The 55,279-nt window shown below is 68.3% G+C and carries 57 protein-coding genes and 1 tRNA gene (2 of these 58 running past the window's edge); 36 read left to right on the top strand and 22 right to left on the bottom strand.

From position 1 onward, the window contains the following. Nucleotides 1–1,024: the 5' portion of a sarcosine oxidase subunit beta family protein gene (locus tag AC27L4_RS13410; protein ID WP_487142691.1), read on the bottom strand. Its footprint begins 248 nt before the window's first position; only the first 1,024 of its 1,272 coding nucleotides appear in the window; its start codon is at nt 1,022–1,024; the stop codon falls past the left edge of the window. Nucleotides 1,025–1,173: 149 nt separating this feature from the next. Here AC27L4_RS13410 and AC27L4_RS13415 point away from each other — a divergent pair. The 11 genes from AC27L4_RS13415 to AC27L4_RS13465 all read left to right on the top strand — a co-directional run bounded on the left by AC27L4_RS13415 (nt 1,174) and on the right by AC27L4_RS13465 (nt 8,009). Beyond that, nucleotides 1,174–1,263: transfer RNA gene (locus tag AC27L4_RS13415), tRNA-Ser, on the top strand. Nucleotides 1,264–1,402: 139 nt separating this feature from the next. Next, the gene (locus tag AC27L4_RS13420; RefSeq protein ID WP_487142938.1) at nt 1,403–1,639 is read left to right on the top strand and encodes a helix-turn-helix transcriptional regulator; all 237 of its coding nucleotides are present in this window, start codon (nt 1,403–1,405) and stop codon (nt 1,637–1,639) included. After that, the gene (locus tag AC27L4_RS13425; RefSeq protein ID WP_487142692.1) at nt 1,611–1,850 is read left to right on the top strand and encodes a hypothetical protein; all 240 of its coding nucleotides are present in this window, start codon (nt 1,611–1,613) and stop codon (nt 1,848–1,850) included. The genes AC27L4_RS13420 and AC27L4_RS13425 overlap by 29 nt, the downstream gene beginning before the upstream one ends. Before the next feature lie 108 nt (nt 1,851–1,958). Beyond that, nucleotides 1,959–2,201, top strand: a complete 243-nt coding sequence (locus AC27L4_RS13430) for an AbrB/MazE/SpoVT family DNA-binding domain-containing protein (RefSeq protein ID WP_487142693.1) — start codon at nt 1,959–1,961, stop codon at nt 2,199–2,201. After that, nucleotides 2,201–2,560, top strand: coding sequence for an endoribonuclease MazF (gene mazF, locus AC27L4_RS13435; protein WP_487142694.1), 360 nt, complete (start codon nt 2,201–2,203; stop codon nt 2,558–2,560). Before AC27L4_RS13430 ends, mazF begins: the two co-directional genes overlap by 1 nt. Before the next feature lie 507 nt (nt 2,561–3,067). Beyond that, nucleotides 3,068–3,967 carry a dihydrofolate reductase family protein gene (locus AC27L4_RS13440; RefSeq protein WP_487142695.1) on the top strand — a complete coding sequence of 300 codons (900 nt, stop codon included), beginning with the start codon at nt 3,068–3,070 and terminating at the stop codon, nt 3,965–3,967. A 289-nt stretch (nt 3,968–4,256) separates the two neighbouring features. Then, complete coding sequence (locus AC27L4_RS13445) at nt 4,257–4,862, top strand: Gfo/Idh/MocA family protein (RefSeq protein WP_487142696.1); 606 nt, start codon at nt 4,257–4,259, stop codon at nt 4,860–4,862. A gap of 552 nt (nt 4,863–5,414) precedes the next feature. Then, on the top strand, nt 5,415–5,657 hold the full coding sequence (locus tag AC27L4_RS13450) for an OsmC family protein (RefSeq protein WP_487142697.1): 243 nt from the start codon (nt 5,415–5,417) through the stop codon (nt 5,655–5,657). A gap of 13 nt (nt 5,658–5,670) precedes the next feature. Further along, complete coding sequence (locus tag AC27L4_RS13455) at nt 5,671–6,963, top strand: epoxide hydrolase family protein (RefSeq protein ID WP_487142698.1); 1,293 nt, start codon at nt 5,671–5,673, stop codon at nt 6,961–6,963. Nucleotides 6,964–7,049: 86 nt separating this feature from the next. Beyond that, nucleotides 7,050–7,838, top strand: coding sequence for an alpha/beta fold hydrolase (locus AC27L4_RS13460; protein WP_487142699.1), 789 nt, complete (start codon nt 7,050–7,052; stop codon nt 7,836–7,838). 9 nt (nt 7,839–7,847) lie between these two features. Then, a complete protein-coding gene (locus AC27L4_RS13465; RefSeq protein WP_487142700.1) occupies nt 7,848–8,009 on the top strand; it encodes a hypothetical protein in 162 nt (53 codons plus the stop codon). A gap of 64 nt (nt 8,010–8,073) precedes the next feature. On the opposite strand, the gene AC27L4_RS13470 is transcribed toward AC27L4_RS13465, so the two are convergent. The 4 genes from AC27L4_RS13470 to AC27L4_RS13485 form a co-directional block, all read right to left on the bottom strand. After that, the gene (locus AC27L4_RS13470) at nt 8,074–8,997 is read right to left on the bottom strand and encodes a LysR family transcriptional regulator (protein WP_487142701.1); all 924 of its coding nucleotides are present in this window, start codon (nt 8,995–8,997) and stop codon (nt 8,074–8,076) included. Between the two features lie 444 nt (nt 8,998–9,441). After that, on the bottom strand, nt 9,442–9,882 hold the full coding sequence (locus AC27L4_RS13475) for an organic hydroperoxide resistance protein (RefSeq protein WP_487142702.1): 441 nt from the start codon (nt 9,880–9,882) through the stop codon (nt 9,442–9,444). Nucleotides 9,883–9,918: 36 nt separating this feature from the next. Continuing rightward, complete coding sequence (locus AC27L4_RS13480) at nt 9,919–10,716, bottom strand: SDR family NAD(P)-dependent oxidoreductase (RefSeq protein ID WP_487142703.1); 798 nt, start codon at nt 10,714–10,716, stop codon at nt 9,919–9,921. A 473-nt stretch (nt 10,717–11,189) separates the two neighbouring features. Continuing rightward, on the bottom strand, nt 11,190–12,107 hold the full coding sequence (locus AC27L4_RS13485) for a LysR family transcriptional regulator (RefSeq protein WP_487142704.1): 918 nt from the start codon (nt 12,105–12,107) through the stop codon (nt 11,190–11,192). 87 nt (nt 12,108–12,194) lie between these two features. On the opposite strand from AC27L4_RS13485, the gene AC27L4_RS13490 reads away from it, so the two are divergent. The 3 genes from AC27L4_RS13490 to AC27L4_RS13500 are packed head-to-tail and all read left to right on the top strand — an operon-like array spanning nt 12,195 to nt 14,486. Continuing rightward, nucleotides 12,195–12,413 (top strand): hypothetical protein, encoded by a 219-nt coding sequence (locus AC27L4_RS13490; RefSeq protein ID WP_487142705.1) that lies wholly within the window; start codon nt 12,195–12,197, stop codon nt 12,411–12,413. Nucleotides 12,414–12,437: 24 nt separating this feature from the next. After that, nucleotides 12,438–13,262, top strand: a complete 825-nt coding sequence (locus AC27L4_RS13495; RefSeq protein WP_487142706.1) for an aldo/keto reductase — start codon at nt 12,438–12,440, stop codon at nt 13,260–13,262. A gap of 12 nt (nt 13,263–13,274) precedes the next feature. After that, the gene (locus AC27L4_RS13500; protein WP_487142939.1) at nt 13,275–14,486 is read left to right on the top strand and encodes an MFS transporter; all 1,212 of its coding nucleotides are present in this window, start codon (nt 13,275–13,277) and stop codon (nt 14,484–14,486) included. Nucleotides 14,487–14,605: 119 nt separating this feature from the next. Here the strand turns inward: AC27L4_RS13500 and AC27L4_RS13505 are convergent, their stop codons facing one another. Together AC27L4_RS13505 and AC27L4_RS13510 are read right to left on the bottom strand one after the other, a co-directional pair. After that, the gene (locus AC27L4_RS13505; protein WP_487142707.1) at nt 14,606–15,139 is read right to left on the bottom strand and encodes a P-loop nucleotide/nucleoside kinase family protein; all 534 of its coding nucleotides are present in this window, start codon (nt 15,137–15,139) and stop codon (nt 14,606–14,608) included. Nucleotides 15,140–15,196: 57 nt separating this feature from the next. Further along, nucleotides 15,197–16,111 (bottom strand): tagatose-bisphosphate aldolase, encoded by a 915-nt coding sequence (locus AC27L4_RS13510; RefSeq protein ID WP_487142708.1) that lies wholly within the window; start codon nt 16,109–16,111, stop codon nt 15,197–15,199. 585 nt (nt 16,112–16,696) lie between these two features. On the opposite strand from AC27L4_RS13510, the gene AC27L4_RS13515 reads away from it, so the two are divergent. From AC27L4_RS13515 to AC27L4_RS13530, 4 genes are all read left to right on the top strand, one after another. Beyond that, nucleotides 16,697–17,698, top strand: a complete 1,002-nt coding sequence (locus tag AC27L4_RS13515) for a substrate-binding domain-containing protein (protein WP_487142709.1) — start codon at nt 16,697–16,699, stop codon at nt 17,696–17,698. Nucleotides 17,699–17,806: 108 nt separating this feature from the next. Continuing rightward, nucleotides 17,807–19,291 carry a sugar ABC transporter ATP-binding protein gene (locus tag AC27L4_RS13520; protein ID WP_487142710.1) on the top strand — a complete coding sequence of 495 codons (1,485 nt, stop codon included), beginning with the start codon at nt 17,807–17,809 and terminating at the stop codon, nt 19,289–19,291. Then, complete coding sequence (locus AC27L4_RS13525; protein ID WP_487142712.1) at nt 19,275–20,273, top strand: ABC transporter permease; 999 nt, start codon at nt 19,275–19,277, stop codon at nt 20,271–20,273. The genes AC27L4_RS13520 and AC27L4_RS13525 overlap by 17 nt, the downstream gene beginning before the upstream one ends. A 12-nt stretch (nt 20,274–20,285) precedes the next feature. After that, on the top strand, nt 20,286–21,311 hold the full coding sequence (locus AC27L4_RS13530) for an ABC transporter permease (protein ID WP_487142713.1): 1,026 nt from the start codon (nt 20,286–20,288) through the stop codon (nt 21,309–21,311). Between the two features lie 243 nt (nt 21,312–21,554). On the opposite strand, the gene AC27L4_RS13535 is transcribed toward AC27L4_RS13530, so the two are convergent. From AC27L4_RS13535 to AC27L4_RS13550, 4 genes are read right to left on the bottom strand one after another with little or no spacing between them, the layout of a single operon-like run. Further along, complete coding sequence (locus AC27L4_RS13535) at nt 21,555–22,562, bottom strand: autoinducer 2 ABC transporter substrate-binding protein (RefSeq protein ID WP_487142714.1); 1,008 nt, start codon at nt 22,560–22,562, stop codon at nt 21,555–21,557. A gap of 54 nt (nt 22,563–22,616) precedes the next feature. After that, on the bottom strand, nt 22,617–23,648 hold the full coding sequence (locus AC27L4_RS13540) for an ABC transporter permease (protein ID WP_487142715.1): 1,032 nt from the start codon (nt 23,646–23,648) through the stop codon (nt 22,617–22,619). Next, nucleotides 23,645–24,664 carry an ABC transporter permease gene (locus AC27L4_RS13545; RefSeq protein WP_487142716.1) on the bottom strand — a complete coding sequence of 340 codons (1,020 nt, stop codon included), beginning with the start codon at nt 24,662–24,664 and terminating at the stop codon, nt 23,645–23,647. The genes AC27L4_RS13540 and AC27L4_RS13545 overlap by 4 nt, the downstream gene beginning before the upstream one ends. Beyond that, on the bottom strand, nt 24,651–26,183 hold the full coding sequence (locus tag AC27L4_RS13550) for a sugar ABC transporter ATP-binding protein (RefSeq protein WP_487142717.1): 1,533 nt from the start codon (nt 26,181–26,183) through the stop codon (nt 24,651–24,653). Before AC27L4_RS13550 ends, AC27L4_RS13545 begins: the two co-directional genes overlap by 14 nt. A 382-nt stretch (nt 26,184–26,565) precedes the next feature. On the opposite strand from AC27L4_RS13550, the gene AC27L4_RS13555 reads away from it, so the two are divergent. The 8 genes from AC27L4_RS13555 (at nt 26,566) to AC27L4_RS13590 (ending at nt 34,367) form a co-directional block, all read left to right on the top strand. Continuing rightward, nucleotides 26,566–27,801 (top strand): substrate-binding domain-containing protein, encoded by a 1,236-nt coding sequence (locus AC27L4_RS13555; RefSeq protein WP_487142718.1) that lies wholly within the window; start codon nt 26,566–26,568, stop codon nt 27,799–27,801. A 39-nt stretch (nt 27,802–27,840) separates the two neighbouring features. After that, nucleotides 27,841–28,644, top strand: a complete 804-nt coding sequence (locus AC27L4_RS13560) for an IclR family transcriptional regulator (RefSeq protein WP_487142719.1) — start codon at nt 27,841–27,843, stop codon at nt 28,642–28,644. 108 nt (nt 28,645–28,752) lie between these two features. After that, entirely contained in the window at nt 28,753–29,715 is a 963-nt protein-coding gene (locus AC27L4_RS13565; protein WP_487142720.1) for a sugar ABC transporter substrate-binding protein, read from the top strand. A gap of 27 nt (nt 29,716–29,742) precedes the next feature. Further along, nucleotides 29,743–31,296, top strand: coding sequence for a sugar ABC transporter ATP-binding protein (locus tag AC27L4_RS13570; protein WP_487142721.1), 1,554 nt, complete (start codon nt 29,743–29,745; stop codon nt 31,294–31,296). Continuing rightward, on the top strand, nt 31,293–32,342 hold the full coding sequence (locus AC27L4_RS13575) for an ABC transporter permease (RefSeq protein WP_487142722.1): 1,050 nt from the start codon (nt 31,293–31,295) through the stop codon (nt 32,340–32,342). Before AC27L4_RS13570 ends, AC27L4_RS13575 begins: the two co-directional genes overlap by 4 nt. Before the next feature lie 35 nt (nt 32,343–32,377). Continuing rightward, on the top strand, nt 32,378–32,686 hold the full coding sequence (locus AC27L4_RS13580; protein WP_487142723.1) for a putative quinol monooxygenase: 309 nt from the start codon (nt 32,378–32,380) through the stop codon (nt 32,684–32,686). A 28-nt stretch (nt 32,687–32,714) separates the two neighbouring features. Continuing rightward, nucleotides 32,715–33,242 carry a VOC family protein gene (locus AC27L4_RS13585; protein WP_487142724.1) on the top strand — a complete coding sequence of 176 codons (528 nt, stop codon included), beginning with the start codon at nt 32,715–32,717 and terminating at the stop codon, nt 33,240–33,242. Between the two features lie 93 nt (nt 33,243–33,335). Beyond that, a complete protein-coding gene (locus AC27L4_RS13590) occupies nt 33,336–34,367 on the top strand; it encodes a Gfo/Idh/MocA family protein (protein ID WP_487142725.1) in 1,032 nt (343 codons plus the stop codon). Nucleotides 34,368–34,636: 269 nt separating this feature from the next. On the opposite strand, the gene AC27L4_RS13595 is transcribed toward AC27L4_RS13590, so the two are convergent. Next, a complete protein-coding gene (locus AC27L4_RS13595) occupies nt 34,637–35,497 on the bottom strand; it encodes an undecaprenyl-diphosphate phosphatase (RefSeq protein WP_487142726.1) in 861 nt (286 codons plus the stop codon). A 451-nt stretch (nt 35,498–35,948) separates the two neighbouring features. Between AC27L4_RS13595 and AC27L4_RS13600 the strand changes: the two genes are divergently transcribed. Together AC27L4_RS13600 and AC27L4_RS13605 are read left to right on the top strand one after the other, a co-directional pair. Further along, on the top strand, nt 35,949–36,653 hold the full coding sequence (locus tag AC27L4_RS13600; RefSeq protein WP_487142728.1) for an outer membrane protein: 705 nt from the start codon (nt 35,949–35,951) through the stop codon (nt 36,651–36,653). A gap of 401 nt (nt 36,654–37,054) precedes the next feature. Further along, nucleotides 37,055–37,291, top strand: a complete 237-nt coding sequence (locus AC27L4_RS13605) for a hypothetical protein (protein ID WP_487142729.1) — start codon at nt 37,055–37,057, stop codon at nt 37,289–37,291. A gap of 263 nt (nt 37,292–37,554) precedes the next feature. Here AC27L4_RS13605 and AC27L4_RS13610 read toward each other — a convergent pair whose 3' ends face one another. The 6 genes from AC27L4_RS13610 to AC27L4_RS13635 all read right to left on the bottom strand — a co-directional run bounded on the left by AC27L4_RS13610 (nt 37,555) and on the right by AC27L4_RS13635 (nt 43,917). Next, nucleotides 37,555–38,664 carry an NADH:flavin oxidoreductase/NADH oxidase gene (locus AC27L4_RS13610; RefSeq protein ID WP_487142730.1) on the bottom strand — a complete coding sequence of 370 codons (1,110 nt, stop codon included), beginning with the start codon at nt 38,662–38,664 and terminating at the stop codon, nt 37,555–37,557. Between the two features lie 803 nt (nt 38,665–39,467). Beyond that, complete coding sequence (locus tag AC27L4_RS13615) at nt 39,468–40,340, bottom strand: hypothetical protein (RefSeq protein ID WP_487142731.1); 873 nt, start codon at nt 40,338–40,340, stop codon at nt 39,468–39,470. 284 nt (nt 40,341–40,624) lie between these two features. Next, a complete protein-coding gene (locus tag AC27L4_RS13620; RefSeq protein WP_487142940.1) occupies nt 40,625–42,205 on the bottom strand; it encodes an ABC-F family ATP-binding cassette domain-containing protein in 1,581 nt (526 codons plus the stop codon). 186 nt (nt 42,206–42,391) lie between these two features. After that, entirely contained in the window at nt 42,392–42,643 is a 252-nt protein-coding gene (locus tag AC27L4_RS13625; protein ID WP_487142732.1) for a type II toxin-antitoxin system prevent-host-death family antitoxin, read from the bottom strand. Between the two features lie 13 nt (nt 42,644–42,656). Next, nucleotides 42,657–43,289, bottom strand: coding sequence for a LysE family translocator (locus AC27L4_RS13630; protein ID WP_487142733.1), 633 nt, complete (start codon nt 43,287–43,289; stop codon nt 42,657–42,659). A 7-nt stretch (nt 43,290–43,296) separates the two neighbouring features. After that, a complete protein-coding gene (locus AC27L4_RS13635) occupies nt 43,297–43,917 on the bottom strand; it encodes an FMN-binding negative transcriptional regulator (RefSeq protein WP_487142734.1) in 621 nt (206 codons plus the stop codon). A gap of 73 nt (nt 43,918–43,990) precedes the next feature. Here AC27L4_RS13635 and pdxR point away from each other — a divergent pair, with 73 nt between their 5' ends. Then, the gene (pdxR, locus tag AC27L4_RS13640) at nt 43,991–45,457 is read left to right on the top strand and encodes a MocR-like pyridoxine biosynthesis transcription factor PdxR (protein WP_487142735.1); all 1,467 of its coding nucleotides are present in this window, start codon (nt 43,991–43,993) and stop codon (nt 45,455–45,457) included. A gap of 77 nt (nt 45,458–45,534) precedes the next feature. Here pdxR and AC27L4_RS13645 read toward each other — a convergent pair whose 3' ends face one another. Beyond that, the gene (locus tag AC27L4_RS13645) at nt 45,535–46,239 is read right to left on the bottom strand and encodes an SDR family oxidoreductase (RefSeq protein WP_487142736.1); all 705 of its coding nucleotides are present in this window, start codon (nt 46,237–46,239) and stop codon (nt 45,535–45,537) included. 337 nt (nt 46,240–46,576) lie between these two features. On the opposite strand from AC27L4_RS13645, the gene AC27L4_RS13650 reads away from it, so the two are divergent. From AC27L4_RS13650 to AC27L4_RS13670, 5 genes are all read left to right on the top strand, one after another. Continuing rightward, nucleotides 46,577–47,344, top strand: coding sequence for a pyrroline-5-carboxylate reductase (locus tag AC27L4_RS13650; RefSeq protein WP_487142737.1), 768 nt, complete (start codon nt 46,577–46,579; stop codon nt 47,342–47,344). An 86-nt stretch (nt 47,345–47,430) separates the two neighbouring features. Next, nucleotides 47,431–48,054, top strand: coding sequence for a TetR/AcrR family transcriptional regulator (locus tag AC27L4_RS13655; RefSeq protein ID WP_487142738.1), 624 nt, complete (start codon nt 47,431–47,433; stop codon nt 48,052–48,054). Nucleotides 48,055–48,422: 368 nt separating this feature from the next. Then, nucleotides 48,423–49,271 carry a HEAT repeat domain-containing protein gene (locus tag AC27L4_RS13660; protein ID WP_487142740.1) on the top strand — a complete coding sequence of 283 codons (849 nt, stop codon included), beginning with the start codon at nt 48,423–48,425 and terminating at the stop codon, nt 49,269–49,271. A gap of 12 nt (nt 49,272–49,283) precedes the next feature. Beyond that, nucleotides 49,284–50,180: a hypothetical protein gene (locus tag AC27L4_RS13665; RefSeq protein WP_487142741.1), complete on the top strand. Its 897-nt coding sequence runs from the start codon at nt 49,284–49,286 to the stop codon at nt 50,178–50,180. Between the two features lie 62 nt (nt 50,181–50,242). Next, on the top strand, nt 50,243–50,425 hold the full coding sequence (locus tag AC27L4_RS13670; RefSeq protein WP_487142742.1) for a hypothetical protein: 183 nt from the start codon (nt 50,243–50,245) through the stop codon (nt 50,423–50,425). Between the two features lie 93 nt (nt 50,426–50,518). On the opposite strand, the gene AC27L4_RS13675 is transcribed toward AC27L4_RS13670, so the two are convergent. The 3 genes from AC27L4_RS13675 to AC27L4_RS13685 are packed head-to-tail and all read right to left on the bottom strand — an operon-like array spanning nt 50,519 to nt 53,821. Then, nucleotides 50,519–51,997 (bottom strand): MFS transporter, encoded by a 1,479-nt coding sequence (locus AC27L4_RS13675; RefSeq protein WP_487142743.1) that lies wholly within the window; start codon nt 51,995–51,997, stop codon nt 50,519–50,521. Continuing rightward, a complete protein-coding gene (locus tag AC27L4_RS13680; RefSeq protein WP_487142744.1) occupies nt 51,994–53,028 on the bottom strand; it encodes an NAD-dependent epimerase/dehydratase family protein in 1,035 nt (344 codons plus the stop codon). The genes AC27L4_RS13675 and AC27L4_RS13680 overlap by 4 nt, the downstream gene beginning before the upstream one ends. Beyond that, the gene (locus AC27L4_RS13685; RefSeq protein WP_487142745.1) at nt 53,012–53,821 is read right to left on the bottom strand and encodes an aspartyl/asparaginyl beta-hydroxylase domain-containing protein; all 810 of its coding nucleotides are present in this window, start codon (nt 53,819–53,821) and stop codon (nt 53,012–53,014) included. Before AC27L4_RS13685 ends, AC27L4_RS13680 begins: the two co-directional genes overlap by 17 nt. Nucleotides 53,822–53,982: 161 nt before the next feature. On the opposite strand from AC27L4_RS13685, the gene AC27L4_RS13690 reads away from it, so the two are divergent. Continuing rightward, nucleotides 53,983–54,915, top strand: a complete 933-nt coding sequence (locus AC27L4_RS13690) for an AEC family transporter (RefSeq protein ID WP_487142746.1) — start codon at nt 53,983–53,985, stop codon at nt 54,913–54,915. Between the two features lie 276 nt (nt 54,916–55,191). Then, nucleotides 55,192–55,279 carry the beginning of an ABC transporter substrate-binding protein gene (locus AC27L4_RS13695; protein WP_487142747.1) on the top strand. Its footprint extends 824 nt past the window's final position, so 88 of the gene's 912 nt are visible here — the first part of the coding sequence; its start codon is at nt 55,192–55,194; its stop codon lies beyond the right edge, outside the window.

A 55,279-nucleotide genomic window follows, 5' to 3' on the forward strand; every position in this document is an offset into this window, starting at 1 on the left:
CCCACTGCCGCAGCACCCGGAGCCGCGACAGCGAGGGCATCAGCGTGGCGCCGGCGGCGAGCACGTCCTCCACCACCGGCAGGTTGCCGCGCTGGGCATAGGAATTGTAGCCGTCGAGATGGCCGCCGAACACCAGCCCGCCCTTGTCCGACTGGCTGACATAGAAATGCCCGGCCCCGTAGGTGACGACCAGGTCGAGCATCGGCTTGACGCCCTCGGTGACGAAGGCCTGCAGCACATGCGTCTCGACCGGCAGCCGGAAGCCGGCCATGGCGGCGAGCCGCGAGGAATGGCCGGCGACGGCGAACAGCACCTTGCCGGCGCCGACGAAGCCGCGCGTCGTCTCCACGCCCGTCACCGCCTCGCCCTCGCGCCGCACGCCGGTGACCTCGCAGCCCTCGACGATGTCGACGCCGCGAGCACTGGCCGAGCGCGCATAGGCCCAGGGCACGGCGTCGTGGCGCACCGTGCCGCCGCGCCGCTGCAGGAAGCCGCCGACCACCGGAAAGCGGCCGTTGCGCGCATCGATCGCCGGCACCAGCGCCTCGACGCCGGCCCGGTCGAGCATCTCCGTCTCCACGCCCTCCAGCCGCATCAGGTTCGCCCGCCGGGCCAGCAGGTCGCGCTGGCCGTCGGCATGGACGAGGTTGAGCGTGCCGCGCTGGCTGACCATGGCGTTGAAGTTGAGGTCGCGCTCGAAGCGCTCCCACAGCTTCAGGGAGAAATCGAAGAAACGGATGTTCTCGCGCGAAAAATAGTTCGAACGGATGATGGTGGTGTTGCGCCCGACATTGCCGAGCCCGATGGCGCCGCGCTCCAGCACCGCGACGTTGGCGATGCCGTGATTCGCGGCGAGGTAATGCGCCGTCGCCAGGCCGTGGCCGCCGCCGCCGACGATCACCACGTCATAGGCGGCCTTCGGCGCCGCCGCCCGCCAGGCCCGCCCCCAGCCCGCATGGCCGCGCAGCGCCTCGCGCAGCAGCCGCAAGCCGGAATAGCGGGGAAAAGCGGAGCGGAACGGCACGATTCACCCTGATTGACCCGATCCGGCGGAATATCACACCCCTGCCCCGCCGGCCACTCGCCCCGTCGCGACGCGCCCTTGTGAATTTTCCGGGATTTGCGGCTTGTGCCGCGGCCCGCATCCCGGTATGAACCGCCCCGACCTGCTGCGGAGAGGTGGCAGAGTGGTTGAATGCACCGCACTCGAAATGCGGCATAGGGGCAACTCTATCGGGGGTTCGAATCCCTCCCTCTCCGCCACCGCCATCTAGGGCGTTGTTTTCTCAGGAAAATGCTCAGATCCGAAGACTTAGCAGGACCGCCGGCAGGAGGGGCAAAACCCCGGGCACACACTCAAGGCATCGGGTCACAACGAAAATCGTGCCGTTGAAAACACAGAATTTTTTGGCCGTACTGCCTTCTCAATACCCGTTTCACCGATACATGCCCCCAAGTTTTTACCCTCTTACCCCTGCTACGCCTAAATATCTCTCGCAAGATCGCTGAAGGCACGTTCCCCGCTCAACTGAAGATCAGCGCCAACGGCGCGGGCTGGCATGAATCCGACATCAGCCGATGGATCGCCTACCCTGCTGGATGGAAGCCGCGTGGCGAGTTCGACTTCGATGTCTTCTGATAGCGAGGGCGATAACGGGAAGCAGAGGCCGGCGAACGATACCCGCTCACCCGGCGGACAGGATGCCGGGAACGAGGCCGATGCGTCGGCGCGGCCGGACGCCGTGGTGCCGACCATCGCCCGCCCGATCGGCAGGCGGATGGCGCACGAGGACTTTGCCGCGCGCATCGCCGCCGCCAGCGACAATGACGCATCGCCGGAAGAAGAATGACCATGATGCCTCGCGCGCTCCCATCAGTGCCGGATATGTATCTACACTGCTGGCACCGACCGCGTGGCACATTATTGTATCTACATCGTAGATACAGGAGACGTGGCCATGCAAGTGAACATCAAGAAATGGGGCAATAGCGCCTCGGTTCGGATTCCGCATTCGGTGATGACCGCCGCCAACTTTCATGTCGATCAGGCGGTGGAGGTGCGCGAGGAAGATGGTCGGATCGTCATAGAACCCGTCCGGGGCCTTTCCTATGATCTGGACAAGCTGTTGGCCGGGATGACGCCCGACACTTTTCATGACGAGGTCGATTTCGGCGCTCCGGTCGGCAAGGAAGTCTGGTGATGGCCGCATGGGTGCCTGACAGCGGCGACATCGTGTGGGTGAACTTCGATCCACGGGCCGGGCACGAGCAGGCAGGCCATCGTCCCGTTCTGGTGCTGTCGCCCGCCCGCTACAACGGGTTGCGGGGCATGATGTTGTGCTGCCCGCTGACAACGAAGCTCAAAGGATACCCCTTTGAGGTCGTTGTCAGCCAGGACCCGCCGAGCGCCATTCTGGCCGATCAGATCAAGAACCTCGATTGGCGCGCTCGCAAGGCAAGGCAAAAGGGCACGGTAACCGCCGTGGTGCTGGCCGACGTTCGCGCCAAACTCAAGGCTTTGCTTCAAATCCAGGGACAGGGGCGTCCGCCGACGGCTTGAACCATGAGCAGCTGCCGGTGGTTCACAGACGACCTGACCACGCGACGCGCCGTCGAAACCTTCTGTCGAGGGGGAGGCGTCGGCCAATTTGATCTTGCCAATGCCGGTCGTGAGCAGAAGGATGCGTTTACGGGCGGGCCGCGTCGCGCGCAGCAGGGAGACGGCGTTGAAGATCGCATCGGCAATAATCACAATCGCCTTGGCCGTAAGTCCCGTTCTCGCAGCGGACTCCACATCGCAGGCGATGCCGTTCGAAGAGTGCGTTGCACTTATAGATGAAACTGCGAAGCAAATCGGGATAACGCCAATTGTTATAGAAAATACGAACGAGATTAAGAAGATAAAGATGCCAACACCGAGGCCATTTATCGTAATATGCAGTCGGAAAGATCAGACTATGGTGCAGATGAAAGCCACACCTTAGCTAGATTGGATTTCTCAGACCTGAGAGAAAGTCGCCCTCGAGCCGGGTAAATTTGTTTGCGAGAACGCGTCATCTGAGATCAGTTGCGGCACGACCCGATGCTCGGCGTGCCGCCGGCCAAGCTGGAGCGGCATGCCGAGGCGATGGCGCCGCTGGCGGGCAAGAGCACGCCCCGCGCCCGACCGGTGGCACCACCCACGGCTCGCCGGAGCCCCCTTCGACGATACCATGCTCCCCGCGCGGTCGGCGCCACGCCGGCGCTCGCCCGCGGCCCGGCGCGGCCGAAAATCGGGCTCGCGCCCGTTTCGGCGGCCTCGGGCTCGAGCAATTCGGGTCGATCTTCCGGCGATTGCATCAGCGCAACTCCTATGGCAGCCTACAACTGGTTGCATTTAACAATCACAATAAGGAAGCAGCACATGGGATGGGTCGTGTTGTCGTACTCGATGTCTATCGACGGGTTCATCGCGGGCCCGGACGTGAGCGTCGATCAGCCGATGGGGAAAGGCGGGGACCGCCTTCATCACTGGATGTTCAAATCGACGCACAGTATCGACAGGCGGATGGCTGCCGCGCTCTCGCCGGGCGCCGTCATTGTCGGTCGACGCACCTTCGATGTCGGCCTGGGTCCATGGGCAGACACGCCGTTTCCGGCGCCGACCTTCGTCGTCACCCATGAGAAACGCGAACCGCTCCCCATGAAAAGCGGCACCTTTACGTTTGTCACAGAGGGCATCGACAATGCGCTCGGGAAGGCTCGTTCGGCCGCTGAAGGTAGAAACGTCGTTGTCATGGGTGCGGACATTGCCCGGCAATGCCTTGCGGCCGATGCCGTCGACGAAATCATCATCCACCTCGTTCCGATTCTGCTGGGGAGTGGCACACGCCTCTTCGGTCGTTGTGCTGATATTATAACTGAACTGATACCGACGAGAATGATCTCGTCTCCTTCGGTTGCTCATTTGAGCTTCAATCTGCGATAGGACGGTCGGGCGGCGTAAATCATTTTGAAAGGTTCTGTCCTTTTTCCTCCATGCAGAGCGATCGTCGACGACGCGCTCCATCCTCTTTCGCATGAGGGAACAGCGCGTACTCCGGAAGCAATGATAGCTTTCGGGAGTATCCATGGATTTTTCGACCTTGCTCGTCTTCGCGGCCGCAGTCTTCGTGTTCGCCGCCAGTCCCGGCCGGACAATCGTCGCATCCCGGTAGCGGCTTCGGATTGTGGCCGAGGCAGTCGCCGCGCCACCCACCCGTGCTGACCGAGGTCACATGGCGAGCCGCCGGCTCCTGCTCCAACCTCCCCTGACCAGGCTGGAGACAGGACCGAAAGACATGGGCGAGCCGGTACGATTGGGCATCATCGGCGCGGGCAGCGTCTCCGAGAAATACATCCCGATGGTGCAGCGCCTCAACCTGCACGGGCTGCCGGCGGAGATCGTCATCGCCTGCGACACGCGTCCCACCCGGGAGGAGGTCGTCAAGGACCGCTACGGCATCAAGACCTTCACGAGCGACGACCGCGACGTCCTCGAGCGCGACGACGTCGACGCGGTGCTGGTGTTGACGTCGATGCACGAGCATGGGTCGTTGACGCGCCGCGCCCTGGAAGCAGGCAAGCATGTGCTGGTCGAAAAGCCCATGTCGATGTCGCTGAGCGAGGCGGGCGAACTGGTCAAGCTCGCCGACGAGGTGGGCAGGAACCCGGTCTGCGCGCCGCATGTGACGCTGAGCCCGACCTACCAGGCCATATGGCGGCACATCAACAATGGCGACATCGGCCGCGTCCTCAACGCGCGCGGCATCTACGGCTGGGCCGCTCCGAGGCGATCTGGGTGTGCGGCGCCCATGCGCCGCTGCCGATATTGTCGACGATGATGGCGCGCAGCCGCTGGTGCAAGGTCGGCGCGATGGTCTGAGCCTCCGGAATCCCGGCGCCGCTCAACATCACCTCCCCGTTCCACCAGAGTCAGTATCATGTATGACTGGTCATGATCAGTCATATTCAAAGCGTGCCCCCGCCCTGCGCATGGAGACGGTCGGCGTCGACCGCCGGAATCCGCCGGACGTCACGGTATTGTGGGATTCGCCGATCGCGCTCGGCTCGGAGGGCGCCTTCGTCGTGCTCGACGGTCCACGGAATGAACAGTTCGAATCCTGGCCGCCCGTTGCCTCGCGTCCAAGGTCACGAGACCCCTCGTATAGTATCCGTCCGACGGCCTGCGCGATATCGCATCGAGCGGGCAAGCAACGCCGGGAGCCGCCGGCCCGACGCCACCTCCGGGCCACCTTCGCCACACGCCGATGCCCTGTCTGAAAATGAGAGGGACGCTCCCAAACTCATGGACTGATCGCCAGATCCCGAAAGGCCTAGATCAGCTCCAACGCGATGCCCGCAAGCGCACCGCAGTCCGAAAGGGAGGAGCTGATATGACCATGATCGCCGATCTGGACGCGCTGCGCATCAAGCTGCCGGCAGGCAGCGCGGTTGACGCCGAAGTCGACCTGAACGTCGGCGACATCGAAGGCTTCTCCCTTGCGGCACGGCTCGATGCGGGCGTGCCGGGCCTCGACCGGAGCGTTGCCCGGTCCCTCGTCGATCGCGCCGACGCGACCTGCCCCTACTCGAACATGACCCCCGGCGGGATCGCCGCCGGCATCACGCTTGCCTGACAGGAGAACCACCATGTCGTCTACCACCACGGATATCGACCGCCGCAAGTTCCTCGTGACGTCGCTGATCGGCGCCGCTGCCGTCGGTCTGCCACGCGTCGCCATGGCGCAACCCACCGTCGCGTCCGGCAGCCCGCCGGTGCGCCCGTTCAAGATCAACATCCCGGAGGCCGCGCTTGCCGACATGAAGCGCCGCGTGCTGGCGACCAACTGGCCCGATCGCGAGACGGTCGGCGATACGTCGCAGGGACTGAAGCTGGCGACGATGAAGGCGGCCGCCGACTATTGGGCGAACGAATATGATTGGCGCAAGGCTGAGGACTACCTCAACCACCTGCCCAATTTCATCACCGAGATCGACGGTGTCGACATTCATTTCATCCATGTGAAGTCGAAGCACCGGAATGCGCTGCCGATGATCATCACGCATGGCTGGCCGGGCTCGATCTTCGAGCAGCTCAAGATCATCGACCCGCTGACCAATCCCACGGCTCATGGCGGGACGGCGGCCGATGCGTTCGACGTGGTGATCCCCTCGCTGCCGGGGCATGGCTTCTCGAGCAAGCCCATCGAGCTCGGTTGGGATCCGATCCGCATCGCCAGGGCCTGGGCGGTGCTGATGACCCGCCTCGGCTATACGCGCTACGTGGCGCAGGGCGGCGACTGGGGCAACGCGGTCACCGAGCAGCTCGCGCTGCTCCAGCCGCCGGGGCTGGTCGGCATCCACACCAACATGCCGGCATCGGTGCCCGACGATATCGCCAAGGCGCTCGCGGCGGGCGGCGCGGCGCCGGCCGGCCTCTCGGCCGACGAGCAGCGGGCCTATGACCAGCTCGACAGCTTCTACAAGAACGGGCTGGGCTACGCGATCGAGATGGCGAAGCGCCCGCAGACGCTTTACGCGCTGGCGGACTCGCCGATCGGGCTGGCGTCATGGATGTTCGACCATGACGTGCGGAGCATGGAGTTGATCACCCGCGTGTTCGACGGCGCCGAGGAAGGCCTCTCCAGGGAGGACTTGATCGACAATGTCGCGCTCTACTGGCTGACCGGTACCGCGGTTTCATCCGCCCGGCTCTACTGGGAGAGCAAGCTCCCCTTCTTCGCGCCGAAGGGGGTCAAGCTGCCGACGGCGATCAGCGCCTTTCCCGACGAAATCTACCAGGCGCCGCGGAGCTGGGTGGAGAAGGCATATCCCGCGCTGATCCATTACAACCGGCTTCCGAAAGGCGGTCACTTCGCCGCCTGGGAGCAACCCGCCGCCTTCACCAGCGAGATGCGCGCCTCGTTCAAATCGCTCCGCTGACACCCCCACGGCGGAGCCGGGCGGCGCGCAGCGCCCCGCCGCGCGCCGCCCCCTCCAATCAACCTTGTCGGATAGGGAGATTTCCCATGTCTTTCCTGAAAGCCGCCATTCTGGCCGCAGGGTCGATCTGCGCGATGGCAGCCGCGTCCGCGCAAACCTCGACCGCCAGGCCGACCATTGTCCTGGTCCATGGCGCATTCGCCGATTCATCGAGCTGGAACGGTGTCATCGCCGATCTGACGCGCGACGGATATCCGGTCATTGCCGCGGCCAATCCGTTGCGTGGCGCCGGAAGCGACGCCGCCTATGTCGCTTCGATCGTCAAGTCGATCAACGGCCCTGTCGTGCTCGTCGGCCATTCCTATGGCGGGACCGTGATCACGCAGGCTGCTGCCGGCACCGCCAACGTGAAGGCTTTGGTCTACGTGGCCGCCTTCGCTCCCGACGTGGGCGAGAGCAGCTTCGAGCTGGCGGGCAAGTTCCCGGGATCGGTGCTGAACGGCGTGCTGGCGCAGCCGGTGACGACGCCCGATGGCAAGCAGGATCTCTACATCCGCCCCGACCAGTTCCCTGCCGCGTTTGCCGGCGACCTGCCGGTCGCTCCGGCGCAGATCGCGGCCTTCGAGCAGCGCCCGCTCACGCTCCAGGCCGGCGAGGAGAAGGTTTCCGTCGCTGCCTGGAAGAGCCTGCCCTCATGGGCCATCTACGGCGCCAAGGATCTCGCCATCCCGCCTGCTGCCATGGCGTTCATGGCCGAGCGCGCGCATGCGCGAAAGATCGAGGTCGTGCCCGGCGCCTCGCATGTCGTCATGATCTCGCACCCTCACGAAGTGGCCGGCATGATCGAACAGGCCGCAACCGCGACCACGAAGTAGGAAAGCACCATGCCCATCGCCGATCTCAGCCGGCGCAGCATGATGGGGGTTGCGGTCGTCGCCGCCGCAGCCCCCTTCGCCCCAGCCGCCGCCATCCGCGCCGCGCCGGCTTCGATGCCGCCGTCGACGACGGTTCGTACCGATCTGCTCGAGATCGCCTATGCCGAATGAGGCGCCGGCCGGGTTCGCGCGGGCGATCATCGATCTGGTCGGGGCATAAAAGCTCGCGGAGCTCTCACTCGATCGACGCCGGCTTGACGTCTTCGAGCTCCCGCAACGTTTCCCTCAGCCGCGGCGCGATCCAGTCCAGGAACACCCGCACTTTGAGCGGGAGCAAGCCTTGGCGGACGTAAACCAGATGCACCGGAAATGTTCGGTTATCATGCTCGTCGAGGAGCGAGACCAGCGCTCCGCTCCGCAACTGTTCCAAAACCATATAGCTCGGGGCGCGGGTGATCCCGATACCGCCCACCGCCGCCCCGACAGCGCCGGAATTGGTATTGACGCGGAAACGCACCTTGGGCCTTCCCTGAATCTTGCGGCCGGCGCGTTCATAGGTCCAGGCTGTTTCCTCGATCGCACCGCAAACGGCGGCATCGTGGTCGACGAGGTCTTCAGGACTGGACGGACGGCCCTTGCGCGCCAGATAGGCCGGGCTGGCGCAGGTCACGAAACGGAAGGTGCCGGCCTTGATCGCATAAAGCGAGCTGTCGGCCAGCTCTCCCAGCCGGACGCCGATATCGACATGCTCATCGACGAGGTTGACCACGCGATCCACGGCCAGCACATTCAGATCGACCTCGGGGTGCTCGCACAGGAAGTCGAAGGCCAGCGGCAACATGCACAACTGCCCGAACGCCAGCGGCATCGTCACCGTCAGGATGCCTCTGGGCACTTCATATTCGCCCGACGCCCGAAGCTCGGCCTCCTTGAGCTGCGTGACGATCAGCCGGGCGGCATCGACATAGTCGCGACCCGCATCGGTCAGCTGGATGTTCCGGCTGGTCCGAATGAGCAGGCGCGAGCCCAGGAATCGCTCAAGCTCCGCCACCTTCCGGCTGACGCTGGGCAGCGGCGCGTTGAGCTTCCGGCTCCCTGCCGAGAGGCTGCCGGCGTCGACGACCGCCAGTAAGACCTCCATCGCTTCGAGACGATCCATGCTATCTCCAGCGAATGTCCGCCTGCGGCGAAAACATCGCCCGACCGCCGGAGCTTTCGCGTTTTTCAGTGCAAAGCTCGATGAAGAATGATCCGCCAGACCGGCAGGTTCAATCTAAACATTGCAGTCGGATCAAGAAATATCGACCTCCGAATATGTGAATCCGGCCGATGCGACCGCGGCGGAACTCGCTGGAGATATGGTCAAGCCCGGCGACGCCGGCCGCCGCAGCACAGCTTTGCCCATGAGCACAGCATGGCCGGCCGGCGGCGGTCACGCCGACAGGACGGGGCGCGCCAAAAGCCTTCTCCATTTCGCAGAGAGGGCTTTTGGCGCGCCCTGTCTTGCTTCTCCGTTGCCCGCCGCAAGGATTTCGGACAAAGTCGAGCGAGAGCTGACTGATCTCCGGTCAGCTCTCGCCCGCCGCGGCGCGTTTCACGGCTCTCAGACGGCGCCGATCCCAGGCGCACCGGAGCGCAGCACCACGCTGGCGTCGATCCCGCCGCGGGTCATCTTCGAGTAAGGGCAGGTTTCATGCGCACGCTCGATCAGGCGCGTGGCAATATCGTCCGCGATGCCCGGGATGGTGACGTCGAGCCGCGCGGTGAGGAAGTACCCCTCGGCCTCGCCGTAGTGGAGATCGACGCGGGCATCGACGGCCGTTTCCGCCGGTAGCGCGAGACGCTGTTCCTTCGCGGCGAGGCCGAGCGCGCCCTCGAAGCAGGCCGACCAGCCGGCGGCGAAAAGCTGCTCCGGGTTGACGCCGGGACGACCGGTGCCCGGGGAGGAAAGCTTGATGTCGAGCTGACCGTCCGAGCTTTTCGCCGCGCCTTCGCGGCCACCGACGGTGTGAACATTGGCGGTATAGAGTTTCTTCGCGGTCATGGTTCGATTGCCTTTCTTTCCGGGAGGGACAAGGGATCACGCGACGGCCCGGTAGCGGGCCGCCGGCGTGGAACTGGAAAGCTTGCCGGCCATGGCCCGGCGCGCCTGTTCGTATGCGTCGTACAGGCCGCCGTCCTGAAGCGAGGGAATGGTCGCGAACTCACCGCGGCCGAGCCCGATGAGCGCGGCGTCGACCAGATCCTCGCCGCTCATCACGATCGCGCTCGGCAGCAATTCGACCGGACGGCCGGCGATCGCCCAGAAATCGGTGGCGGTGGCGCCCGGCAGGACCACCTGCACATGGACGCCGGTGCCCTCCAGCTCGTGGCGCAGGTTCTGGCTGAATGCGAGGACGAAAGCCTTGGTGCCGCCATAGACGCCGTTCAGCGCCTCCGGGCTGATGGCGACGATCGACGCGATGTTGATGATCGTGCCAGAACCGCGCGCGATAAAGCCCGGCACAATGGCATAGGTCAGCCTCGCGAGCGCCGTGACATTGAGCGAAATCATCGCCGTCATCTGCTCGACGTCGGACTCGACCAGCTTCAGGGCGCCGCCGAGGCCGGCATTGTTGACCAGCAGGGTGACGTCCGGCGTCGTTTTCAGGAAATCTTCGACATTGGCGAGGTCTGCGGCGTCCGTAAGGTCGGCTGGAAGCACGTCGACCTGCCGGCCGGTCTTGGCGCGAATACGTTCGGCAACCTCACCGAGCTTGTCGGCGCTGCGAGCGACCAAGACGAGATCGTAGCCCTGCGCGGCCAGCCGATCAGCATAGACCACGCCGATGCCGGTCGATGCTCCGGTAACGACCGCCGTTCCCTTGTAGTTTGTCATGTCCGCGTCTCCTCATCGGTCTGCGGGGCGTCACGTTCGGCGACGTCCGGCGACGTCGAGACACTTAGGAGGATGGGGTCAGGGGCGGCAGTCGCTCAGAATGATAGCCAGCCTCTCGAAATGCAGAACATTCAGGACGGTGCCGGATTCTTTGGACGAAATTTTGATGCCTTCTGGGATGCGATCGAGGGAGGAGGTCCAGGATATCCCGGCCATGTGAAGATTGTGTTCTCTAGGTCTTCCGACCTTTCGCACTTGACAATACTCAGATCTGGAACGTCGTTCGTGGATGATTTGCGGGAAATAGCCTCGGCAGCCACAATGGTCACGATCGAGTTTGCCTGAAGCGGTTCCCGGCCGTCTTGGGCAGTTGCCGCGTCACTGCCAGCGTGACGTCCGCGCGAGCTGCACCGGGGCGTGGTCGAGATTGCGGATCGGGTCGAGGCCCGAGCGGAACCGATCGGCCGGCTCCCTCAAGCCTCCGCCGCCTCCCCGCTCAGGAAATGCTGCAGGCGCGGCACGACGAAGTCGAGGAAGACGCGCATGCGCTGGGGCATGCGCGCCCCGCCCAGGAAGACGGCGTGGATCTGCTCCTCGTCGGGCTCGACCGCGTCGGCCAGCACCTCCACCAGGCGGCCGGCGGCAAGATCGGCCCGCACGTGATAGTCGCCCAGGCGCGCCAGCCCCACGCCCGCGAGCGCCATGCGCCGCACCGTCTCGCCGTTGTTGGCGAGCAGCGCCCCCTTCACCGCACGGTCGACGGTTCGCCCGCTCTCCCGGATCGGCCAGACCGGGGCGGAGCGCCGGAAGTTGAAGCCGAGGCAATTGTGCCGCGCGAAGTCGTCGACGGTGCGCGGCGTGCCGCAGCGCTCGAGATAGGCGGGCGAGGCCACGACCTTGCGCCGGGCCACGCCGATGCGGCGCGCGATCATGCCCGAATCGGGCAGCGGCCCCACCCGGAAGGCGACGTCAGTCCGGTCGAGATAGAGATCGACGATCTCGTCCGACAGCGACAGATCGACCGCGACATTGGGATAGGCCTGCCAGAACTCGGGCAGGAGCGGCTCCAGGCCCAGCACGCCGAAGGCGACCGAGACGTTGACCCGGACCGTGCCGCCGGTCGTCGCCGCTCCCTGCGACAACTCGCGCTCGACCTCGTCGAGGTCGTGGAGCAGGGCCTGGCTGCGCTCGTAGTAGGTTCGCCCCTCCTCCGTCAGCGACAGCCGCCGGGTCGAGCGTTCGACGAGGCGCACGCCGAGCCGGGCCTCGATGCGCGAGATCAGCTTGCTGATGGTCGACGGCGTCATGCGCAGGAGGCGCGCCGCCTCCGAAAAGCTTCCCGCCTCAACCACCCGCAGGAACACCTGCATCTCGCCGGCGCGATTGTCCACGGACGCCCCATCTTTGATTTCGTTTCATAGATGATGTGGAAGCCAGGCCGATTATCAAGCCCCCACCGGCGCCATATCTCCCGGCGCATGACAAGGACCTCCGCCCTCGATCTCATCCGCGCCCCCAGCGACATGACTTTCGGCACCGAGCTGCCGCCCGACAACGACTGGTCGCCGGCCGGCGAGGCCCGCCGGGCCGAGGACCTCGGCTGCGCCGCCGCCCGGATGCGCGGCGTTCCCGTGTTCGGCCAAGCCGACAGGGCGATGCCGGCGCTCGCCCCGACCATGGCGGCCGAAGCCGCCTGACGCTCTTCAGAAGGAATTTCTTCAATGCAAGCCGTTACCGTCCATGGCGCGACAATTCCCTCCCTCGGCTTCGGCGTGTTCCGCATGTCGGACGCGGAGGTGGAGCGCGTCGTCCCGGCCGCGCTCGAGGCCGGCTTCCGTCACTTCGACACCGCGCAGATCTATGGCAACGAGGCGGCGCTCGGCCGGGCTCTCCAGGCCGCCGGAGTGCGGCGGGACGATCTCTTCCTCACCACCAAGGTCTGGGTCGACAACTATGCCCCTGACCGGTTCGCGGCCTCAGTCGGGGAGAGCCTCGACAAGCTCGGGATCGACCGGGTCGATCTCCTTCTCCTGCACTGGCCGGGCGACGCGGTGCCGGTCGCAGAGCAGGTCGAGAGGCTGGACGCCGTGGCGGCCGCCGGCAAGACCCGGTTCGTCGGCGTCAGCAACCAAGCCATCGCGCAGATGCGGGAGTCGATCGCGCTCTCGAAGGCGCCGATCGTGACCAACCAGGTCGAGCTGCATCCCTACCTGCCCCAGCATGCGCTCGTCGCAGCCGCCAGGGCCGGCGGCGTCGCCATCACCGCCTATTACGGCATGGCCGACGGCGCGGTGCCGAAGGACCCCGTTCTGCAGCGGATCGGCGCCAAATACGGCAAGAGCGCCGCGCAGGTCGGTCTGCGCTGGCTGGTCCAGCAGGGCTGCATCGCCCTTTCCAAGACGGCGCGCCCCGAGCGCGTGAAGGAGAACGTCGCAATCTTCGACTTCGCCCTCGACGCGGCCGACATGGCCGCCATTGCCGGGCTCGCGCGGCCGGACGGCCGGATCGTCAGCCCGCCGGGGCTCGCTCCGGAATGGGATGCCTGAGGAATGTCCATTATGAACGCCAGGACGACGACGGCCGTGACGGCCGATACATCCGCGCGGGGCCGCTGGGCACTCCTCGCCCTCGCGATCGGTGCCTTCGGCATCGGCACGACCGAGTTCTCGCCGATGGGCCTGCTCCCGGTCATCGCCGACGGGGTCGACGTCTCGATCCCGACGGCCGGCCTTCTCATCAGCGCCTATGCGATCGGCGTCACGGCCGGCGCGCCGATCATGACGCTCGCCTTCGGCCGCTTCGGCAAGCGCACGGCGCTGATGGTGCTGATGGGCATCTTCACCATCGGCAATCTGATGTCGGCCATGGCGCCGGGCTATGTCACCCTGCTCCTCGCCCGGCTGGTCACCAGCCTCAACCACGGGGCCTTCTTCGGCCTGGGCGCGGTGGTGGCGGCGAGCGTCGTGCCGAAGGAGAAGCAGGCGAGCGCGGTGGCTGCCATGTTCATGGGGCTGACGATCGCCAATATCGGCGGCGTTCCGGCCGCGACCTGGATCGGCCAGCAGGTCGGCTGGCGCATGGCGTTCGCCGGCACGGCGCTGATCGGCATCGCCGCCATCGCAGCGCTGTGGGTCGCCCTGCCCAGGGGCGAGCGCGGCGCGATGCCGGACGTGCGGCGCGAGATCGGCGTGCTCACCCGTCCCGCGGTGCTGCTCGCCATGGCGACCACGGTCATGGGGGCAGGCGCGATGTTCGCGCTCTACACCTATGTCGCCCCCGCCCTGGCGCAACTGACGGGCGCATCCGACGCTTTCGTGACCTTCGCGCTGGTGCTGATCGGCATCGGATTCACGATCGGCAACTGGCTGGGCGGGCGGCTGGCCGACTGGTCGCTCGACGGGGCGACCAAGGTCTTCCTCGGCGCGCTCGCGGCGGTCATGCTCGTCCTGCCCCTGGCCTTCGCCAGCCATGCGGGCGCGGCCATCGGCCTCCTCGTCTGGGGCGCGGCGGCGTTCGCCATCGTTCCGCCCGTGCAGATGCGGGTGATGGAAGCGGCGTCGGAGGCGCCGGGCCTGGCTTCCTCCGTCAATGTCGGGGCCTTCAACCTCGGCAATGCGCTGGGCGCCGCCATCGGCGCGGGGGTCATCGGCCTCGGCTTCGGCTATGCCGCCGTTGCGATCGCCGGCGGCCTGCTGGCCGCCGCCGGCCTCGCCCTGGTGCAGATCGGCGGCCTCGAAAAATCCCGCCGGCCGGCAGCCTGCGACGCCTGACCCCGGCCGCGGCCCCAGGACATCGCTCCCGGCCGCCGCAAGGCGGCCCGAAGCGGCTTTTGCGGATCAGCAGTGCCCCGCCCTCGCTCGAGGGCAAGGCGACGCGGCCCGGCGGCGGCTCACCCCGCCAGAGCCTCGTCCACCCAGCCGAGCACCCGCTCGCGGTCGAGCGGCCGGGCGGTATCGACATCGAGGGTTGGCCCGAGCCGCAGCGGCCCGGCACGGCGAGCCAGGGCGTCGAGCTCGGGAAGGAAGGCTTCGCCGGGATGGCCGGCATGACGCAGGTGGAGCCGCTCCCGATAGCGCTCGACCAGGAGCTCCGGCGGGGCGTGGCACCAGATCTCGGCCGTCATGCCGACGCCGGCGCGGGCGAGATGGGCCTCCAGCACCTCGCGCGGCTGGAAGCCGAACCAGGCGTCGACGACGAAGGTCATGCCTGCCGGCGCGTCGCGGACGATCGACCAGATCGCCTGGTAGCTCGCCCGTCCGAGCATGCGGTTGAACTCGCGGTCGCCGATGCCGAGATGGTCGAAGAAAGGTTCCTTGACGCTGTCGAGGGCGAGGACGGGCCAGTTGCGCGCATCGGCCAGCAGCCGGGCCAGGCAGCTCTTGCCGCTGGCCGGCACGCCGTTGACGAGGACTGCCTTCTTCATGACACAAGCACGATCCGTTTCGCCCCTGCAAGCGCCGCGCCGATGACGCCGGCGGCCTCAGGCCGCCTGCGCGGGCCTGCCGCCGTGACGGTCGATCAAGGCCTGGATTTCGCGCAGCCGCGGCACGGCGATCGTCGCAAGCCGGTTCGCGGTTTCCTTGCGGTCGAGCGAGATGCAGTCCTTCCACAAGGCGCGGCCGGCGATGACGCCCGAAGCGCCGTTGCGCATGGCCGTCTCGACCTGGCCGAGGAAGGTCGAATGGTCGACGCCGGCCGACAGCACCGCCCAGGGCACGGCGCCGGCGAGCTTGGAAATGGTGGCGCAGGCTTCCGCCGTGCCGGGATAGGGCAGCTTCAGCACCTTGGCGCCGAGATCGAGGCAGATGCGCGTGCCGCCGATCACCAGCTCCGGCACCTTGGCGGCGTATTCCTCGCGGCTCTCGCCCGGCAGGTCGTAGGTGAGGAACTCCACCACAAGCAGGAGATCCTCGCGGGCGAAGTCCTCGATGCAGCGGCGCAGGATGTCGATGTTGTGGGGATTGGCCTCGGGCTTGTCCGCGCGCAGATAGACCATGATCTTGCCGCCCGTGCCGCCGAGCTCGCGCACGCGGCGGGCGTCGATGCCCGGCGCCAGGCGCGACAGGCGGTAGCCTTCCGGCGTCTTGTCGAAGCCGGACGCGTCGAGCCCGATCAGCAGCGCCACGTCGCGAGCGAGCACGCCGTCATGGACCACCTTCGGCACGGCGCAGACCGGATCGAGCAGCACGCAGGAGGCCTCGTTCGCCAAATACTGCACGATGTCGGATTTGGTCTCGCCCAGCGTCGCATCGCTGATGCGGGCCTGCTCGGCCGGGTCGCTCGCCAGCAGCGAGCGCATGCCGCCGCGCTGGTCGCAGGCAATGACCATCATCATGCCGTTGGGAGCGCAGATCTGCTGATAGCCACGCAGCTCCGACGTCGTCATCCCAGCCATGGGCCTGTCCCTATCCTTGTGCTCCGGCCCCGGAGGCGGGGCCGATCGGCCGTCCCGGCCCGCATGAGGCGGCGCGAGGGACGTCCGGCCTGTGATTGCCTGCATCCGCCAGGAGGCGGGCCTGCCGCGCCGCCCGGGCCACGGGCGGACGGAAGGCTGCCTCCTGTTGTTGCCGACGACAATGTAACATATTTCTGAAAGGAATTGCAAGTTGCCGCGACACACCCGACGGCGCGCCGTCACATGCCGTCCCCGGCGGCCCCGTCCCTTCCCGGGATCGTATCCCGCAGGCGCCGCGGCGGACCTTATCGGACCGGGCCGATTCGCCGGGACCGGCCGATCATCCCCGGCGGCGCGCCCGCCCGAGAGGCCCGCGGGCATCCCCGGCCGGATTTTCGCCTGGTTCCGCTCGCCGGCGAACGGCCGTTTCCACCGATGAACGAGATCGGTTTCCGCAAAGCAAAAACGTTTGCGCTTCGGGACGCCGACGCTTGCCAAGCGCCTTGCCGCCGATCACACTGCTACCCGCATTCGATAAGCATGACCGCAAAGGGCGGCAGCGTTGGAAACGCAACGGAGGACATGATGAACAGGCGCGAATCCCTCAAGCTCCTGGGGGGCGCTGCAGTCGTGGCAGCATTGGGCCTGCCCGCCTTTCCGGCGCAGGCTGCCGAGAAGACCATGGTGACCGTGGTCAAGATCGCCGGCATTCCCTGGTTCAACGCGCTCGAAAAGGGCGTCCAGAAGGGGGCGAAGGACTTCTCGATCGATGCGACCATGGTCGGGCCGGCCAATGTCGACCCCGCCCAGCAGGTGAAGCTGCTCGAGGACCTGATCGCCAAGAAGGTCGACGTGATCGGCCTGGTCCCGCTCGACGTCAAGGTCTGCGAGCCCGTGCTCAAGCGCGCCCAGGCGGCCGGCATCAAGGTCATCACCCATGAAGGACCGGAGCAGGAAGGCCGCGACTGGAACGTCGAGCTGATCGATTCCAAGAAGTTCGGCGAAGTCCAGATGCAGAAGCTCGCCAAGGAGATGGGCGAGGAAGGCGAATACGTCGTCTATGTCGGCACCCTGACGACGCCGCTCCACAACAAGTGGGCGGACGCGGCGATCGCCTACCAGAAGGAGCACTATCCGAAGATGAAGCTCGCGGCGGACCGCTTCCCCGGCGCCGACGAGATCGACACGGCCTACAAGACCACGCTCGACGTCATCAAGGCCTACCCCAAGCTCAAGGGCATCGTCGCCTTCGGCTCGAACGGCCCGATCGGCGCCGGCAATGCGGTGAAGGAGAAGCGGCTCGGCAAGAAGATCGCCGTCGTCGGCACGGTGCTGCCCTCGCAGGGCAAGGACCTGATCATGGACGGCATCATCCGCGAGGGCTTCCTCTGGAACCCGACCGATGCCGGCTATGCCATGGTGGCGGTGGCCAAGCTCGTTCTCGACGGCACCGAGATCAAGGACGGCATCGAGATTCCCGGCCTCGGCAAGGCCGAGGTCGACGTCCCCGGCAAGCTGATCAAGGTCGACAAGATCATGCAGATCAACAAGGACACGGTCGACGGCCTGATCGCTCAGGGCCTCTGACCGCATCGGTCGACGCAGGCGGCGGAAGCCTTCCGCCGCCTGCCCGACGTCCGATGGGCCGGCGGCGCCGGCCGCCAGACCGCATGTTCCCCGAAGCCGGACCTTGTCGTGCCGACTTTTCTGTCCCTGTCTTCCATTTCGAAGCGTTTCGGCGGCGTGCACGCCTTGCGCGATGTCGACCTGACGCTTGAAGCCGGCGAGGTTCACTGCCTCGTCGGCGAAAACGGCTCGGGAAAGTCGACGCTCATCAAGATCATTTCCGGCGTGCAGCCGCCGGAGCCGGGCGGACGGATCGTGATCGAGGGGCGGGAATACACCCATCTTGATCCGGTCCAGTCGACGGCCTGCGGCATCCAGGTCATCTACCAGGATCTCTCGCTCTTCCCCAACCTCACGGTCGCCGAGAACATCGCCGTCGGCCGCCATCTCGGCGGCCTGCGCCTGGTGGACTGGCGCGGCGTACGCCGGACGGCCGCCGAGGCCATGGCGCGGATCGGCGTGACGCTCGATCCGGAGGCCAAGGTCGAGGATCTGTCCATCGCCAGCCGCCAGCTCGTCGCCATCTGCCGCGCCATGGCGGCGGATGCGAAGCTGGTGATCATGGACGAGCCGACGGCCTCGCTGACCCGGCACGAGGTCGACGCCCTCATCCGCCTGGTGGCCGACCTCAAGAAGAAAGGCATCTGCATCGTCTTCGTCTCGCATCGCCTCGACGAGGTGATGGAGATCGCCGAGCGCGTCACCGTGCTGCGCGACGGCGCCAAGGTCGGCACCTTCGACGCGCGCGACATGAACGACCGCAAGCTCGGCGTGCTGATGACGGGCAAGGAGTTCAACTACGTCACGGCCGAGCCGGATTTCGCCAAGGCCGAGACCGTCCTCTCGGTGCACAACCTCAGCCGGCCGGGCCAGTACGAGGACGTCAGCTTCGACATCCGCGCCGGCGAGATCCTCGGCATCACCGGCCTGCTCGGCTCGGGCCGCACGGAGCTGGCCCTGTCGCTCTTCGGCATGAACCCGCCGGCCTCCGGCGAGATCCGGCTTTTGGGGCAGCCGGCCACGCCGCGTTCCAACCGCGAAGCGATCGAGAGGGGCGTCGCCTATGTCTCCGAGGACCGGCTGACGCTCGGCCTCGTCCTCGAGCAGCCGATCTCCTCCAACACGCTCGTGACGATCCTGGACAAGCTCGCCGGCCCCCTCGGGCTGATCCGCGAGTCGGTCCGGAGCGAGGTGGTGCGCCGCTGGATCGACAATCTGACGATCAAGGTGTCCGACCCGGAAAACCCGGTGCGGACATTGTCCGGCGGCAACCAGCAGCGCGTCGTTCTGGCCAAATGGATGGCGACGAAGCCGCGCCTCCTCATTCTCGACAGCCCGACGGTCGGCGTCGATATCAACGCCAAGGACGGCATCTACGAGGTCGTCCGCCGTCTCGCGGCCGAGGGGGTCGCCGTGCTGATGATCTCCGACGAGATCCCGGAGGTGTTCTACCACACCCACCGCGTGCTGATCATGCGCCAGGGGCGCCTCATCGGCGAGTACCATCCTCATGCCTCCAGCGAGGCCGAGTTGAGGGATGCCGTCAATGCGTGAGGCCCTGATACGCTTCCGCCGCAGCCACGAATGCTGGCTGCTCGCGGTCATCGTCCTGTTCTGCCTCGGCCTTTCGCTGTCCACCGACAGCTTCTTCACCCTGCAGAACGGCTTCGACCTCCTGACCTCCAATGCCTTCGTCGGCATCCTCGCCGCCGGGCTCCTGGTGGTGCTGGTCGCCGGCGGCATCGACATCTCGTTCACCGCCACGGCGACGGTCGCGCAGTACATCGCGCTGACGGTCGCCAACCAGTACGACGTCGGCTGGACGGGTCTGTTCGTCCTGGCCTGCGGCGTCGGGCTCGTTTGCGGCCTGATCAACGCGATCTTCATCCAGAAGCTGCGCATCTCGTCGATCATCGTCTCCATCGCCACGCTGAACCTGTTCTACGGCCTCCTGATCTTCTTCTCGGGCGGGCGCTACATCACCTCGCTGCCCAAATATTTCCGGGACGGCATCTGGTGGTTCGAGTGGGTCGACGAGAACGAGATGCCCTATGCGATCAACTTCCAGATCCTGCTGCTCGTCCTCGCCTTCCTGGTGACCTGGCTCCTGCTCAACCGCACCAATATCGGGCGGCAGATCTACGCGATGGGCGGCAACAAGGACGCGGCCCAGCGCCTCGGCTTCCACGTCTTCGGGCTCAACTGCCTCGTCTACGGCTATATGGGTTTCATCGCCGGTATCGCCTCGCTGTCGCAGGCGCAGCTGGCCCAATCGGTCACGCCGACGGTGCTGGTCGGCAAGGAGCTCGACGTGCTCGCTGCCGTCGTTCTCGGCGGCGCCAGCCTGATGGGCGGTGTCGGCAGCGTCCTGGGCACCGTCCTCGGCGTCGCGCTCCTGGCGATCCTCCAGAACGGGCTCGTCCTTCTCGGCGTGTCCTCCTACTGGAACCAGCTCTTCGTCGGTCTCGTCATTCTGATCGCGGTCTCCACCACCGCCTGGTCGCAGCGCCGCCGCAAGGGCGGCCTGGTTGCCTGAGGAGGCTGCGCCATGAGCCTGCAGATCGCCGCGCACGCCCGCCCTTCCCTGCTCTCCCGCCTGTTCGGCGGCGGCACGGTGGCGACCCTCGCCCTCGTCCTGGTCGCGCTCCTGGTCGTTTTCGGCCTGATTCTCGGCGACCGCCTGTTCGCCATCGGCACGATCCAGTCGATGGCCTTCCAGATGCCCGAGCTCGGCATCCTGTCGCTGGCAATGATGATCACGCTGCTGTCGGGCGGCCTCAATCTTGCGATCATCGCCACGGCGAACCTCTGCGCCCTCACCATGGCGTGGATCCTGACGACCTATGTTCCCGGCACCGAGCCGGGCAGCCTGGCCTGGGGCCTCTGGCAGGTCGTGGCGATCGCCGCGGGCCTCGGCGTCGCCGTGGTCATCGGTCTCCTGAGCGGCATCATCATCGCCTATGTCGGGGTCTCGCCGATCCTGGCGACGCTCGGCACGATGACGCTGTGCAAGGGGCTCTCCATCGGCCTCACCCGCGGCAACGTCATATCGGGCTTCCCCGAGCCGATCGTGGCGCTGGGCAACTCGACGATCTTCGGCGTGCCCTACGCCATGGTGCTGTTCGTGCTGCTTTGCATCCCCATGGCGGTGATGCTCAACCGCTCCCCGCTCGGCCAGAAGATCTACATGATCGGCTCGAACGAGAAGGCGACGCGGTTTTCCGGCGTCGACACGCGGCGCGTGCTGGTGAAGATCTATGTGCTCTCGAGCCTTCTCGCCGCCGTCGCCGGGCTGGTGATGATGGCGCGCTTCAATTCCGCCAACGCCGCCTATGGCGAGAGCTTCCTGCTCGTCACCATCCTGGCGGCCGTGCTGGGGGGCATCGACCCGTTCGGCGGCTTCGGCAAGGTCGGCGGCCTGTTCATGGCGCTGATCCTGCTGCAGGTGATCTCGTCGGCCTTCAACCTGATGAACCTGAGCCAGTTCCTGACCATCGCGATCTGGGGTGCGCTCATCATCGGCGTCACCGCCCTGGGCGTGATCCGCCAGTCACTGGCGCCGCGGCGGCGATAGCAGGCCTCCGGCGTTCCCGGAGCGGCCGACGGCCCCGGCCCGTGCGTCGAGACCCGCCGCCCGCCGTCCCGGAAGGGGAAGCGCTGATCCGGACTGCCGGCGAAGGCGTCTTCCCGCCGGGGCCATGGATGTGCGCATGCGGGGGACCGTCGCCGGCCCGCCGATGCCGGCGATGAGCGGAAGGTCCCGGGAAGGCTCCCGGGACCCACGAGACGGCGATGGGCGGAAGCGACCGGGACGCGGTCAGAATCCGGCCTTGTCGACGGTCTCCTTGGTGAAGATCATCGGCTTGCCGTAGACGATCTCGCCCTTCTCGCCGACCGTGTAGCTGCCGGCCTTGCCGGCTTCGAACGTGGCGCCCGGCTTGATCTCCAGCTTGCCCGCGAGCTTGAGATGGGTGGCGTAGGTCGCGACATAGCCCAGCTCATAGGGGTTCCAGAGGGCGAAGGCCTTCTCGGACCCGTCCTCGAGGTAGCTCTTGATCGCGCTGGGCAGGGCGAAGCCGGTGGCGAAGACCTTGCCGGCGTGACCGCCCGCGACGATGGCGCGGGCCGCCGCCGGGGCGCTGACCGCCGAGGACGAGATGATCACCTTCAGGTTGGGGTGGGCCTGGATCAGGTTGTTGGCGACATCGTAGCTCTTGGCGTCGTCGTCCTGGGCGTATTGCGTGTCGACGACCTTGAAGACCTTGTACTTGTCCTCGGCCTGGGTCAGCTCCGTCATGATCTTCATATGCGCCGTATGGTTCGGCGAGGTAGGAGAGGCAGCGATGAAGGCGATCTCGCCGCCCGCCGGCGCGTCCATCAGGGCGCAGTCGAGCATGGTGCGGGCGGCCTGCTCGTAGGACATCTGGTTGACGAACATGTCGCGGGCCTCGGGCGCCGCGTCCGCGTCGAAGGTCGTGACGGTGATGCCGCGCTTGCGGGCCTGCTTGAGCACCGGCGCGACGGCGTTGAGGTCGATGGCGGCCAGGATGATGCCGTCCGGCTTCTGGGTCAGGAAGTTCTCCAGCGTCTCGACCTGCAGGGAGACATCCGCGTGGTCGGCGCCGGCGTAGACGAAGGTGTCGCCGAGCTCCTCGGCGGCGGCCTTGCCGCCCCTCGCCGCGGCCTCGAAATAGGGGAAGCCCGTCCATTTCGGCGTCATCATCAGCTTGAAGCCGGACTCCTTGGCCACCGCCGGCGACGCAACGGCCGAGCCGGCCAGCAGTGCGCCCCCCATGAGCGCCAGGGTTTCGCGTCTCGTCCTCATATGTTCCTCCTGTCTTGGTTTTTTGACCGAACGGCGGATCGGCTCCGCTTCCGCCTATGTGCCGGCCGGCCTCGCCGGCTTGGCCTCGGGTCCGCGCCTGGAGCGCGGCGAAAGAAGGAGCCGCGCCTGCCGCATGGCCCGGGTCGCCACCGGCCGCAGCACGCCCAGCACCAGCAGCAGGCCGAGCACCACGGTCTGGACCGGGCCGGCGATGTTGGCGAGCCCGAGCCCGTTGCGCAGCGTGCCCAGCAGCAGCAGGGCGAGGAGCGTGCCGAGAACCGTGCCCTTGCCGCCGTTGATATCGACGCCGGCGAGCACCACGGCGGTGACGACGAACAGGATGAGGCCGTCGGCATTGTCACCGCGGGCGGAGCCGTATTGACCGATCCAGACGAGGGCGGCCAGGCCGGACAGCGCCCCGGCGAGGGCGTAGGCCTCGATCTTGATGCGCGTGACGCCGATGCCGGCGATCCAGGCCGCGTCGCGGTTGTTGCCGACGGCGAAGCAGTGCCGCCCGAAGACGGTGCGGTGCATCAGGATGCCGACGCCGAGCGTCACCGCGGCGAACACCAGCAGGGCGACCGGTACGATGTCGAAGACGAGCTCCGACCCGACATGGAGATAGGAATCGTCGAAATCGGTGTAGCCGATCTCCGAGCCGATGATGAAGGCAAGCCCGCGATAGGCCCCCATCGTGCCGAGCGTCACCGCGAGGGACGGCAGGCCGAATCGAGCGACCAGCACCCCGTTGAAGGCGCCGAGCGCCGCCCCCGCCAGGACGACGGCCGGCGCGGCGAGCCAGATCGGTACGCCGAAGGCGGAGCACTTGGCGAAGAGCACGGCGCCGACGGCCAGGATCGAGGCCAGCGAGATGTCGATCTCGCCCGTGACGACCACGACCATCAGCCCGAGCGCCAGCAGGCCGGGGATCAGGAACTGGCGGCTGGAATAGAGGATCTGGTCGAGACTGAGATAGTAGGGCGAGAGCATCGACGACCACACGCCCGCGGCGAGGATCATCGCGACCAGGAAGATCTCCCAGGCGTTCGGCCGCCAGATGCGGCGGCGCGGTGCGGACGGCGTCATGCCAGCCTCCCGCCGAAGCGCCGGCGCCGCAGGCTGCGCCGGATCTGCGCACCGATGATCACATCGACCGCGACGGCCAGCACGATGGCGCCGCCCTGCACGAACATGCGCCAGAACTCCGGGATGCCGAGCAGGACGAGGCCGTTGTCGATGCAGGCGAGCACCACGGCCCCAAGCGCCGCCCCGACCACCGAGCCCGACCCGCCCGCGACGCTGACGCCGCCGAGCACGGCCGCGGCCAGCGACGTCAGTTCCCAGCCCGAGGCCAGGATGACCGTGACCGTGCCGACGCGGGCGGCGTAGAGCAGCCCGGCAAAGCCGCACATCACGCCGGCCAGCACATAGGCGAACAGCACCACCCGCTCGATGCGCAACCCGTAGAACACGCTCGCCAGGGGATTGGAGCCGACGGCATAGATGCGCCGGCCGAGCGGGACGAAGCGCAGGAACAGCGCCAGGAGGCCGACGACCACGATCGCCACGATGACGAGCGAGGACAGGCCGGCGATGCGCAGATCCACGGCCTCGAGCATCCAGCGCGGCAGCTTGCTGGAGGTGATCTCCTGTCCGTGCGCGTAGATATAGGTCATGCCGCGATAGAGCGACATCGTGCCGAGCGTCGCGATCAGCGGCGAGACCCTGGCGTAGGCGACGATCAGGCCGTTGATCAGCCCGAGGGCGCCGCCGAGCGCCAGCGCGATCAGCACGATCTCCACGCCGCCGCCCGGGTGATGCGCGGCATAGTCCGCTGTCAGATAGGCGGCGAAGCCCATGATCGATCCGACCGAGACATCGAGGTTGCGCGTCAGCAGCACGACGGACTGGGCCGCCGCGACGATGGCGAGGATCGCGGCGTTCGAGGCGATCACGCCGAGGTTCTGCCAGCTCAGGAACTGCTGCGTCATGAGCGAGAATGCGAGGCCGAGCAGCAGCAGGAAGGCGAGGACGCCGCTCAGCCGCAGGCGCAGGGCGAGATCGGCGATGCTGCGGCGGGGTGCCGCCTCATTGGAGGACATGCGCGGCCTCCCCGCTGCGGGTGGCCGCGCGCATCACCGCCTCCTGTGTCGTCCCCTCGCCGTCGAGCTCGGCCACGATCCGGCCCTCGGCGACGACTAGAATGCGGTCGCTCATCGCCAGCACCTCCGGCAGGTCCGAGGAGATCAGCAGCACGGCGAGGCCGGAGGCGGCGAGGTCCCGGATGATCTGGTGGATCTGCGCCTTGCTGCCGACGTCGACCCCGTGGGTCGGTTCGTCCAGCAGCATGACGATCGGATGGGTCGCCAGCCAGCGGGCGAAGGCGACCTTCTGCCGGTTGCCGCCCGAGAGCGCCGAGACGACCTGGCCGACGCCGGTGGTGCGCACCTTGTAGGTGGCGACGGCCTCGGCCGCGACGTCCGCCTCCCGCCGCCTGGCGAGGAAGCCCCAGCGGGCGAGGCGGGAGGCGATGGGCAGGGTGACGTTGTCGCCGACGCTCTCGGCCATGATCAGCCCCTGGCCGTCGCGGTCCTCCGGCAGATAGGCCACCCCGAGCCTGAGCATCTGCTCGGGGCTCGCCGGCGCGACCTCCCGCCCCTTCAGCAGGATCCGGCCGGCCGTCGGCGGCGTCATCCCGAACACCGCCTGGGCGATCTCCGAGCGGCCGGCGCCGACGAGGCCGGCCATGCCGACGATCTCGCCCGCCCTGAGCCCGAACGAGACGTCCGCGAAGGTGCCGGCAAGGCCCAGGCCTTCGACGCGCAGGACCTCCTCGCGCTTCGCCGCCGTCCCTGTGCGCGTGAACAGCGCGTCGATGCTGCGCCCGACCATCAGGTCGACGATGCCGGCGCGGTCGAGGTCCCGGGCCGGCCGCGTGGCGATGTGCCGCCCGTCGCGCAGCACCGTGACGTCGTCGGCGATGGCCTCGACTTCCTCGAGGCGGTGGGTGATCAGCAGGATCGACCGGCCCGCCGCGCGCAGGGTGCGGACGATGGCGAAGAGCTTCTCCGCCTCGGCCGGCGTCAGCGGCGATGTCGGCTCGTCGAGGATGAGCAGCCTGACATCCGCGGAGAGCGCCCGGGCGATCTCGACGAATTGCAGCTCGGCCATGGAGAGCGCCGCCACCAGGGAGCGCGGATCGAGGTCGACCCCGAGGCGATCGAGCTCGCGGCGGGCGCCGCGGTACATCGCCGCCCGGTCGACCGTGCCGAGGACCGTCCTGGGGAAATTGCCGATGAAGATGTTCTCGGCGACGTCGAGATGCGGAAACAGCTTCGGATCCTGATAGACCGCCGAGACGCCGCCCGCCCGGGCTTCGATCGGCGTGCGGAACTCGGCGGTCCGCCCCTCGAGCAGCACCTCGCCCTCGTCGGCCGCGATGATCCCGGTGATGATCTTGACCAGGGTCGACTTGCCCGCGCCGTTCTCGCCGACAAGCGCGTGGACACGGCCCGGAGCGATGTCGAAGCTGATATCGGACAGGACGCGCGTCGGCCCGTAGGACTTGCCGACCCCGGCGATCCGCAAGATCGGCCCCGGGTCGGGCGGCTGCTCCAGCATGGCAAGGCTTCCCTCGCCAGGTCGCAGCACCGGGTGCAGGCCCAAGCCGGCCGGCTCCATCTCGCGCTTCCTGGCCCTGATCTTTCGACGTCTTCGCGTCGGTGACTAGCTATGCAGTGATTTGATTAGCTATGCATAGCAAAGATACGCCGTCAAGCGTCGGCGTGAAGCAGAAGCGGCCGCCGCGGCGGCGGCCTTTCCGCCGTCCGGGCACGCCTCGCATGCGCCTCGTCGAAGCGGCGGCCCGCCCCGCAGTTGCGACCGCCGCGCACGTGGGCCATGCTTTCCCGGACAGGCGGCCGATGCGGCATGGGCCTGCCGTGGCGCAGGAACCCAAGCCGCGCCGCTGGTCCTTTGCCTCGATCTGAAGTAGCAGGCGTGCATGCACGATCATGACAATCGCGGCCGCCCGGCGGCCCCGGGCATGGCGCGGCCCGGGCCGATTCGCGGCGCGGCCGCGTCCCCGCCGCCCTCCCCGGCCGAGCCAGTCGCCGGCGCGGCGCCTGCCGGCGAGGCCGCCGACGGCGGCAGCCGCGTGCCGGCCCTGTCCAGGGCGGCGGCGCTGCTCGACGTCGTCTCCACCTCCGGCGGCGGGCTGACGCTGTCCGAGCTCGCCCGGCTGCTGACCGTGCCCAAGAGCAGCCTGCTGAACATCTGCGACGTGCTGGTGGCCGAGCGGCTGCTGCGCAAGGACGTGGCCGGCCGCTACCGGATCGGCATCCGCATCGCCGAGCTCGCGGCGGCGCAGCTCAGCCATCCCCCGCGGCTGAAGACGCTGGGCGTGGTCGTCCAGAATTTCACCAACCCGTTCTTCCGCGCCGAGGCCGACGCGATCGCCGCAGCGGCGGGGCGGCTCGGCATCGCCGTGACGATCCTCGACGCGGACCAGGTGCTGGAGCGCCAGCTTCGGCAGATGGAGCGTCTCGCGGCGCAGGGCGTCGATGCCGTCATCGTCGATCCCGTGGATTCGGAGGGCGTGGCGGCGGGGGTGGCGGCCATTGCAGCGAAGGGCATCCCGGTGATCGCCGTCAATGCCGGCGCCAGCGGCGCCGACGCCATGGTCGCCACCGACAACGTCCAGGCCGGAGAGCTGATCGGCCGGCATCTGGGCGCGACGCTGCACGGCGGCGGCGAGGTCGTCATCATCGGCGGCACGCGCATCACCGGCAATTTCGACAGGATCAGCGGCTTCCTCAGCGCCTTGCGGGAGTTTCCGGGGATCCGGGTCGTCGATCGCCTCGACGGCGACAACACGTTCGACAGGGGGCGCGACCTGGCGCACCTCATCCTCGACCGGCATCCCCATGTCGACGCCGTTTTCAGCATCAACGATCCGACGGCGCTCGGCGTCCTCGACACGTTCGAGGCACGCGGGGCTCGCGTGGCCATCCTCAGCGTCGACGGTTCGTCGGCGGCGCTTGGGCCGCTCCTGGCCGGGCGCAGCATCATCGCGACCGCGGCGCAGAATCCGCTGGAGCTCGGGCGCGCCGCACTGCGGCTCGCCGATCTCATCTACTCCGGCGGTCACCTGCCGCGCCGCACCTGGCTCCTGCCCACGGCGCTGATCACGCCCGCCAATGCCGGGGCCTATGCGCCCTGGGACGCGGAGGCCGGGTGAGCGACCTTCCCCCGCATGCCGCGAACAAGGAGGCCAGCGATGCGCAGGCCCGCTGACCCTGCCGCCAAGGCCCCCGCCGTCGCCAAGGCGGTGGCGATCCTCGACGATCTGGCGCAGCAGGCCGGCGCAGCCTCGGTCTCGGCGATTGCACGCCGGACCGAGGTGTCCAAGAGCTCGGTCTCGGACATCTGCGCCACTCTGGCGAGGCACGGATTGCTCTGGCGCGACCGCGACGGGCACTACCTGCTCGGACACCATCTCGTCGAGCTGGCGCGCGGCCTCGTCGGCGGCCGAAGGCTGATCGAGGTCTTCGCCGACGCCTGCGAGTCCGTGCCGGAGGTCCGCGACGAGACCGTGATCCTGTCGATCCTCGAGGGCGTCGACATCGTCATCGTGGCGGTACGGCACGGCCGAGCGGCCCTGCCGATCACCGCGCGGGTCGGGCTGCGCCTGCCCGCATGGTCGACCGCGTCGGGCCGGTGCTTTCTCGGCGCCCTCTCGCAGGCCCGGCTGGCCGAGGTTCTCGCGGCCGCGGCCTCGACCCTGACCGGCGTCGCCGGCCGGATGCCGACCGCCCGGCAACTGGCGGCCGAGCTCGCCGCGGAACGGATCCACGGCTTCCATGTGGACGAGGAGTCGACGGCGGCCGGCATGACCAGCTTCGGCGCGCCCATCGATGACGGACGATCGGGTGAGACGATCGCGGCCGTGGCGATCGCCGCGCGGACCGATGCCTTGTCGCCGGCGCGACGGGCCGATCTCGGCCGCGCCGCCATCGCCGTCGCCGCGGCCTGCCGCGAGCTCGCGACGCCCGATTCGGCCGGCATGGCCGCCACACCGTAGGGACGTGTTGCCCTTGACACTGTCCAAGGGCTTTCGTAGCATTTGCTTGTTCAACATATCGAACAAGCGTCCGACACAATGAAAGGACGCAAGCGACGGGGAACGCTGATGAGGACCAGACTATTCGCCGCCATGGCCGTGGCTGCCGCCGCCGCCGGCTTCATGCAGACCCCGGCCCGGGCCGACGACAAGAAGCCGGTCATCGGGGTCATCGAGCTGTTCGGGAATCCGTTCTTCGCCGAAGCCCGCAAGGGCATGAAGAGCGTCGCCGACAAGGAGGGCGCCGAGCTCCTGATCGAGAACGCCAACTCCGACGTCGGCCGCGAGGCCGAGCTGGTGCAGACCTTCATCCGCCGCCAGGTCGACGTGATCCTGATTTCCGCCCAGTCGGCCACCGGTTCGATCGCCGCGCTGAAGCTGGCCAAGGACGCGGGCATCCCGGTCGTGTGCTGGAACACCTGCATCCGCTCGCCGGAGGACAAGCAGCTGGTCAAGGCCTTCGTCACCAGCGACAACAAGAAGATCGGCGAGATCACCGGCACCCAGGTCGCCGACTACGTCAGGCAGAAGCTCGGCGGCAAGGCCACCCTGCTGATGCTGACCTGCCAGACCTTCGACACCTGCAAGGACCGCCGCGCCGGCATCGACAAGGCCCTGGCCGGGCTCGACATCAAGCTGGCCGACGAGCAGGAAGGCTTCCAGGTCGACAAGGCCCGGCCGATCGCCGACGCCATGCTGACCGCGCATCCGGAGGCGCAGGTCTTCATCGGCGAGAACGACGACGGCACCATCGCCGCCGGCCAGGCGGTGCAGGGCAAGGGCATGGCCGACCGGGTCCAGGTCTTCGGCATCGACGTCAATCCCCAGGTCGCGCACATGATCGTCGATCCGAAGGGCGCGGTGGTGTGGACCACCGGGCAGGATCCCTACGGCATGGGCGCGGCGGGCGTCGAGCTGGCCCTCAAGCAGGTCCGCGGCCAGGATCTCGGCGAATTCTACCAGTTCACGGCCTCGCCCACTTATTCCAAGCAGGACGTGGCCGCCGCCCAGAAATACATCGACGCGCACTGACGGGCGCAGCCGGGAGGCAGGGCCGCCATGGTGGCGCACGCGACGATCGGAACCGCCGAAGCCGGCGATGCAGGGCTGCGCCCGACCCCCGTGCTGGCCGTGCGCGACTGCTTCAAGGCCTATCCGGGGGTGCAGGCGCTGGACGGCGTCGACTTCGAGATCGCCGCCGGCGAGGTCCGCGCGCTGCTGGGCAAGAACGGGGCCGGCAAGTCGACCCTCGTCAAGATCATGGCCGGGATCACGACGCCGGACCGCGGCGAGGTCCTGGCCGGGGGCGAGGCGGTCCGGCTCGCCTCGCCGCAGGCCGCCCGTGACCGCGGCATCGCCATCGTCAACCAGGAACTGGCGATCGTCCCCGAACTCTCCGTCGCCGAGAACATCTATCTCGGACGCTGGAGCCAGGCGTCGGGTCGCCGGGCCTTCGTCAGCCGCGGCACGCTCGAGGCCAAGGCGGCCGAGCAGCTCGCCGAGCTCGGCGTCGACCTCGACCCGCGGGTCAAGGCCGGACGCATCTCCATCGCCCACCAGCAGATCGTCGAGATCGCCAAGGCGCTCTCCTTCCGTCCGCGCGTGCTCATCCTCGACGAGCCGACGAGCTCGTTGCCGGTGACGGAGGTCGAGCGCCTGCTGGCGCTGGTGCGGCATCTGTCGAGCCGCGGCATCGCCATCGTCTACGTCTCGCACCGCATGGACGAAATCCCGAAGATCGCCCACAGCATCACCGTGCTGCGGGACGGCCGGCACGTCGCCACCCGGCCGGCCGCCGAGCTGTCGACGGCCGAGGTCGTGCGGCTGATGACCGGCGGCGCCTCGGCGGGGTTCGTGCCCGTGCCGCGCGGCGCCCCGGCCGGCGAGGTTGCGCTCCGCGTCTCGGGCCTGTCGGACGAGAAGCTGGACGGGGTCTCCTTCGAGCTGCGCAAGGGCGAGATCCTCGGCCTTGCCGGCCTGCTCGGCTCGGGCCGCACGCGGCTGCTGCGGGCGATCTACGGTGTGTCGCGCCCGGTCTCCGGCGCCATCGAGGTGGTCGGCTCCGGCCCGCGCCGGGCCTCGCCCCGGCACGCGATCGCCGACGGCCTCGGCTTCGCGCCCGAGGACCGCAAGCGCGAGGGGCTGGCCCTGGCCATGTCGGTCTCCAGCAACCTCGTGATGTCGTGCCCGTCCCGGATCCGGCGGGGCGGCTTCCTGTCGCGGCGGCGGGAGGAGGCCGTTGCCGCGGCCTCGATCCGCCGCTTGTCGATCAAGGTCGACGACGCGGGACGCCCGGTGCACACGCTGTCCGGCGGCAACCAGCAGAAGGTGGTGCTCGGCAAGTGCCTCAACGCCGGCATCCGGGTCCTGCTTCTGGACGAGCCGACGCGCGGCGTCGACATCGAGGCCAAGACCCAGATCTACGCGCTGCTCCGCGATCTCGCGGCCGAGGGCATGGCCATCATCGTCGCCTCCTCGGAGATGGAGGAGCTGTTCGTCATGTGCGACCGCCTGCTGGTCATGGCGCAAGGGCGCATCGTCGCCGAACGCGCCGTCGCCGGCACCAACCTGGAGGATGTGATGCAACTGGCCATGGCGGGAGTCGGTCCATGAGCGAGGGACGCACGGCCGCGCCGGCCGGCCCGTCCTCCGGACGGGGCGCGGCACCGGCATGGTGGAGGGGGATGGCGCGGGACGTGGCGCTCGACCATGGCGGGCTGCTGATCGCGCTCGCGGTCCTCGTCGCGGGCTCCGTGATTTTCGCGCCCCACTTCGCCTCGGTCGCCAACCTCCTCGACATCCTGCGCCAGATGGCCTTCACCGGCATCATCGCGCTCGGCATGACGCTGGTGATCATCGCCGGCGAGATCGACATCAGCGTCGGCTCCGCGGTCGCCTTCACCTCGGCGCTGTTCGGGGTCCTCGCCGTCAATCTGGGCTGGCCGTTTCCCGTGGCGGCCGCCGCGGTCCTGGCCACCTCGACCCTGATCGGCCTCGCCGCCGGGGCGATCCGGGCCTTCTTCGGCCTGCCCTCGTTCATCGTCACCCTGGCCCTGTTCTCGGCGCTCAAGGGCGGCGCCTGGCTGCTGACCGACGCCATCCCGATTCCGATCCTCGACGACGGCTTCAACTGGTGGGGGACCGGTTCCTTCCTCGGCCTGCCCGTGCCGGCGCTGATCCTGATCGCGGTCTTCCTCGTCTTCTCGGTGATCGCCAACCGCACCTCGTTCGGCCGCTCCGTCTACACCATCGGCGGCAATGCGGACGCGGCCTACCTGTCGGGCGTGCCGGTCGCCGCCGTGCGGACCGTGCTGTTCGGCCTGACGGGATTCCTGGCCGGCGTCTCGGGGCTGCTGCAGACCTCGCGGCTCGCCGCCGGCAATGCCGGCATGGGCGTCGGCCTCGAATTCGCGGTCATCACCGCCGTGATCGTCGGCGGCGCCAGCCTGTTCGGCGGCAAGGGCTCGATGCTCGGCACGATGCTGGGCGGCCTGTTCATCGCCGTGCTGAACAATGCGATGGTCCTGTTCGGGGTCAACACCTACGCCCAGTATGTCGCGAACGGCCTTGTCGTCCTGCTCGCCGTGCTGATCAGCACGCTGCGCTCGCCCGGCAATCCCGCGTCCGACCTGCTCGCATCCTTCACCCGGCGCCGCTGATCGCGGCGCGTCATCCACCGAAACGGAGAGCACCGATGCAGCCCAAGTTCAACCTGACCGCCACGCTCCATGCCAAGCCGGAGAAGCGCGAAGCCCTGCTGGCCCTGCTGACCAGCTTCGTCGCCAGGTCCCGCGCCGAGCAGGGATGCGTGGACTACCACTTCCACGTCAGTCTCGACGACCCGAACATGTTCTATTTCTACGAGAACTGGGCCGAGCGCGCCGATTTCGACCGCCACATCGCGCTGGACTACCAGAAGGACTGGTTCGCCAAGCAGGGCGAATACCTCGCCAAGCCTGTCGAACTGCGCTTCTTCGACATGGTAAGCCCCTACGACCGGTGACGCCGCCGGCCAAGGAGGACAGCCGTCCATGACCAACGACGAATTGCGCGCGCTCAACAAGACGCGGCAGATCCAGCAGATCGCCTGGGTGACCCGCGACCTCGAAAAATCGATGCAGGCCTGGATCGACGTCCTGCGCATCGGGCCCTGGCGCGTCTTCCGCTTCACCGACAAGACCGTCAAGAACCTGCGGGTCGGCGGTCGCCTGGTGGAGGAACCGTTCGAGTTCCGGATCGCGATCACCCATGTCGGCGGCATGGAGATCGAGCTGATCCAACCCGTCCGCGGCCCGATGATCTACGAGGAGTACATCCAGCGTCGCGGCGAGGGCCTGCATCATATCAAGGAGAAGCTCGCGGACGACCGGATGAAGGACATCGTCGCGGACTACGAGGCCCGCGGCATTCCGGTGACGCAGACCGGCCAGTTCGTGGCCGACTTCCACTTCTACCTCGACACCGAGCCGAAGCTGGACTTCGTCTACGAGCTCGGCAACTGCCCCTGGCAGGACCTTCCGCCGGACATGGTCTCCATCTATCCGCCGGAGCCGGCGTGAAGGAGCGCACCCGCGTCCCCGATGCGGGGCGCGGGACTGCCTGCAACGGATCCCCGGGGGCTCGCCGCCGCCCGGCCAGATGAGATCGAGCACATGAACGACACGACACGACGCGTCAACTGGGGCGTGCTGGGCTCCGCCTGGATCAACAATGCCGCGATTCCCGGCCTGCTGACGGCGGGCAATGCCCGCCTGCTGGCCGTCTCGAGCCGCCGGCCCGAGGCAGCCGAGGCCGACCGCGTCCGCTGGGGCGCTGAGAAGGCCTATCCCTCCTATCGGCAGTTGCTCGACGACCGCGACATCGAGGCCGTCTACATTCCCCTTCCCAACCACCTGCACGCCGAGTGGGTGGTCGCCGCCCTCGACGCCGGCAAGCACGTGCTCTGCGAAAAGCCGCTGGCGCTGTCGATGGCGGAGATCGACGCGATCGACGCGGCCGCCAGGCGCTCGGGACGGCAGGTGATGGAAGCCTTCATGTACCGCTTCGCGCCGCGCTGGGAGCGGGCGATGGACATGATCCGGTCCGGCCGGATCGGCGAGGCGCGCCTGGCCCGCGTCACGCTCGGGTTCAAGCAGTTCTACGACAGCTACAACATCCGCTTCGACCCGGATGCAGGCGGCGGCGCGCTGTGGGACATGGGATGCTACGCCGTCAACATGAGCCGTCTCATCTTTGCCGCGGAGCCGGCCGGCGCCCTGGCGACCCAATGGGTCCGTCCGGGCGAGCGGGTCGACACCACGACATCGGGCGTGCTCGATTTCGGCGGCGGCCGGACCTCGATCTTCTCGGTCTCGTTCGACCACGTCAATCCGCTCAGCCAGGTCGAGATCGTCGGCACCGAGGGCTGGATCAGCCTGCAGGGCACCGGCATGCGCGGCGAACCGTTCACCCGCCTGTTGTCGCACCGCTTCGGCGACGAGGTGTTCCTGGACGGCATCGAGCCGGTCATCGAGAGCTTCCCCGCCGCGAGCATGTTCACGGCCGAGTTCCGCGAATTCAGCCGCGCCGTCCTCGACGGCGACCGGCCGCGCTACACGCTCGAGGATGCGCGCGCCAACACGCGAGCCGTCCTGGCGCTTGCCGAGGCGGCCTCGAAGGGCGCCGCCGTCGCCTGCGGCGGCTAGAGCAAAGCGCGTTTTGGTGGAAACGCGCTTTGCTCCAACTCCTTGTTTCGACGCGTCTTTGCGACTTGACGCGATTCCGTCAAATCGCAAAACGCTTTAGGACGGGCTCCCGGGAGCGGGGCGGCGCTTCCCTCGCAACGCGCCCTGCTCCGCGGCCTCCGTGCGGAGATCGCCGCCCTCCGGGACTGATCCTGCGCAGGCCCCGGCCGATCCGGCGCGCCGCGAGCCGTCCGCTGCGCGGCGCGGCTTCGCGTGGCCCGACCGATGGTTCAGCGGAAGGCGACCCAGAGGACGGCGATGCCGAGCAGGATGCGATAGACGATGAAGGGCCAGGTGGAAAAGCGCTCGAGGATGCGCATCAGGCTCCACAGGGCCACGAAGGACGAGAGGGCCCCGGTGGCAAGGCCGATCAGCAGGATCAGCCAGCCATGGGTATCGAGATGGGCATGAAGAAGGGCGCCGATCTCATGCAAGCCGGCGAGCGCGATGGCCGGAATGCCGAGGAGGAAGGAAAGGCGCGCCGCCTCCTCGCGGGTGAAGCTGCGAAACAGCGCGGCCGTCAGGGTCGAGCCGGAGCGTGAGACGCCGGGAATCAGCGCGCCGACCTGGGCGAGGCCGACGATCAGCGCGTCCCGCAGGCGCATGTCCTCGACCTTCCGCTCATGCCGGGCCAACCGTTCGGCCAGGGCCAGGAGTCCGGCCATGGCCAGGCAGGCCAGGCCGATGACCGGCAGGGTCCGCAACGGGCTGCCGCAACGGTTGAGCAAGGGCGCCAGGGCAAGGCCCGCCAGCACGATGGGTACCGTGCCCAGAACGATTCCAACGGCCAGGCGGAAGGACGGTGACGTCCAGTCCCGCCCCCGCACAGCCGCATATGTGCCGCCGGCGAGCCATCGGACATCCCTCCAGAAATAGCAGATCACCGCGCCGAGCGCTGCAAGCTGCATGGCCGCCGAGAAGGCGGAGCCGGGATCCTGCCAGCCGAGGACGGCCGGGACCAGCCGCATATGCGCGGTGGACGAGATCGGCATCAGCTCGGTGATCCCCTGGACGACCCCAAGCAGGGCGACCTTGGCCGCGCCCAGGGCGACGAAGCCCGTATCCACGCCTTCCGTGCAAGCCCCGCTCATGAGCCCCCTCGTGCCGATGATCCTCGCTCCGCCTGGACCCGCAGCCGCCGCCCGGCACGGACGCCCTCTCCGCCTGACGGCCGCACCGTGACCTGTCGGCGCAGGCGCGGCGCCGACAGGTCGCCGCAAAAACGCCGACTTCGCAGCGCTAACCTGTCATCATTGCGCCGACCGCCCGGTTGAGCGCCAACGGCACGGCCATTCCCAGAGTTTCCTGAAGCAAACGTGAGCATATCAACGCCAAACAGAAATATGTTACTATGACTTTTTTGAGGCACAACTATTAGATGTTGCATTATTGCTTCATAGGTTCGGACAGTTGCACACCGGATATCGCAAGAGGTGTTTTCTCTATACATTTCGACTTCCCTGGCTCATATAGGGGGTGACCGCAACCGGGTGGGGCTGCCGGCCGGTCATCTGGCGCAGTATCGAACTCGGAAAATCCCAGATGTTCAGATTGATAGTCCCCGCCGCAGCCTCGCTGCTTCTCTCGTCGACGGCCGTCTTCGCCGCGGATCTCACCCCGGCCCCGGTCGAGCCCGTCGCACCCGTGGTCCTGCCACTGACTTGGACCGGCTTCTATGTCGGCGCCTATGCCGGCGGCGCCTTCGGAACCAGCGACGTTAAGAACGACAACGGATCGACTGACGTCTCGCTGTCGCCGAACGGCTTCACGGGAGGCGGCCTGCTCGGCTACAACTACCAGATCGACGCCTTCGTCCTCGGCGTCGAAGGCGAGTTCGGCTACAACGGCTTGAGCTCGGACAAGGACTTTGTGAACAGCGCGCTCGACACCCAGAACGTCAAGTCGGAGAGCACGTATATCGGCCGCGTCCGTGGACGGGTCGGTTATGCCTTGGACAATTTGCTGTTCTATGCTGCCGGCGGCGTGTCGTTTGCGGACGACAAGGTGACGCAGTCCGATGCGATCAGCGGCAACTCTGTGTCGATCAGCAAGGACCTTGTCGGCTGGAACGCGGGCGCCGGCGTGGAATACGCCTTCACGCCCAACTGGATCGGTCGCCTCGAATATATCTATGACGGCTTCGGCGACCAGAAATACAATTTCCAGTCGAAGGGGCTCGGCTTCAACGACCAGAAGGTCAATTTCGACCAGAATACCGTACGCGTTGCGCTGGAGTACAAATTCTGAGCAGGCTCTCCCGAACCTGCAGATACTTGCAAGTTTGAGCAGAACTGATTCTGCACCGGACATGCAAATCAATCGTGGCAGGAGCCACGAGAGGCTGCGTTAGAGGCCGCGCCGGCCATCGCCTCGTTCTTTCACCGCAGCTCCGAGGCCTTGGCCGGCTGGAAGGGCGGCCGGGGGCTGCCCCGCCGGAATGATGCGGCGCACCGGCCGGGGCCGGGTGTCAGGCTTGCGGCCTGCCCGGTCACGGGCGGCTGCATCCGCCAGCCGGTGCTGCTCCGGACGGGGCAGCACCGGAGCCGGCTGCGACGGTCTTCCGCACGCCCAGTCGGAGCATCGGTGAATGGCGCAGCGGCCGGCCCTGTTCGTCCCGGCGTGTGCCTGCGCTCGAGGATGGCGGAATGATGGAGCAGGAGCGGATGAATCACATCGACGCAGAGCGGCTGCTGGCGGCCGCGGGAGCGCTGCGGCATGTCATCGAGCGGGAAATGCACGGCATGGTCGCCGGCGGTGCCGTGCACCGGGCCAGCATGGCGATGATGTCGGCGAGCCGCGAGCTTGCGGCCGTGCTCGGCCGGCCGAACCACCTGCGGGAACAGGGATGGTCCTGCCCGAACAGGAGACATCCCGCCGGCCCCTAGGCCAGGCTGCCTCGCCCCCGGGGGCGAGGCAAAAGCCGGTGCCTGGAGCCGGAGATGCACGTGGAGGCGCGCTCCCCGACTCCAGGGCCGCACGGCGCGTCCGCCGCCGGTGGCCCACGACAATGCGTCGCCGTGAATGAGAAGCGAATTAGCCTTGGCGAGCGAGGCTACGCGCCATGTCGGGATCGCCGGAGATCGCGTCCGGGGGGACGAGGGCGGCCGGGCGCGCGGGCCCGACGCGCCGGTCGGGCCATGGGTGCAGTTCAATCCTCCCGCTTGAAGAGATTGCGGTGTTGCGCGGGTTGGCATCGCAGGTACTGATCCGCCGCGCGGACGCTCTCGCCGAAATGCGCGGCGGCATGCCACGGCCAGCGCGGATTGTAGAGAACGGCCCTGGCAAGGGCGATCAGGTCCGCCTCGCCCCGCGCCAGGATCGCCTCGGCCTGCTCGAACTCCGTGATCAGGCCGACGGCGATGACGGGGATGCCGACGGCTTGCTTCACGGCGCGCGCAAAGGGCACCTGGTAGCCCGGGCCGATCGCAATCTTCTGGTCACGCGCCAGGCCGCCGCTCGAGACGTGGACGGCATCGCACCCCCTGGCCTCGAGGGCCCTGGCAAAGGCGATCGTCTGCTCGACGTCCCAGCCGCCCTCGACCCAGTCCGTCGCCGACACCCGCATGGTGACCGGTCGTCCGGCCGGAAATGCATGGCGCACGGCCTCGAAGACTTCCAGGGGAAACCGCATGCGGTTGTCGAGCGAGCCGCCATAGTCGTCGGTCCGACGGTTGGACAAAGGCGACAGGAATTGGTGCAGCAGATAGCCATGGGCGCCATGGATCTGGACGGCGTCCAGGCCGAGACGGGCGGACCGCCGTGCGGCGGACACGAAGGCCGACCGGATGCGGTCGAGCCCGGCCCGATCCAGGGCGTCCGGGCTCTCGCAGGACGCGTCATAGGGCAGCGCGCTCGGGGCGAGCGTCCGCCAGCCGTTCTCCAGGCCGGACGCGATCTGCCCTCCCCCTTTCCACGGCACTTCGCTGGAGGCCTTGCGGCCGGCGTGGCCGAGCTGGATCGCGATCGGCATCGGCGACCAGCGCCGGATGCCGTCGAGGACTCGGTCCATGGCCCGCTCGCAGGCGTCGGAGTACAGCCCGACGTCGCCGTACGAAATGCGCCCCTCCGGCGTGACGGCCGTCGCCTCGATCGTCAGGATGCCGGCGCCGGACTGAGCAAGGTTGCCCAGATGCATCAGGTGCCAGTCGTTCATCTCGCCGTTCTCGGCCGAGTACTGGCACATCGGCGCAATGACGATGCGGTTCCTCAGGTCGAGCCCTCCGACCCGGAAAGGGGTAAACAGCGTTGCCATGCTCATTCGCCTTCCCTGACTTTGCGATCCCGAGGATGGCTGAAGCTTGGGACGGGCGCAAAGCTCATCGAAGCCGGCCCCCCCGGCTGGATCCGTCCAGGGCCTCGATCGAGCGATGGTGGCGCGGGACGAGGCCGCCCGCCCCGACCGCCGAACAGGTGCGACACCGCGGCTCGGCCCCGCGGCATGGACACTCGGCCGGCCGCGGCCGCCGGCATGCCCCGCCGGTTCGAGAGCCCCTGCCTAATGCGTTTTGCGATTTGACGGAATCACATCAAGTCGCAAAGACGCGTCGAAACAAGGCGTTAGAGCAAAGCGCGTTTCCATCAAAACGCGCTTTGCTCTAGCAGGCTGCTGAAAAAGTCCCCGATGTACCCGGTTCGATTCGGCTTCGGACTCATTCCGATTGCGGCACGTCCCGTGAACAAAGCAGTTTTTCAGCAGCCTGCTAGAGGACGTGTCGATCTCGCCGATTCGCGGGGCGGAGCGGCGACCACGCCGTGCCACGCCACAACCTCTTGCTCAGATAGCCATCGAGCGGGGTGACGGCGAGCTGGAGCCCGACATATCCACCGATCACGACAAGAGTAATGGCCAAGGGCAACATCAGTCCGCCTCGTCACCGCAAACGTGGCTCCGTACATCGTCATTCGTAGAGGAGAATCGTTAAGTTTGGGTCGATGCGGGCGATCGCGCCGGCCACTTTCCGTCGGCGGCGAAGCCGGGCCGGCTTCCGTCAGGCTGCCCGCGGGGCACCGCGCGGCGGGCCGGCGTCCGCCCGGCGCTCCCCGGCGACGGACGGGCGGGCGTCAGACGATGTCCTTACAGGACATGACCATGTCGAACAGCATCGGCACGAAGCCGAGATAGCGCTTCCAGTCGAAGAGCCCGATCCCGCCCTCCTCGACCGAGCCATGCAGGAGGTAGCGCACGCCCCGGGCATGGGGGTGCTCGCGTGCCAGCAGCCATTCCATGATGTCGAACATCAGCATCTTGGTGACGCCGTCGGACAGGGCGGCGCCATGGCCGATGAAGCTCTCCACCCGGACGAGGTCGCCGGCACGCACCAGCTTGGCGAAGGCCGCCAGCCGCTCGCCGCCCTCCTCGGCGCGAAAAGCGCCCCAGGTCAGCCGCCAGTGCCGAGGGCAGGAGGACCAGGTCATCGGCGCGCCGGTGTCGACGAGCCCCTCTCGCGGGCCGAGGATCGAAGCCCAGACCAGGATCCCCTTGGAGCGTCGCGGCTTGGAGCCCGTGAGCTCGTACAGGCTGCGGGCATAGGACTTGGCGCCGATGAAGCGCGAGGCATAGCCGAGGCGGCGCGCCTTGTTCGCCGAGCGGTGATACTTGCCCTCCGTCAGCTTCGAGACGTGGCGGCGCCAGGCCTGGAAGTCGGGAAACCGGTCGAGGTCGATCACCGCCGCCGTCTGCCCGAAGCGGTCGGCGAGAAATTTCGGGCCGGCGGCGTGGCCGAATCCTCTCACATCGGTCGCGCCCTGCGTGGCGAAATATTTGTGCCGGCAACCGCAGTCCGCCCCGAGATCCAGGGGCGCCGCCGGGGCGTCCGAGCGGCGGGCGAGGCCGAATCGCTCCAGCCGGCGCTTGCGCACGGCATAGAGCGGCCAGAAGAACAGTCTGGACCAGATACTCTTGATGCTCCGGGCCGTAGGGCCCTGAGCCAGCATGCGAATCACGCGGAGCGGGGAAAGGGAAGCATCCATGCGCACAACTCTGGCCGCAACTGCCGATGATGCATGCGCCGCGGCTCCCCAAAACCGCTTCGCCGGACCGAGCATTTCGGCCGCGCCGGACAATACTGGACGCGGGCGATGCGGCTACGGGCATTTCGTCGCGGGTCGCACTCCTGGCCTTGTGCCCGCGGACCTGTGGCCCCGTCGACACGCCGCCCCCGATTGCGGGCTCGGCCGGACGGCCGTGCGGAAAAATCACCGACCACCGACAGGAACGGTCACCGCAGCTCCAGCCTCCGGTCGATCCCGGTCGCGGCGAGGAAGGCCTCGTCATGGCTGACCACCACCAATGCGCCGTCATAGGCGCGCAGACCGGCTTCGACCGCCTGGATCGAATCGATGTCGAGATGGTTGGTCGGCTCATCGAGCATCAGCAGCGGCGGCGGCGCGGTTCCGCCCAGCACGCAGGCGAGGCCGGCGCGCAGCACCTGCCCGCCGCTGAGGCCGGACACGGGCTGGAGCGCCGCATCGGCCCGGAACATGAAGCGGGCGAGCGCCGCGCGGCAGGCATTCTCGTCGGCCTGCGGATTGAGGCGGCGGAAATTGTCCCGGATCGAGGCCGAGGGATCGAGCAGGCCGACCCGCTGGTCCAGCAGGGCGAAACCGGTCATCACCCGCACGGTGCCGGCCCGGGGCTGCAGCCGGCCGGCGAGCAGGGCCAGCAAGGTGGTCTTGCCCGTGCCGTTGGGACCGGTCACGGCAACGCGCTCCGGACCGGTGATGGCAAAGGACAGCCCGCGCAGGACCGGGCGGTCCGGGTCGTAGCCGGCGGTGACGGCGTCGACCGCCAGGACGGCGCGGCCCGCCGGCAGGCCGGTCGAAGGCAGGACGACCGACAAGGGCTGCAGGATCTCGATGCGCTCGCGCGCCGCGGCGACGGCGTCGGCAGCCTGCGTCCGCCGGCTCTCGGCAAGGCGTGCGCCGTCACCGCCGGAATTCTCGCTGCGCTCCTTCATCCCGCCGAGAAGGATGCGCGGCATGTCGCCCTTCGCGCCCTTGCGCCGGCCGGCGCCGTCCTTGCGCGCTTTGCGCTCGGCCGCGAGCCGGGCCCGGTGCGCGATGTCGGCGGCCCGTTTCTCCGCGTCCGCCAGATCGTGCCGCGCGGCGTCCAGCTCCAGCGCCTTGCGCCGGCGATAGGCGCTCCAGTTGCCACCATAGCGCGTGGCGCCGAGCGAGGTCAGCTCGACGATGCCGTCCATCAGGTCGAGGAGCTCCCGGTCGTGGCTGACGACGATCGCGCCGGCCCGCCAACCGGCCATCAGATCGCAGAGAGCTTGGCGGCCCTCCCGGTCGAGATTGTTGGTGGGCTCGTCGAGCAGCAGGACGTCGGGCTCGGCGAAGACCAGCGCGGCAAGGCCCGCCCGCGTGCGCTGGCCGCCGGACAACGCGGCCAGCGGCGTCTGCGGCGGCGCGTCGAGGCCGACCCGCGCCAGGGCCGACGCCAGGCGCGCCTCCAGCGTCCAGTCGGCCTGCGCCAGGTCTTCCGCGGTGGCCTCGCCGCGCTCGGCCCGGTGCAGCAGGGTGAGCGCGTCCCCGACCCCGAACAGGTCGGCCAGGGTCTCGTCCGGCTTCACCTGCACGGTCTGGCGAAACAGGCCGAGCGTGCCGGTGACCGTGACCGTGCCGGCCTGGGGCCGGCGCTCGCCGGCGATCAGCGCCAGCAGCGTGGTCTTGCCGACGCCGTTGCGCCCGACGAGGCCGGTACGCTCCGGGCCGAAGCTGAGGTCGATGTCGGTGAGAAGGGTGCGCCCGTCAGGCGCGGACAGGGTCAGGCTGGACAGGACGATGGAAGCAAGCATGGACATGGACTTTCCCGGCGGCAAGGCGGATCGGCATTGCGGTCGGCGTGAAATCCATGGCGGCTGACATCCTGTCGGAATGGCGGGCGGGCGTCATACGTAAGGCCGCCGCTTGTTGCGATCAAGGCCGGTGTCGAGCGACCATTCGTTGCGGTCCGATGGGGCGGGACCGAATATCGTCGTAGCTCACGATTCGGCGCTTTCACGCTCATACCGGGCCAATTCCGTCTCGATCTCCTCGAACAGGTCTTCAGCCATCGTTTCGAGCGTCCCAGCGGGGCGGGTGTCCGCCCGCCGGGTCAACTGGCGATAGGCCTCGACACTGAGCAGGACGAGACGGGGCTTCTTGCGCTGGGTGATCGTGACGGGATGACGTATCGCATCGGCAACGATGTCGCCGGCCTTCCGCGACAGATCGCTGGTCGAATAAGTTCGCATGGCAGGCCCGCCCTCACCCTCGCCGCAGCGCCAAGTCCGCTCCGAGCCCGACCAGCACCGCCCCGCCCGTGCGCCGCATCAGGCGCTGGACCCGGCCGGAGCGGCGCAGACGCGCCATGACCGCGCCGGCCAGCAGCACGCAGACGAGATCGGCCAGGCTGAAGGTCAGGTTGACGATCGCCCCGAGCAGCAGGAACTGGCCCCAGACCGGCAGCGGGCCGGCCGGATCGACGAACTGGGGCAGGAAGGCGAGGAAGAACACCGCGGTCTTCGGGTTGAGCACCTCGACCGCGACGCTCTGCGCGAAGGCGCGGCGGCCGGAGGCGACGACCGGACCCGCTCCCGCCTCGCCGGCCTCGTCCTTCTGCCGGAACAGGCCGATGCCGAGCCAGACGAGATAGGCCGCTCCACCCAGCTTCACCACGAGGTAGAGCGTCGGCACGGCGTGGAGCAGGAAGGACAGGCCGGCCGCGGCGGCGATCACATGGACATAGCCGCCGAGATGGATGCCGAGCGAGGCCATCAGGCCGGCCCATCGGCCGCCCGCCAGGGTTCGCGCGGCCGCATAGAGCATGGCCGGACCGGGGATGAAGGCGAAGATCGCCGTGGTCGCGATGAAGGCGAGCCAGAGGTCGAGGGAGGTCATCGATTGCTCACAACGGAATGAGGTGGGACACGGCGCGATCGGCGTCGTGCTGGCTCGCCGCCAGCCCGGCCGCCACGCCGGCGCGGTCGGCGGCGCTGCGATTCTGGCTCATCTTGCGCTTGGCTTCGAGCCGGACGATCGGCAGGCGCACGCCGACGATACCCTTGAGCTGGGCGCGGATGAAGTCCTCGGGCGCGTCGCTCACAGCCCAGGGATGCGCCCTGCCCTGCTCGTGCCGGACGGTCAGCCGCGTGACCACCTCCAGCAGCCGGGCCGGATCCTCGAAGAATTCGACCGGACCATAGGCGTGGACGGCCACATAGTTCCAGGTCGGCACCACCTTGCCGGTCTCGGCCTTGGTCGCGTACCAGGACGGCGTGACATAGGCGTCCGGCCCCTGGACGATCGCCAGCGCCTCGCCGCCGCCCTCCCGCCATTGCGGGTTCGCCCGGGCGACATGGCCGTAGAGCACGCCCTGCGCACCCTCCGCCGGATCGAGGAACAGCGGCAGCGGCGTCGCCATCAGCCCGCCCGGCCCGTTCGTGACCAGATTGGCAAGCCGCGACTCGTGCAGGATCGCCTGGATCGCGGCGGCGTCGGTCTCCTGGAATGCTGGGGGGATGTACATGGCTCGCCTCCTGGTCGACTTCGCAATATCGTGTGACTGGACCGGCAGGAACAGCCAGTTCGGAGGAGAAGGCATGGACCAGTTTCAGGGCGCCGAGGGGCGGGGCCGGCCGCTCGGCGCCGCCGCCATCGCCACGGCGCTCAAGGCGCAGATCGCCGACGGCACCTACGGCGCCGGCGTGCTGCTGCCGTCGACCCGCGCCCTCGCCGCCGAGCTGGGCGTGTCGCGCACCACCGTGACCATCGCCTATGACCAGCTCGCCGCCGAGGGCTATCTCGACACGCGCCAGGGCGCCAGGGCCCGCGTCGCCGAGGGGCTCATGCCCCGCCCCGCCGGCGGGCGCAGGATCGCCCCCGCGGCGACGCCGGCCTCGCTGTCGGCCTATGCCGGACGGGCGCTCGCCCTCCCCGGCCCGGCGGTCACGCCGGACAGCCGCGCCCCGATCGACTTTCGCTACGGCGACATGCCGGCGGCTGATTTTCCGACGCTCGCCTGGAAGCGGGCGCTCACCGCGGCGGTGCTGGCGCGCCCCGAACGCCTCGCCTATGAGGATCCGGCCGGCCTGCCGGCGCTGCGGACGGCGCTGCAGGGCTATCTGCGCCGGGCGCGCGGCCTGGCCTGCGACGCCGGCCAGATCCTGATCGTCAACGGCTCGCAGCAGGCGATCGACCTCTGCGCCCGGCTGCTCGTCGATCCGGGCGACCGGGTGGTCGTGGAGGAGCCCGGCTATCCCCTGGCGCGCCAGGCCCTCCAGGCGGCCGGCGCCACGCTCGTGCCGGTGCCGGCCGATGCCCAGGGACTGCGCACCGACCTGCTCGGCCGCGTGCCCCGCGCCCGCGCCGCCCTCGTGACGCCCTCGCACCAGTTTCCGCTCGGCGGCGTCCTGCCGGCGGCGCGGCGGCGCGTGCTGCTCGACTGGTGCGCGCGCGCCGGCGCCTTCGTGATCGAGGACGATTATGACGGCGAATATCGCTATGGCTCGCAGCCGGTCGAGGCGCTGGCCGCGATCGACGGCCTGCGCTCGGTCGTCTATGTCGGCACCTTCTCCAAGACGCTGTCGCCGCGCCTCAGGCTCGGCTACCTCGTGGCGCCGCCCGCCCTGGTCCCGGGCCTGCGGGCGGTGAAGCGGCTGGCGGACCGCCATTCCGCCGGACTTGAGCAGGCGGCCCTCGCCGCCTTCATCGCCGGCGGCGGCTATGAGCGGCATGTCCGGCGCGTCCGCCGCCTCAACGGCGAGCGCCGCGCCGCGCTGCTCGCGGCCCTCGCCAGCGAGCTCGGCGGCAGGGTCGCGGTCGAGGGCGAGGCGGCGGGCCTGCACCTCGTCGCCTGGTTTCCAGAGCTCGGCCGCGACCGCGAAGGCGAACTCGCCGCCGCGGCCCGCCGGCACGGCCTCGGCCTGCATCCGGTGTCGCCGCTCTACCACGGCGCCGGGCCGGACCGGCCCGCCGGCTTCGTGCTCGGCTACGCCGCCTTGCCGGCGGCCGATATTCCCAGGGGCGTGGCGGCGCTCCGGCGGGCGCTGGACGATCTCGCCGCGTGAGGGGTACGGGGCCGCGAGGCTCGGCCTGTGTTCCGATCGGACCCCGTCCCTCTCCGGACGACCGTCGCCTCCGCTCCTTACACCGAGCGCATCAGGCCGCCGTCCACCCGGATGCTCTGGCCGGTGATGTAGCCGGCCCCGTCCGAGGCCAGGAAGGCGATCGTCGCGGCGATCTCGTCGCTGCGGCCGTAGCGCCGCATCGGCACGGCCTGGCGGCGCTCCTCCGTGGCCGGCAGGCTGTCGATCCAGCCGGGCAGCACATTGTTCATCCGGACATTGTCGGCGGCAAAGCTGTCGGCGAAGAGCTTGGTGTAGGAGGCCAGGCCCGCACGGAAGACGGCGGAGGTCGGGAACATCGCCGACGGCTCGAACACCCAGGCCGTCGAGATGTTGATGATCGCGCCGGACTTCTGGCGCTGCATGATCGGCGCGACCAGCCGGACCGGGCGCACCACGTTCATGAAATAGACGTCCATGCCGCGGTGCCAATCCTCGTCGCTGATCTCCAGCAGCGGCGCGCGCGGCCCGTGGCCGGCGCTGTTGACCAGCACGTCGATCCGGCCCCAGCTCGCCATGGCGAGGTCGACCAGCCGCTTGAGATCGTCGTTGGACTGGTTCGAGCCGGTGACGCCGATGCCGCCGAGCTCGCGGGCCAGCGCCTCGCCCTTGCCCGAGGAGGACAGGATGGCGACTTTGAAACCGTCGGCGGCGAGCCGGCGCGCCGCATCCGCTCCCATGCCGCTGCCGCCCGCGGTGATCATCGCGACCTTCTCGACTGCCATGTCCCTCTCCCTGTCGATGCCTGTCATGCGCCGGCTCACCCGGCGGCCGGCCCGCCTTCTCCAGCCTAAGCAGGTTCTCCCGAACCTGCTCGCACTTGTGCATCGAGAATGCAAAATCAATCGTGGCGGGAGTCACCGGACGCTCCTCGGGGGCGCGCGGAATGCCGTGCCTCTGTGATGCAGCACCACCGCCGCCGGCTCGGGCTTTCCCACCGCGATCCGGCCCGCATGGCTTGCCTTGCCGCCCCGACGGCCGATTCAGCGCTTGAATCCCGCCTCGGCGGCGGCGAAAACCCGATCAGCGATTCGAAGGGACAATCTCCGGAGGTGGCGCGCCATGCGATACGGCTTCGTCGGAACGGGTGAGATCACGCAGGCGCTGGTCACGGGGCTGGCCGGATCCGGATTGCCGATCACGGAGATCGTCCTCTCCCCCCGCAACGCCGAGGTCGCCGCCACCCTCGCCGCCCGCTTCCCGATCGTCCGCATCGGCGCCGACAACCAGGCGGTCGTCGACGCGGCGGAGGTGCTGTTCCTCGCGGTGCGGCCGCAGATCGCCGAGGAGGTCGTCGGGGCCTTGCGGTTCCGCCCGGGGCAACTGGTCGTCAGCCTGATCGCCGCGACGCCGCTCGACCGGCTGTCGGCCTGGATCGGCCAGGAGGTCGAGCTCGTGCAGGCCATTCCGCTGCCCTTCGCCGCCGAGCGCCGGAGCGTCACCGCCATCCACCCGCCGCATGCGCGGGTCGCCGCGATCTTCTCGGCGCTGGGCACCGCGCTCGAATGCGAGACGAAGCGGGAATATGACCTGGCCGGCGCCGCCAGTGCGCTGATGGCCACCTATCTCGGCATTCTCGAGCGGACGACGGGCTGGCTCGAGGCGCAGGGCATGCCCGCGGCGAAGGCGCGCGCCTACCTGCTGCCGCTGTTCGCCAGCCTGTCGCAGATGGCGCTGGCTTCCGGGCAGACGCCGTTCGGCGAGCTCCGGCGCGCTTTCGCGACGCGCGGCGGCCTGAACGAGCAGGTCTTCGCCGACTTCGACGGCAAGGGCGGCAGCAAGGCCCTGCTCGACGCGCTCGACCGGGTGCTGGCGCGGATCGAGGGATAGGCCCGGCGCGTTCCGGGCCTGCCGCCCGCTATGCGGGTCCCTCGGCGAATTGCCCTTCCGGCAGCGCCCCGATAGAGACAGGCCGGGTGTGGCCACGGGAGACGACGCCGATCTTACGGGACAGGAAGAAGGAGCGGCAGCGCGCCCTGCTGATCAGCACCGCGGTCGAGCTGTTCGGACGGGACGGCTACGGCCATACCCGGATGGAGGATATCGCGCGGGCAGCCGGCGTCTCCACCAAGACGGTCTACAACTATTTCGGGACAAAGCGCGACATCCTCATCGAGTTCCTGGTCCGCAGCCGCGTCACCAACACCGCCGCCCAGTGCGAGGCCGTGCTGGAGACGCCGAGCGGCGACCTCCTGAACGACCTCGTGCGGCTGATGCGCGCCGATATCGGCGACCTCGACGCCGAGGGCGGCAAGGCCCTCTGGCTGGAGATCATGGCCGTGGCGGTGCGCGAACGCGCGGACGAGCGCTTCCGCCGCTACCGCTGGATGTTCACCTCGCAGATCGAGCGCCTGCTGGCCTTCTACAAGGCGCAGGGCAAGCTCACCGCCACCCTGGACACGGCCCTGGCGGCGAACATGGTGCATGTCATGTTCGCCGAGGGCTTCATGGAATTCTGCGCCTCCGAGCACCTCGCCGTCGAGGACGCCACCGGCTACGCCGCCCGATGCCTGCGCGAGATGCTGCCGAACTGGCAGTGAGGCACGGCGAAGACGCCGCGGCCCACGCGGCCGCCTCGGACTGTCGCACGGTCACGCCTGCTCCAGGACGGCTCCGGCCTCTCGCCGGATCGGGATGACGTCGAGCCGATGGGACGGGAGCATGACGCGATCGGCACAAGACAAAACACGCATCACGGATCAATACAACGTCGGTTGACATACGGTCATGCCCTGGCTATGGAAGTGCATACTTTACCGTCATGACCTTAAAATTGATAATATCTGCCTGCACCTGCAGATACCGACATTGCGAAACCATCATGCCTTGTAACGGTTCCTCGGCCGAGGAGCCTCAGGATAAATTTGGCCTTGAGTTTTATCTTGCATGACCAGCCGGAGAGCATGACATGGGGGAGTTGTTCGTGCAAGAGGCAGATCCTTTGGAGACTCTCGCCATTCGGGCTGCGGAAATCATGCGCCGGCCTGGCAGCGATTTCTGGACATTCAAGGAGATGTTTGACGACCTCGACCCGGAGGCATTGGCGGCGCTGAGCCTGGCGGCCCTCGCCCGCGGCGCGGAGCAGGGAAACGCAGAATCGATGAATGAGGACTATGTCTATCTTCATCGATTTGGGGATTTCAATCTGCAGATGAAGCTGGTCGGTTTCGACCATCCCGGTCCGGAGTTGAGCGCCGGCGAATTTGATCTGATCATGACGAACATCTCGACTTCGAGCCTTGCTGTTCCTTCGTATGCGACAGGCATCGAGCGCGGCGAGGTCGCCAGGAGGCCGCCCGTTCTGTCCGATTGCGAATGGATGATCCTCGAGCCCCGGAAGCCGGTCGGCGTGCCCGCCTTCGAGCGGATCCTCGATTTTCCCCGGATGGCGCAGCCCGGCGTCCTCCTGGTGCTGCATTCGAAAGCCCAAGGTCCCGTGACCTGGGTCTACGACCGGGGCAGCAAGGCGCCGAAACACCTCACCTCCACCAATCTTCAAGCCTCGCGCATGGAATTGGCCGCGCGGATGCTGGGCGCCATGGGCGACGCCAGGGATGCGGCGTCCCTGCATGCCCTCGCCACCTCGCAGGAAGCGGGCTTCGTCCGCTGGAGCGCGGCTGAGGCGCTCTACGAGGTTGATTCCGACGCCGGCCTCGCCCTGCTGCGCGAGCATCTCGTGCGGGACGCCGACCCTTCCGTGCGGCGCGCCGCCCTGGCGACGCTCGGGCAGGACGCGGCGCCCGGCGCCGCCGCCTGACGAGGACCTGCCATGGCGATCACATTCGATTGCGCGACGGACCGCGTCCTCACCCTGGAAGAGTTCGTCGCCTTCTGCGAAGGCACGCCGCGCCTCGGCGACCCCGACGTTCAGCCGGTCGTGGCGGAGGCGCTCCAGGCCGCCTGTTCCAATCCTCGGCTGGTTCCGGATTTCCTTGCCGGCGAGTTGACGTCGTTGGCGGAGTTCCAGTCCGGGAACACCTACAAGCCGCCGACATTCGTGGTGCACAGGGACAAGCGGTTCACCGTCCGCGCGGTGGTCTGGCTGCCGGTGGAAGAACGGATCGCCCCCTCGCTCTTCTCCTATGACGAGGCGCACGACCATAATTTCGACTTCTACACCTGCGGCTACCACGGCCCCGGCTATCGCACGGATATCTACGAGTATGACCCCGACGCGGTGACGGGCACGCCCGGCGAGCGGGTCGCCATCCGTTTCCTGGAGAGCGCGATGCTGCCCAGGGGCAAGGTGATGTTCTACCGGGCCAGCCGGGATTTGCACGTCCAGTACCCGCCGGACGCGCTGTCGGTGTCGGTGAACCTCATCTTGCGCAGGGAGGGCAAGCCGCGGCGTCAGTTCGATTTCGATCTCGCCGCCCGCACTATCAAGGGCCAAGTGAACGCAGCGAACTGGCACCGCTCGCTGTTCGTCGCCTCCGTCCTGTCGGGCGATGCCCGTGTCGTCCGGGCGGTGGCCGCCATCGGCAGGAGCAATCCGTCCGAGGCGGTCCGCGCCTTGGCGTGGCAAGCCCTGATCGAGCATCGGCCCGAGGTCGCGGAGGAGAGCTTCGCGTCGGCGATGCAGGATGGCAGCGCCTATGTCAGAAGTATCGTCGCGTCCGCATGGATCCGATGCGAGGACCTGCGTCAGGGGCAAGGCGCGGCGTGACAGGGCGGCGGATTTTCCGACCGCCCGCACGGAATGGCCCCGATCGACAGAGGAGGTGAAGCATGAAGACCGACGGCAAGATCAAGTTCGTCAAGCTCGAGGAGACGGTCACGCTGGCCAGTTCCAGCCCGGCCATGGTGAAGACCAGCCAGGCCGGCCGCGTTCTCGGCTTTGGCTGCGACGAGCCGACCCGTATTGCCGAGACCGGCCTGGCCACTGCCCGCGACACCACGGCGCGCAAGTAACGCATCGACGCATCGATCAGGGTGCCCGAGGGCGGCTTGCGACGAGCCCCGGCGTCTCGCCGGGGCTCGTTTCATGCCCGGCAAGCGCGGACGTCAGGGCTCGAAATGGTCATGATGGACGTGATGATGCGGTTGGCCGCCACGGTGCAGCACCATCCTGAGGGCGCCGAGAACCGGCGCCGGCGGCAGCAGCGGCAGGTAGATCAGGCAGGGCATCAGCAGCAAGCCGGCAGCGAGCATGATCGTCTCGTCGAAGGCGCTGCCGTCGGCGCCGGTTCCGAGAACCAGGGCGGCAAGCGCAACGCCCGCCGCGACCGCCGTTTGCTGCACCGTCCCGGCAAAGCTCGACCCCCGCGCCGCATGGGCATCGCCGACGCGGGCATAGGTCAGCGTATTCAGTCCCACGCCGTTGAGCGCGCGGGCGACGCCGCCGATGAAGAGCACGGCCACCAGCATCCACAGCCAGGCAGGCGTGGCGCCGACCAGCACGACAGCTCCGGCCGCCATGGCCGACACGATCGTGGTCGTGACAAGCAGGGCAAGCAGGCCGAAGCGCTGCACCAGGCGATTGACCACCGTCCGGCTCGCCAGCGAGCCGAGCACCTGCGTCGCCGCGATCAAGCCCGTCACCATCGCGGAATAGCCGTAGATCTCCTGGAGCAGCAGCGGGATCGAGAACGCCAGCATTGTGGCGCCGAGGCGCAGGAAAAAGCCGGCGGCCAGGGCGGTGCGGAACGTGACCTCGCCCAGCAACGAAAAGTCGATCAGTGCTTCCGGGTCGCGGCGGGCATGAAACGCGTAGGCGGTCAGAAGGCCGATGCCGGCCACCGGCAGAACCAGGTCGCCCCAGGGGCCCGCCACCCCATGGCCGAGCCGTTCCAGACCGCCCATCAGGGCGACGAGGCCGGCGGACAGCAGGACCCAGCCCCGCTTGTCGAAGGCGCGCGGCGGCAGCACCGGCACCTCGGGCACGGCTCGCCGGACCAGCGTCAGGATGGCGAGACCGAGCGGCACGTTGATCCAGAAGATCCACGGCCAGTCGGCGAGGCTGACCAGGACGCCTCCGATCAGCGGGCTCGTCAGCGGCCCCAGCAGCATGGGTACGCCGAACCAGGCCATCAGGCCGACCAGCTCGGAGCGGGGAAAGCTGCGCACGAGAATGAGCCGGCCCACGGGCGTCATCATCGAGCCGCCGACGCCCTGAAGGACGCGCCCTGCCACCAGTTGCGCAAGGCCGCCGCTGAGCGCGCAGACGACGGAGCCCAGGACGAACACCGCCACCGCGATCTCGAACACCCGGCGAGCCCCGAACCGATCGGCGAACAGGGCGCTCAGCGGCATGCACACCACCAGCGTGACCACATAGGATGTTATGGTGAGCGACAGGGCGGTGTTCGGCACCCCGAGGCTGGCGCCGAGCGCCGGCAAGGCAATGACGAGCGCGTTGGTATCCTTCAACTCCATGAAGCCGGCGCTGGCGAGAAGGAGTGCTGCAAACAGCCCCCGGCGCGAGAGCGGCGTGACGTCGTCCACGGCTCCGGCGATGCCTGCGCCGTTCCCCCCGCCGGTCATGCGCGCCGATCCGTTGCCATGCGGTCCTCCGCCTCGTAGTCGAACCAGCGCGCGCTCGACCACCCTCGCGCCGCGCCGGCGAGGGCCGTTCGCCGCGCGGTGAGATCGGACGCCAGTGCCACGGCGGAGCAGGCGTGATCGACGACCGGCCTGTAGCCGAGGGCTGCGGCCGGCGCCATGTCGAGCACGAGGTCCTGCGCCACCGACCAGGGCGTGCGGCCGACCTGGCCTCTGGGGGGCCCCGCCAGGCGTTGCCAGGTCACGCGGCGCTCCATGGCGTCCGCCAGGTTCCGGCAGAGATCGAGCACGCGCGGCGCAGCCTCGTCTCCGGCATTGAGAACGTGCGTCCCGCGGACGTCCAGTGCCGCCACGATGAGAGCCGCGAGGTTGACGGTGGCGCAGACGTGGAGGCGGCTGTCGCCGTTGAAGGCCAATGGTATCCGCGTGCGCCCGTCCAGCAGGCGACGCACCAGCCACCATTCCCGGGGCTCGGGGGAGCCGACTCCATACAAGGCCCCGGCACGAAGCAGCGTGAGCTTGCCGTCGAGGCCGGCGCGCAGCACCGCTTCCAGCATCGCCTTGCGTGCAGCATAGGTGCCGTCGCCGGGTGCGACGGTTGGATGGTCCACCGGGACGAGCGCGGGCCGCGGCGCGCTGCTCTGGACCAACGAGACCCCCGCCGCGTCCGCATAGATCGCAGCGCTGGAAATCGCGACGATCCGTCCGGCGTCCGCTCCCATGGCGACCAGCTGGGCGGCATCGGCGCCGTCCATCGCGATCGTGTCGATCACGACGTCGGCTCCGGGACCGAGCGCTCGCAGCAGGGACGCCGTGTCACGCCGGTCGAGGTCGAGATAGTGCACGCCGGCGTCCGGCATGGGCCGGGTCGCGGCGGTGCTGCCGCGCTGCACCGCGGTGACGTGCCAGCCTGCCGCAATCAGGGCTGCGACGACGGCCTTGCCGATCTGGCCCGTGCCGCCGATCACCAGGGCGCGGCGGGCGCGGCCGCCGGGCTCAGCTTGCGACGGCATGGCGCCGGCGATCGAGAAACGAGGCTTCGAGAACGGCGCGGATGCCGGCGATCTCCACCGGCGTCAGGTCCGGATGCCAGACGGTGAACAGCAGGATGACGCGGTGGCGATCGCCGCGGTTCCAGGCCTCGTGCAGGAAGGTGTCGTCGAACATCAACACCTTGCCCGGCTGCCAAACCCTGGTGGTGCCTTCCACCCGGATGCCGCAGTCGGACGGGACATCCACGCCCATGTGACACACCAGCTGGGCATTGAAGACGCTGTAGTGGGGCTTGAGATAGCCGCCGGGCTCAAGGATCGCGATCCGCGTCTCGCCGACCGTCGGGACCGGGGCGAAGGCCCCGAATGTCCCGGGGAAGCGGGCGATGTTTTCCGGATAACGCTCGAAGAATCCGTTTTCGTTCCTGTAGCCGGCCCGCTCGAACACGATGTTGACCCAGCCGCGATAGTGGAAGTCCTGATTGGCGATCAGGTCCGGAGGCTGCTCGAATCGGCCTTGGACCGCCCGGCCGGCCTCGATTTCCCGGCGGACGGTCGGAAACTGCGCTTCCAGATCCCGCACCCATCGGTGGTCGGCGGGATCGTGCCAGGGCTTTGCCGTCAGCCCCGGGAACCACAAGCGGCTCGGCTTACCGTCACGCTGCGTGCTGCCGGTGGAGGTCAAACGGCGGTCACCGGTGAAATTGCCGACGAATGCGGCAAGCCGCTCCACTGCTGCGGCGCCATAGGCCGCGCGGGCGTCTGCGACGACAGTATCCAGCGTCTCGGTCAGGGCGGGATGGCCTTGCTGCACGTGATCCCTGCTTCGTCCCCGTCGCTGCCGCCCGCAGTCGAGGACTGTGGGCCATGCGGCCCCACCTCTGTCAATCCCGCCGTGACTCCAGCCTGCATTGGATTATCTCGAACGAGCCCGGTAAGGACACGCGCATCGTCCCTTCGACCAGGCCGCCTCCCTTGCTTTCGCCCCTCTTCGTCGTCCTCCCGGTCTTCGCGCTGATCCTTGCAGGCTGGGCCGTCCGCCGGTGCGGCATCCTCGGCAGCCACGCGACGACGGAGCTCAACCGGTTCGTCGTCTACCTCGCCCTGCCCGCGCTCCTGTTCGACATCGTCGCCCATGCGCGCTGGGCCGAGATCTGGCAGCCCCGCTTCATCGCCGTCTTCGGCCTGGGCACGGCGCTGGTCTTCTGCGCCACGGTCGCCTTGCGCGCGCGCCCTCCGCGGCACCTGGCCGACGCCGCCATCGACGGCCTCAATGCCGGCTACGCCAACACCGGCTTCCTGGGCTTTCCGCTGGTGCTCGAGGCGGTCGGGCGCGAGGCGATGGCGCCGACGCTGATCGCGGCGATCATCACGGTCTGCCCCCTCTTCGCGGCCGCCATCGTCCTGATCGAGACCGCGCTGCAGACCGAGAAGCATCCGGCGCGGCTGGCCGGCAAGGTCGGAGGGTCGCTGCTGCGCAACCCGCTGCTGGTGGCGCCGGCCCTCGGCGCGCTGGTCCCGCTCGCCGGCCTCGGCCTGCCGGCGCCCGCCGAGACTTTCCTCAGGCTGCTCGGCGGTGCCGCCTCGCCCTGCGCGCTGGTGGCCCTCGGGCTGTTCCTGGCCGAGAAGCGGGAGGCCGCGGCGGGGGACCTCGGGTCGACGGTACAACTCGTCGGCTCCAAGCTCGTCCTGCATCCGCTCGTCACCTGGGTCCTGGCCTGGGCCCTCGCCTTGCCGCCGGCCTTGGCCAACACCGCCGTGCTCCTCGCGGCTCTGCCGACCGGAACAGGCCCGTTCATGCTGGCCGAGTTCTACCGGCGCGAGGCGAAAGTCACCTCCGATGTCGTGCTCCTGTCCACGATCGCTTCGATCCTGACAGTCACCGGATATCTTGCGCTGGCATCGTGAAGACGGTCGCGGCAGCGGGACGCTCCCCCGCAGTCCGCCGCGCGCCCGACGACAGCTCCTCCCTCCTGGCTCCCGGAGCCGCACGGCTCGTCCGGAGGGGCTTGCAGAATTTTTACAGTCGACTATAAAATCAGACAAACAGACGATGATCGGAAGCTCGGTGACGGTCCGGCTGTGCCCGGACGTCGGTGCGACCAGCGCTCCCCTCCCGTCGCAGACGGAAGGCGGGCCGGAGCGGAACGCGTCACGAACGATCGGCAATCCAGGGAGGAATGGATGCGGAAATTCAGGATCGACGGCCGCGGCCTTGCGCTGGCGGCGATGATCGCCGGCGGGCTGTGCCTCGGTGCCGGTACGGCTTCGG

The organism is Labrys sp. Lb11 (assembly GCF_057554225.1).

Coding starts and splice junctions, on each gene's coding strand:
- AC27L4_RS13430 (WP_487142693.1), top strand. CDS start 1,959: ATGCAAGTGAACATCAAGAAATGGGGCAATAGCGCCTCGGTTCGGATT.
- mazF (WP_487142694.1), top strand. CDS start 2,201: ATGGCCGCATGGGTGCCTGACAGCGGCGACATCGTGTGGGTGAACTTC.
- AC27L4_RS13445 (WP_487142696.1), top strand. CDS start 4,257: ATGGCGAGCCGCCGGCTCCTGCTCCAACCTCCCCTGACCAGGCTGGAG.
- AC27L4_RS13450 (WP_487142697.1), top strand. CDS start 5,415: ATGACCATGATCGCCGATCTGGACGCGCTGCGCATCAAGCTGCCGGCA.
- AC27L4_RS13455 (WP_487142698.1), top strand. CDS start 5,671: ATGTCGTCTACCACCACGGATATCGACCGCCGCAAGTTCCTCGTGACG.
- AC27L4_RS13460 (WP_487142699.1), top strand. CDS start 7,050: ATGTCTTTCCTGAAAGCCGCCATTCTGGCCGCAGGGTCGATCTGCGCG.
- AC27L4_RS13465 (WP_487142700.1), top strand. CDS start 7,848: ATGCCCATCGCCGATCTCAGCCGGCGCAGCATGATGGGGGTTGCGGTC.
- AC27L4_RS13470 (WP_487142701.1), bottom strand. CDS start 8,997: ATGGATCGTCTCGAAGCGATGGAGGTCTTACTGGCGGTCGTCGACGCC.
- AC27L4_RS13475 (WP_487142702.1), bottom strand. CDS start 9,882: ATGACCGCGAAGAAACTCTATACCGCCAATGTTCACACCGTCGGTGGC.
- AC27L4_RS13480 (WP_487142703.1), bottom strand. CDS start 10,716: ATGACAAACTACAAGGGAACGGCGGTCGTTACCGGAGCATCGACCGGC.
- AC27L4_RS13490 (WP_487142705.1), top strand. CDS start 12,195: ATGACAAGGACCTCCGCCCTCGATCTCATCCGCGCCCCCAGCGACATG.
- AC27L4_RS13495 (WP_487142706.1), top strand. CDS start 12,438: ATGCAAGCCGTTACCGTCCATGGCGCGACAATTCCCTCCCTCGGCTTC.
- AC27L4_RS13500 (WP_487142939.1), top strand. CDS start 13,275: ATGAACGCCAGGACGACGACGGCCGTGACGGCCGATACATCCGCGCGG.
- AC27L4_RS13505 (WP_487142707.1), bottom strand. CDS start 15,139: ATGAAGAAGGCAGTCCTCGTCAACGGCGTGCCGGCCAGCGGCAAGAGC.
- AC27L4_RS13510 (WP_487142708.1), bottom strand. CDS start 16,111: ATGGCTGGGATGACGACGTCGGAGCTGCGTGGCTATCAGCAGATCTGC.
- AC27L4_RS13515 (WP_487142709.1), top strand. CDS start 16,697: ATGAACAGGCGCGAATCCCTCAAGCTCCTGGGGGGCGCTGCAGTCGTG.
- AC27L4_RS13525 (WP_487142712.1), top strand. CDS start 19,275: ATGCCGTCAATGCGTGAGGCCCTGATACGCTTCCGCCGCAGCCACGAA.
- AC27L4_RS13530 (WP_487142713.1), top strand. CDS start 20,286: ATGAGCCTGCAGATCGCCGCGCACGCCCGCCCTTCCCTGCTCTCCCGC.
- AC27L4_RS13535 (WP_487142714.1), bottom strand. CDS start 22,562: ATGAGGACGAGACGCGAAACCCTGGCGCTCATGGGGGGCGCACTGCTG.
- AC27L4_RS13540 (WP_487142715.1), bottom strand. CDS start 23,648: ATGACGCCGTCCGCACCGCGCCGCCGCATCTGGCGGCCGAACGCCTGG.
- AC27L4_RS13545 (WP_487142716.1), bottom strand. CDS start 24,664: ATGTCCTCCAATGAGGCGGCACCCCGCCGCAGCATCGCCGATCTCGCC.
- AC27L4_RS13550 (WP_487142717.1), bottom strand. CDS start 26,183: ATGCTGGAGCAGCCGCCCGACCCGGGGCCGATCTTGCGGATCGCCGGG.
- AC27L4_RS13555 (WP_487142718.1), top strand. CDS start 26,566: ATGCACGATCATGACAATCGCGGCCGCCCGGCGGCCCCGGGCATGGCG.
- AC27L4_RS13560 (WP_487142719.1), top strand. CDS start 27,841: ATGCGCAGGCCCGCTGACCCTGCCGCCAAGGCCCCCGCCGTCGCCAAG.
- AC27L4_RS13565 (WP_487142720.1), top strand. CDS start 28,753: ATGAGGACCAGACTATTCGCCGCCATGGCCGTGGCTGCCGCCGCCGCC.
- AC27L4_RS13570 (WP_487142721.1), top strand. CDS start 29,743: ATGGTGGCGCACGCGACGATCGGAACCGCCGAAGCCGGCGATGCAGGG.
- AC27L4_RS13575 (WP_487142722.1), top strand. CDS start 31,293: ATGAGCGAGGGACGCACGGCCGCGCCGGCCGGCCCGTCCTCCGGACGG.
- AC27L4_RS13580 (WP_487142723.1), top strand. CDS start 32,378: ATGCAGCCCAAGTTCAACCTGACCGCCACGCTCCATGCCAAGCCGGAG.
- AC27L4_RS13585 (WP_487142724.1), top strand. CDS start 32,715: ATGACCAACGACGAATTGCGCGCGCTCAACAAGACGCGGCAGATCCAG.
- AC27L4_RS13590 (WP_487142725.1), top strand. CDS start 33,336: ATGAACGACACGACACGACGCGTCAACTGGGGCGTGCTGGGCTCCGCC.
- AC27L4_RS13595 (WP_487142726.1), bottom strand. CDS start 35,497: ATGAGCGGGGCTTGCACGGAAGGCGTGGATACGGGCTTCGTCGCCCTG.
- AC27L4_RS13600 (WP_487142728.1), top strand. CDS start 35,949: ATGTTCAGATTGATAGTCCCCGCCGCAGCCTCGCTGCTTCTCTCGTCG.
- AC27L4_RS13605 (WP_487142729.1), top strand. CDS start 37,055: ATGGAGCAGGAGCGGATGAATCACATCGACGCAGAGCGGCTGCTGGCG.
- AC27L4_RS13610 (WP_487142730.1), bottom strand. CDS start 38,664: ATGAGCATGGCAACGCTGTTTACCCCTTTCCGGGTCGGAGGGCTCGAC.
- AC27L4_RS13615 (WP_487142731.1), bottom strand. CDS start 40,340: ATGCTGGCTCAGGGCCCTACGGCCCGGAGCATCAAGAGTATCTGGTCC.
- AC27L4_RS13620 (WP_487142940.1), bottom strand. CDS start 42,205: ATGCTTGCTTCCATCGTCCTGTCCAGCCTGACCCTGTCCGCGCCTGAC.
- AC27L4_RS13625 (WP_487142732.1), bottom strand. CDS start 42,643: ATGCGAACTTATTCGACCAGCGATCTGTCGCGGAAGGCCGGCGACATC.
- AC27L4_RS13630 (WP_487142733.1), bottom strand. CDS start 43,289: ATGACCTCCCTCGACCTCTGGCTCGCCTTCATCGCGACCACGGCGATC.
- AC27L4_RS13635 (WP_487142734.1), bottom strand. CDS start 43,917: ATGTACATCCCCCCAGCATTCCAGGAGACCGACGCCGCCGCGATCCAG.
- pdxR (WP_487142735.1), top strand. CDS start 43,991: ATGGACCAGTTTCAGGGCGCCGAGGGGCGGGGCCGGCCGCTCGGCGCC.
- AC27L4_RS13645 (WP_487142736.1), bottom strand. CDS start 46,239: ATGGCAGTCGAGAAGGTCGCGATGATCACCGCGGGCGGCAGCGGCATG.
- AC27L4_RS13650 (WP_487142737.1), top strand. CDS start 46,577: ATGCGATACGGCTTCGTCGGAACGGGTGAGATCACGCAGGCGCTGGTC.
- AC27L4_RS13660 (WP_487142740.1), top strand. CDS start 48,423: ATGGGGGAGTTGTTCGTGCAAGAGGCAGATCCTTTGGAGACTCTCGCC.
- AC27L4_RS13665 (WP_487142741.1), top strand. CDS start 49,284: ATGGCGATCACATTCGATTGCGCGACGGACCGCGTCCTCACCCTGGAA.
- AC27L4_RS13670 (WP_487142742.1), top strand. CDS start 50,243: ATGAAGACCGACGGCAAGATCAAGTTCGTCAAGCTCGAGGAGACGGTC.
- AC27L4_RS13675 (WP_487142743.1), bottom strand. CDS start 51,997: ATGACCGGCGGGGGGAACGGCGCAGGCATCGCCGGAGCCGTGGACGAC.
- AC27L4_RS13680 (WP_487142744.1), bottom strand. CDS start 53,028: ATGCCGTCGCAAGCTGAGCCCGGCGGCCGCGCCCGCCGCGCCCTGGTG.